Annotated in this window: 54 protein-coding genes, 1 tRNA gene and 1 pseudogene (2 of these 56 only partly in view); 29 read left to right on the forward strand and 27 right to left on the reverse strand. The window is 64.6% G+C overall.

Annotation, left to right across the window (positions count from 1 at the left end):
* The 10 genes from ACFY9N_RS03690 to rpoC all read left to right on the forward strand — a co-directional run.
* On the forward strand, positions 1 to 725 hold the 3' portion of the coding sequence (locus ACFY9N_RS03690; RefSeq protein WP_391476913.1) for a carbohydrate ABC transporter permease. It extends 109 nt beyond the left edge of the window; 725 of the gene's 834 nt are visible here — the last part of the coding sequence; its start codon lies beyond the left edge, outside the window; the stop codon is at positions 723 to 725.
* The gene (locus ACFY9N_RS03695; protein ID WP_391476914.1) at positions 722 to 2,206 is read left to right on the forward strand and encodes a glycoside hydrolase family 3 N-terminal domain-containing protein; all 1,485 of its coding nucleotides are present in this window, start codon (positions 722 to 724) and stop codon (positions 2,204 to 2,206) included. Before ACFY9N_RS03690 ends, ACFY9N_RS03695 begins: the two co-directional genes overlap by 4 nt.
* A gap of 14 nt (positions 2,207 to 2,220) precedes the next feature.
* Entirely contained in the window at positions 2,221 to 3,084 is an 864-nt protein-coding gene (locus tag ACFY9N_RS03700) for a MurR/RpiR family transcriptional regulator (protein WP_391476915.1), read from the forward strand.
* Between the two features lie 167 nt (positions 3,085 to 3,251).
* Entirely contained in the window at positions 3,252 to 4,925 is a 1,674-nt protein-coding gene (locus ACFY9N_RS03705; RefSeq protein ID WP_391476916.1) for an ABC transporter substrate-binding protein, read from the forward strand.
* 120 nt (positions 4,926 to 5,045) lie between these two features.
* The gene (locus tag ACFY9N_RS03710; protein WP_391476917.1) at positions 5,046 to 6,050 is read left to right on the forward strand and encodes an ABC transporter permease; all 1,005 of its coding nucleotides are present in this window, start codon (positions 5,046 to 5,048) and stop codon (positions 6,048 to 6,050) included.
* Positions 6,051 to 6,084: 34 nt separating this feature from the next.
* Entirely contained in the window at positions 6,085 to 7,035 is a 951-nt protein-coding gene (locus ACFY9N_RS03715; RefSeq protein ID WP_391476918.1) for an ABC transporter permease, read from the forward strand.
* A gap of 17 nt (positions 7,036 to 7,052) precedes the next feature.
* Complete coding sequence (locus ACFY9N_RS03720) at positions 7,053 to 8,726, forward strand: ABC transporter ATP-binding protein (protein WP_391476919.1); 1,674 nt, start codon at positions 7,053 to 7,055, stop codon at positions 8,724 to 8,726.
* Positions 8,727 to 8,801: 75 nt separating this feature from the next.
* A complete protein-coding gene (locus ACFY9N_RS03725) occupies positions 8,802 to 9,419 on the forward strand; it encodes a hypothetical protein (protein ID WP_391476920.1) in 618 nt (205 codons plus the stop codon).
* Positions 9,420 to 9,639: 220 nt separating this feature from the next.
* Entirely contained in the window at positions 9,640 to 13,140 is a 3,501-nt protein-coding gene (locus ACFY9N_RS03730) for a DNA-directed RNA polymerase subunit beta (RefSeq protein ID WP_391476921.1), read from the forward strand.
* Between the two features lie 86 nt (positions 13,141 to 13,226).
* Entirely contained in the window at positions 13,227 to 17,102 is a 3,876-nt protein-coding gene (gene rpoC / locus ACFY9N_RS03735; protein ID WP_391476922.1) for a DNA-directed RNA polymerase subunit beta', read from the forward strand.
* A gap of 100 nt (positions 17,103 to 17,202) precedes the next feature.
* Here the strand turns inward: rpoC and ACFY9N_RS03740 are convergent, their stop codons facing one another.
* The gene (locus tag ACFY9N_RS03740) at positions 17,203 to 17,793 is read right to left on the reverse strand and encodes a hypothetical protein (protein ID WP_391476923.1); all 591 of its coding nucleotides are present in this window, start codon (positions 17,791 to 17,793) and stop codon (positions 17,203 to 17,205) included.
* Between the two features lie 75 nt (positions 17,794 to 17,868).
* On the opposite strand from ACFY9N_RS03740, the gene ACFY9N_RS03745 reads away from it, so the two are divergent.
* The 4 genes from ACFY9N_RS03745 to ACFY9N_RS03760 all read left to right on the forward strand — a co-directional run bounded on the left by ACFY9N_RS03745 (position 17,869) and on the right by ACFY9N_RS03760 (position 20,912).
* Positions 17,869 to 18,795: a PfkB family carbohydrate kinase gene (locus ACFY9N_RS03745; protein WP_391476924.1), complete on the forward strand. Its 927-nt coding sequence runs from the start codon at positions 17,869 to 17,871 to the stop codon at positions 18,793 to 18,795.
* A gap of 86 nt (positions 18,796 to 18,881) precedes the next feature.
* Positions 18,882 to 18,966, forward strand: a tRNA-Tyr gene (locus tag ACFY9N_RS03750).
* A 255-nt stretch (positions 18,967 to 19,221) separates the two neighbouring features.
* The gene (locus tag ACFY9N_RS03755; RefSeq protein ID WP_391476925.1) at positions 19,222 to 20,352 is read left to right on the forward strand and encodes a toll/interleukin-1 receptor domain-containing protein; all 1,131 of its coding nucleotides are present in this window, start codon (positions 19,222 to 19,224) and stop codon (positions 20,350 to 20,352) included.
* Positions 20,353 to 20,375: 23 nt separating this feature from the next.
* Positions 20,376 to 20,912: a hypothetical protein gene (locus ACFY9N_RS03760; protein ID WP_391476926.1), complete on the forward strand. Its 537-nt coding sequence runs from the start codon at positions 20,376 to 20,378 to the stop codon at positions 20,910 to 20,912.
* Between the two features lie 1,418 nt (positions 20,913 to 22,330).
* Here ACFY9N_RS03760 and ACFY9N_RS03765 read toward each other — a convergent pair.
* The 3 genes from ACFY9N_RS03765 to ACFY9N_RS03775 form a co-directional block, all read right to left on the reverse strand.
* Positions 22,331 to 22,744: a hypothetical protein gene (locus ACFY9N_RS03765; protein WP_391476927.1), complete on the reverse strand. Its 414-nt coding sequence runs from the start codon at positions 22,742 to 22,744 to the stop codon at positions 22,331 to 22,333.
* A 76-nt stretch (positions 22,745 to 22,820) separates the two neighbouring features.
* Positions 22,821 to 24,641, reverse strand: a complete 1,821-nt coding sequence (locus ACFY9N_RS03770) for a hypothetical protein (protein ID WP_391476928.1) — start codon at positions 24,639 to 24,641, stop codon at positions 22,821 to 22,823.
* A complete protein-coding gene (locus ACFY9N_RS03775; protein ID WP_391476929.1) occupies positions 24,641 to 25,663 on the reverse strand; it encodes a hypothetical protein in 1,023 nt (340 codons plus the stop codon). The genes ACFY9N_RS03770 and ACFY9N_RS03775 overlap by 1 nt, the downstream gene beginning before the upstream one ends.
* Positions 25,664 to 25,882: 219 nt before the next feature.
* On the opposite strand from ACFY9N_RS03775, the gene ACFY9N_RS03780 reads away from it, so the two are divergent.
* The 5 genes from ACFY9N_RS03780 to ACFY9N_RS03800 all read left to right on the forward strand — a co-directional run bounded on the left by ACFY9N_RS03780 (position 25,883) and on the right by ACFY9N_RS03800 (position 29,946).
* A complete protein-coding gene (locus tag ACFY9N_RS03780) occupies positions 25,883 to 26,365 on the forward strand; it encodes a helix-turn-helix domain-containing protein (RefSeq protein ID WP_391476930.1) in 483 nt (160 codons plus the stop codon).
* 431 nt (positions 26,366 to 26,796) lie between these two features.
* Positions 26,797 to 26,934, forward strand: coding sequence for a hypothetical protein (locus ACFY9N_RS03785; protein WP_391476931.1), 138 nt, complete (start codon positions 26,797 to 26,799; stop codon positions 26,932 to 26,934).
* A 324-nt stretch (positions 26,935 to 27,258) separates the two neighbouring features.
* Complete coding sequence (locus ACFY9N_RS03790; RefSeq protein WP_391476932.1) at positions 27,259 to 27,516, forward strand: helix-turn-helix domain-containing protein; 258 nt, start codon at positions 27,259 to 27,261, stop codon at positions 27,514 to 27,516.
* 2 nt (positions 27,517 to 27,518) lie between these two features.
* Positions 27,519 to 28,832: an FRG domain-containing protein gene (locus ACFY9N_RS03795; RefSeq protein ID WP_391476933.1), complete on the forward strand. Its 1,314-nt coding sequence runs from the start codon at positions 27,519 to 27,521 to the stop codon at positions 28,830 to 28,832.
* Between the two features lie 13 nt (positions 28,833 to 28,845).
* Positions 28,846 to 29,946: an MBL fold metallo-hydrolase gene (locus ACFY9N_RS03800; protein ID WP_391476934.1), complete on the forward strand. Its 1,101-nt coding sequence runs from the start codon at positions 28,846 to 28,848 to the stop codon at positions 29,944 to 29,946.
* A gap of 19 nt (positions 29,947 to 29,965) precedes the next feature.
* On the opposite strand, the gene ACFY9N_RS03805 is transcribed toward ACFY9N_RS03800, so the two are convergent.
* From ACFY9N_RS03805 to ACFY9N_RS03825, 5 genes are all read right to left on the reverse strand, one after another.
* Positions 29,966 to 30,478 carry a hypothetical protein gene (locus tag ACFY9N_RS03805; protein WP_391476935.1) on the reverse strand — a complete coding sequence of 171 codons (513 nt, stop codon included), beginning with the start codon at positions 30,476 to 30,478 and terminating at the stop codon, positions 29,966 to 29,968.
* A gap of 275 nt (positions 30,479 to 30,753) precedes the next feature.
* A complete protein-coding gene (locus tag ACFY9N_RS03810) occupies positions 30,754 to 31,641 on the reverse strand; it encodes a hypothetical protein (protein ID WP_391476936.1) in 888 nt (295 codons plus the stop codon).
* Between the two features lie 764 nt (positions 31,642 to 32,405).
* Complete coding sequence (locus ACFY9N_RS03815) at positions 32,406 to 32,789, reverse strand: hypothetical protein (RefSeq protein WP_391476937.1); 384 nt, start codon at positions 32,787 to 32,789, stop codon at positions 32,406 to 32,408.
* On the reverse strand, positions 32,786 to 33,616 hold the full coding sequence (locus ACFY9N_RS03820; RefSeq protein WP_391476938.1) for a metallophosphoesterase: 831 nt from the start codon (positions 33,614 to 33,616) through the stop codon (positions 32,786 to 32,788). The genes ACFY9N_RS03815 and ACFY9N_RS03820 overlap by 4 nt, the downstream gene beginning before the upstream one ends.
* 78 nt (positions 33,617 to 33,694) lie before the next feature.
* Positions 33,695 to 34,024, reverse strand: coding sequence for an Lsr2 family protein (locus ACFY9N_RS03825; protein ID WP_391476939.1), 330 nt, complete (start codon positions 34,022 to 34,024; stop codon positions 33,695 to 33,697).
* A 460-nt stretch (positions 34,025 to 34,484) separates the two neighbouring features.
* On the opposite strand from ACFY9N_RS03825, the gene ACFY9N_RS03830 reads away from it, so the two are divergent.
* Positions 34,485 to 34,745 (forward strand): hypothetical protein, encoded by a 261-nt coding sequence (locus ACFY9N_RS03830; RefSeq protein WP_391476940.1) that lies wholly within the window; start codon positions 34,485 to 34,487, stop codon positions 34,743 to 34,745.
* Between the two features lie 37 nt (positions 34,746 to 34,782).
* On the opposite strand, the gene ACFY9N_RS03835 is transcribed toward ACFY9N_RS03830, so the two are convergent.
* The 3 genes and pseudogenes from ACFY9N_RS03835 to ACFY9N_RS03845 all read right to left on the reverse strand — a co-directional run bounded on the left by ACFY9N_RS03835 (position 34,783) and on the right by ACFY9N_RS03845 (position 36,568).
* Positions 34,783 to 35,100, reverse strand: a complete 318-nt coding sequence (locus tag ACFY9N_RS03835; protein WP_391476941.1) for a substrate-binding domain-containing protein — start codon at positions 35,098 to 35,100, stop codon at positions 34,783 to 34,785.
* A 199-nt stretch (positions 35,101 to 35,299) separates the two neighbouring features.
* Positions 35,300 to 35,602 (reverse strand): annotated as a pseudogene (locus ACFY9N_RS03840) (PfkB family carbohydrate kinase); the annotation flags it as partial.
* A 21-nt stretch (positions 35,603 to 35,623) separates the two neighbouring features.
* Positions 35,624 to 36,568: an arginase family protein gene (locus ACFY9N_RS03845; RefSeq protein WP_391476942.1), complete on the reverse strand. Its 945-nt coding sequence runs from the start codon at positions 36,566 to 36,568 to the stop codon at positions 35,624 to 35,626.
* 123 nt (positions 36,569 to 36,691) lie between these two features.
* Between ACFY9N_RS03845 and ACFY9N_RS03850 the strand changes: the two genes are divergently transcribed.
* Entirely contained in the window at positions 36,692 to 37,489 is a 798-nt protein-coding gene (locus ACFY9N_RS03850) for an IclR family transcriptional regulator (RefSeq protein ID WP_391476943.1), read from the forward strand.
* A 75-nt stretch (positions 37,490 to 37,564) separates the two neighbouring features.
* Here the strand turns inward: ACFY9N_RS03850 and ACFY9N_RS03855 are convergent, their stop codons facing one another.
* The 9 genes from ACFY9N_RS03855 to ACFY9N_RS03895 form a co-directional block, all read right to left on the reverse strand.
* On the reverse strand, positions 37,565 to 37,726 hold the full coding sequence (locus ACFY9N_RS03855; protein WP_391476944.1) for a hypothetical protein: 162 nt from the start codon (positions 37,724 to 37,726) through the stop codon (positions 37,565 to 37,567).
* 530 nt (positions 37,727 to 38,256) lie between these two features.
* Positions 38,257 to 38,646, reverse strand: a complete 390-nt coding sequence (locus ACFY9N_RS03860) for an NINE protein (RefSeq protein WP_391476945.1) — start codon at positions 38,644 to 38,646, stop codon at positions 38,257 to 38,259.
* An 81-nt stretch (positions 38,647 to 38,727) separates the two neighbouring features.
* Positions 38,728 to 38,916, reverse strand: coding sequence for a hypothetical protein (locus ACFY9N_RS03865; RefSeq protein WP_391476946.1), 189 nt, complete (start codon positions 38,914 to 38,916; stop codon positions 38,728 to 38,730).
* A gap of 145 nt (positions 38,917 to 39,061) precedes the next feature.
* Positions 39,062 to 39,619, reverse strand: coding sequence for an RNA polymerase sigma factor (locus tag ACFY9N_RS03870; protein WP_391476947.1), 558 nt, complete (start codon positions 39,617 to 39,619; stop codon positions 39,062 to 39,064).
* Positions 39,610 to 40,179, reverse strand: coding sequence for a hypothetical protein (locus ACFY9N_RS03875; protein WP_391476948.1), 570 nt, complete (start codon positions 40,177 to 40,179; stop codon positions 39,610 to 39,612). Before ACFY9N_RS03875 ends, ACFY9N_RS03870 begins: the two co-directional genes overlap by 10 nt.
* Positions 40,180 to 40,978: 799 nt before the next feature.
* Positions 40,979 to 42,643 carry a hypothetical protein gene (locus tag ACFY9N_RS03880; RefSeq protein ID WP_391476949.1) on the reverse strand — a complete coding sequence of 555 codons (1,665 nt, stop codon included), beginning with the start codon at positions 42,641 to 42,643 and terminating at the stop codon, positions 40,979 to 40,981.
* 589 nt (positions 42,644 to 43,232) lie between these two features.
* Entirely contained in the window at positions 43,233 to 43,844 is a 612-nt protein-coding gene (locus ACFY9N_RS03885; protein ID WP_391476950.1) for a hypothetical protein, read from the reverse strand.
* A 28-nt stretch (positions 43,845 to 43,872) separates the two neighbouring features.
* Positions 43,873 to 44,454, reverse strand: coding sequence for a hypothetical protein (locus ACFY9N_RS03890; protein ID WP_391476951.1), 582 nt, complete (start codon positions 44,452 to 44,454; stop codon positions 43,873 to 43,875).
* A gap of 374 nt (positions 44,455 to 44,828) precedes the next feature.
* Positions 44,829 to 45,710, reverse strand: coding sequence for a DUF4238 domain-containing protein (locus ACFY9N_RS03895; protein WP_391476952.1), 882 nt, complete (start codon positions 45,708 to 45,710; stop codon positions 44,829 to 44,831).
* 233 nt (positions 45,711 to 45,943) lie between these two features.
* Here ACFY9N_RS03895 and ACFY9N_RS03900 point away from each other — a divergent pair, with 233 nt between their 5' ends.
* The 4 genes from ACFY9N_RS03900 (at position 45,944) to ACFY9N_RS03915 (ending at position 47,850) form a co-directional block, all read left to right on the forward strand.
* On the forward strand, positions 45,944 to 46,219 hold the full coding sequence (locus ACFY9N_RS03900; RefSeq protein ID WP_391476953.1) for a hypothetical protein: 276 nt from the start codon (positions 45,944 to 45,946) through the stop codon (positions 46,217 to 46,219).
* 63 nt (positions 46,220 to 46,282) lie between these two features.
* A complete protein-coding gene (locus ACFY9N_RS03905) occupies positions 46,283 to 46,657 on the forward strand; it encodes a helix-turn-helix domain-containing protein (protein ID WP_391476954.1) in 375 nt (124 codons plus the stop codon).
* Positions 46,658 to 46,762: 105 nt separating this feature from the next.
* Entirely contained in the window at positions 46,763 to 47,359 is a 597-nt protein-coding gene (locus ACFY9N_RS03910; RefSeq protein ID WP_391476955.1) for an RNA polymerase sigma factor, read from the forward strand.
* On the forward strand, positions 47,356 to 47,850 hold the full coding sequence (locus ACFY9N_RS03915; RefSeq protein WP_391476956.1) for a hypothetical protein: 495 nt from the start codon (positions 47,356 to 47,358) through the stop codon (positions 47,848 to 47,850). Before ACFY9N_RS03910 ends, ACFY9N_RS03915 begins: the two co-directional genes overlap by 4 nt.
* A gap of 12 nt (positions 47,851 to 47,862) precedes the next feature.
* On the opposite strand, the gene ACFY9N_RS03920 is transcribed toward ACFY9N_RS03915, so the two are convergent.
* Positions 47,863 to 48,285, reverse strand: coding sequence for a hypothetical protein (locus ACFY9N_RS03920; protein ID WP_391476957.1), 423 nt, complete (start codon positions 48,283 to 48,285; stop codon positions 47,863 to 47,865).
* A gap of 986 nt (positions 48,286 to 49,271) precedes the next feature.
* On the opposite strand from ACFY9N_RS03920, the gene ACFY9N_RS03925 reads away from it, so the two are divergent.
* A complete protein-coding gene (locus ACFY9N_RS03925; protein ID WP_391476958.1) occupies positions 49,272 to 50,342 on the forward strand; it encodes an acyltransferase family protein in 1,071 nt (356 codons plus the stop codon).
* Here the strand turns inward: ACFY9N_RS03925 and ACFY9N_RS03930 are convergent.
* The 4 genes from ACFY9N_RS03930 to ACFY9N_RS03945 form a co-directional block, all read right to left on the reverse strand.
* On the reverse strand, positions 50,311 to 50,916 hold the full coding sequence (locus ACFY9N_RS03930; RefSeq protein ID WP_391476959.1) for a hypothetical protein: 606 nt from the start codon (positions 50,914 to 50,916) through the stop codon (positions 50,311 to 50,313). The genes ACFY9N_RS03925 and ACFY9N_RS03930 overlap by 32 nt on opposite strands.
* Entirely contained in the window at positions 50,913 to 51,668 is a 756-nt protein-coding gene (locus tag ACFY9N_RS03935; RefSeq protein WP_391476960.1) for an ATP-binding cassette domain-containing protein, read from the reverse strand. Before ACFY9N_RS03935 ends, ACFY9N_RS03930 begins: the two co-directional genes overlap by 4 nt.
* A gap of 4 nt (positions 51,669 to 51,672) precedes the next feature.
* Positions 51,673 to 52,644: a hypothetical protein gene (locus ACFY9N_RS03940; RefSeq protein ID WP_391476961.1), complete on the reverse strand. Its 972-nt coding sequence runs from the start codon at positions 52,642 to 52,644 to the stop codon at positions 51,673 to 51,675.
* Positions 52,645 to 53,050: 406 nt separating this feature from the next.
* Entirely contained in the window at positions 53,051 to 53,491 is a 441-nt protein-coding gene (locus ACFY9N_RS03945; RefSeq protein ID WP_391476962.1) for a hypothetical protein, read from the reverse strand.
* A 392-nt stretch (positions 53,492 to 53,883) separates the two neighbouring features.
* Between ACFY9N_RS03945 and ACFY9N_RS03950 the strand changes: the two genes are divergently transcribed.
* The 3 genes from ACFY9N_RS03950 (at position 53,884) to ACFY9N_RS03960 (ending at position 56,151) form a co-directional block, all read left to right on the forward strand.
* Positions 53,884 to 54,234 carry a hypothetical protein gene (locus ACFY9N_RS03950; protein ID WP_391476963.1) on the forward strand — a complete coding sequence of 117 codons (351 nt, stop codon included), beginning with the start codon at positions 53,884 to 53,886 and terminating at the stop codon, positions 54,232 to 54,234.
* A 65-nt stretch (positions 54,235 to 54,299) separates the two neighbouring features.
* Positions 54,300 to 55,118: a hypothetical protein gene (locus tag ACFY9N_RS03955; RefSeq protein WP_391476964.1), complete on the forward strand. Its 819-nt coding sequence runs from the start codon at positions 54,300 to 54,302 to the stop codon at positions 55,116 to 55,118.
* Between the two features lie 46 nt (positions 55,119 to 55,164).
* Positions 55,165 to 56,151, forward strand: a complete 987-nt coding sequence (locus tag ACFY9N_RS03960) for an ImmA/IrrE family metallo-endopeptidase (RefSeq protein WP_391476965.1) — start codon at positions 55,165 to 55,167, stop codon at positions 56,149 to 56,151.
* Between the two features lie 169 nt (positions 56,152 to 56,320).
* On the opposite strand, the gene ACFY9N_RS03965 is transcribed toward ACFY9N_RS03960, so the two are convergent.
* Positions 56,321 to 56,760: the 3' end of a hypothetical protein gene (locus tag ACFY9N_RS03965; protein WP_391476966.1), read on the reverse strand. 631 nt of this gene lie beyond the right edge of the window; the window shows 440 of its 1,071 coding nt (coding positions 632–1,071); its start codon lies beyond the right edge, outside the window; the stop codon is at positions 56,321 to 56,323.

Raw genomic sequence — 56,760 nt, forward strand, 5'->3', positions numbered from 1 at the left:
ACAAGAAGGCGTCGTCCGGTGGGCAGTCGCTCCTGCCGCAGGAGTTCACCTTCGACAACTTCGCGTTCGTGCTCACCGAGGGCGGCTTCGGCACGTTCCTCCGCAACTCCGCGATCGTGGCCCTCGTGACGGTGCTCGTCAGCGCCCTGGTGTGCCTGCTCGCCGCCGTCGCGGTCGCCCGCTTCAAGTTCAAGTTCCGCACGACGATCCTCATGATGATCCTCGTCGTGCAGATGGTGCCGCTCGAGGCGCTCGTCATCCCGCTGTTCCTGCAGGTCAAGACCCTGGGCCTGCTCAACAGCATCCTCGGCCTGATGGTCGTGTACGTCGCACTGTCGCTCGCCTTCGGCATCTGGATGCTGCGCGGATTCGTCGCGGCCGTCCCCGTCGAGCTCGAAGAAGCGGCGTACATCGACGGTGCGAGCTGGTGGCGCATGTTCCGCTCGATCCTGCTGCCGCTGGTCATGCCTGGTCTCGTCGCGACGAGCATCTTCAGCTTCATCACGGCGTGGAACGAGTTCATCTTCGCGATGACGATCCTCGGCGCCGAGACCGACCAGTACACGGTCTCGATCGGCCTCAAGTCGTTCTTCGGTCTGTTCGCGAACGATTGGGGCAGCATCATGGCGGCTTCGACGATCATCACCCTCCCGGTCATGGTCTTCTTCGTGATCGTGCAGCGCCGACTGGCGTCGGGCATGGTGGCGGGAGCCGTGAAGGGATGACCGACGACCTCGAGCGCCTCGCGAACGGCGTGCTCTGGCCGGGCTTCTTCGGCACCGAGGCGCCCGCGTGGCTGACCTCCGAGTTGCGCGACGGCCTCGCCGGTGTCGTGTACTTCGGGCAGAACGTGGGCGAGGGGCTCCCGGCACTGAGCGCCGAGATCCTCGCCGCGAACCCGGACGCGCTGATCGGCGTCGACGAGGAGGGCGGCAGCGTCACCCGCCTCGAGTCGGCCACCGGTTCGACGCTCCCCGGTGCCGCGCAGCTCGGCACGCTCGACGACCTCGTCGCGACGGAGCGCACGGGCGCCGAGCTCGCCCGTCGCGTGCGCGCGGTCGGCGCGAACGTCGTGCTGGGACCCGTCGCCGACGTCAACACCGACCCCCGCAACCCCGTGATCGGCGTGCGGGCATTCGGCTCGGAGGAGCCGCTCGTCACCCGCCACGTGATCGCCGCGGTCGACGGCATCCAGGACGGCGCGGTCGCCGCCTGCATCAAGCACTTCCCGGGTCACGGCGACACGCACCTCGACTCGCACCACGCGCTGCCCGAGATCACGCTCGACATCGACGAGTACGAGCGGGTGCACCTCGCGCCGTTCCGTGCCGCGGTCGAGGCGGGCGTCGACAGCATCATGACCGCCCACATCGTCGTTCCGGCGTGGGGCGACCAGCCCGCCACCCTCAATCCGCGCGTGCTCGGCATGTTGCGCGACTGGGGATTCGAGGGCGTCATCATCACGGATGCTCTCGACATGGCCGCGATCCGCGAGACCGTCGGGATCGGCGGGGGAGCGGCTCAGGCCCTCGCCGCCGGTGCCGACCTGCTCTGCATCGGCAACCCGACGAACCCCGGCGACGACGCCCTGCCCGACCAGGACGAGCGCGACTTCCGCGCCGCGCGCGACGGCATCGTCGCGGCGCTCCGCGACGGGTCGCTCTCGCGTGCCCGTGTCGAGGAGGCCGCCGCCCGGGTGTCGGCGCTCGCGCGCAAGCTCCGTGCGGCCGCGGACGCGGTGACGGAGGACGCCGACGAGTTCGATGCGACCGACGTCGTGCGCCGTGCGATCAGCGTCGTCGGAGACGCGCCGGCCGCAGCATCCGTCCTCTCGATCGTCGACGCGCGGCGTCGGTCGACGCTGGCCGTCGACAGCGCTTCGGCGTACGTCTCGTCGACGCTCGCCGACGACGGACGCCGGGTGCGTCTCGACGTCGCGCACACCTCGGTGGAGGAGCAGGACCGGGTGCTCGACGACGCGGTGGCGACGGAGGGCACGACCGTGCTGCTCATCGACCGTCCCGACACGGATGCCGCGCAGCGCGCGCTCGTGGAGCGCGCCGCCGTGCGCGACCCCGGTGCGGTCGTCGTGAATGTGGGCCTCGCCGCACGCACGGCGCTCCCGCTACCGACGATCGAGGTCGGAGCCGCCAGCAGGCTGGGCGCGCGGATGGCACGAGAGCGGTTGGTCGGCGCTGCCGGCTGAGACGAGTGCGCACGATGGACGACGACGTTCTCGCGCTGGTCCGCCGCTCGGTCCCCAAGCTGAGCGCGGCGGAGACGCGGGTGGCCGAGCGCATCCTCGACGACCCGATGCTGGTCGTTGAACTCGCCATCACCGATCTCGCCGAGCTGTGCAGCACGTCGCTGTCGACCGTCGCGCGTTTCGCGCAGTCGCTGGGTTTCAGCGGGTACCGCGAACTGCGGGTGGCGGTCGCGCGATCGGTGACGCTGGCCCAGGCGCAGCAGGCGCGGTTCGGGCTGGATTCGACCACGATCTCGGCGGACGACGGCCCGGCGACGATCGCCGCGAAACTCGCGGCGCAGCAGATCGACGCGATCGAGAAGACCGCGCACGGGCTCGATGCGGCGACCCTCGACCGGGTGGCGCGGGCGATCGTCGACGCCCGCCACATCGACCTCTTCGGACAGGCGGCGTCCTCTCTCGCCGCGCAGGATCTGCAGCTGAAACTGTCGCGCATCGGCAGCGCCGTCTCGCACTCCGCCGACCCGCATCTCGCGCTCACCGCGGCCTCGCTGCGCACCTCCGACGACGTCGCGGTCGCGTTCTCGCACAGCGGGGAGACGGTCGAGACGCTGCGTGCGCTGGAGGTGGCGCGGGATGCCGGTGCGCTCACCGTTGCGGTGACCGGCGTCGCGGATTCCTCGCTCGCGCGGACCGCCGAACTGGTGCTCCTCACGCACGCCTACGAGTCGCCGTTCCGTATGGCGGCGATGTCGAGTCGCATCGCGCAGCTGGCCCTCGTCGACGTGCTCTTCGTGCGCGTCGTGCAACACCGGGGAGAGCCCGTGGCGATCCCTCTGCGCCTCACGCACGACGCCGCGGTGCACCACCGCCGCTGAAATCCACTTCTGAGACCGGGGCCCGGGGACCGCGATACCGGATCGCAACACTCTCGTAACGCCAGATGCTTGGCATACCAACATGCACTGAGTAGCGTCGAGGGAATCACCATGCGGGCGACGATGCCCGCATGCGCAGCGAAACGCCCCACAGGGAAGGTTCACACATGCACCAGTCACCACTTCGACGACGCGGTCTCGTCGCCATCACGGGGGCGACGATCGCCGCCCTGGCCCTCGCGGGTTGTGTCGCGAGCGAGCGAGGCGACAACGATTCGGAAGGTTCCGGCGACGTCGACGGAACCTTCGTCTTCGCCGCATCGTCCGACCCGGCCAGCCTCGACCCCGCGTTCGCGCAGGACGGCGAGAGCTTCCGGGTCTCCCGTCAGATCTTCGAGGGACTCGTCGGCACCGAGCCGGGAACGGCCGACCCCGCGCCGCTCCTCGCCGAGAGCTGGGAGTCGTCGGAGGACGGCATGAGCCACACCTTCACTCTCAAGGAGGACGTGACCTTCCAGGACGGAACCCCGTTCAACGCCGAAGCCGTGTGCGTCAACTTCGACCGTTGGTACAACTGGACCGGCCTCGCCGCGTCCGAAGCCTTCGGCTACTACTACAACAAGCTCTTCAAGGGCTACGCCGACACCGCGGCGGATGCCGTCTACAAGTCGTGCACGCCCGACGGCGACTACTCGGTCACGATCGACCTGAACAAGCCCTTCGCCGGTTTCGTGGCCTCGCTGTCGCTGCCGTCTTTCGCGATGCAGAGCCCCTCGGCCATGCAGGAGTTCGGCGCCGACGAGGTCGGCGGATCCGCCGAGGCCCCGCAGCTCTCGGAGTACGCGATGGGTCACCCGGTCGGTACCGGCCCCTACCAGTTCGAGGAGTGGGCTCCGGGCGAGCAGGTCACGCTCAAGGCCTACGACGGCTACTGGGGCGACGCCGGACAGATCGACGAGATCATCTTCCGCACGATCGACGACCCCACCGCTCGCCGCCAGGCGCTGGAGTCCGGCTCGATCGACGGCTACGACCTCGTCGGCCCGGCCGACACCCAGGCGCTCGAGGACGACGGCTTCACCATGGTGTCGCGTCCGCCGTTCACGATCCTCTACCTGGCGTTCAACCAGGCGATCCCCGAGCTGCAGGACCCGAAGGTCCGCGAGGCGCTCTCGTACGCGGTCGACAAGGACGCGCTGATCAGCCAGGTGCTCCCCGAGGGAACCGAGAAGGCCATCGAGTTCGTGCCCGAGGTCGTCAACGGATACAACCCCGACGTCACCACCTACGACTACGACCCCGAGAAGGCCAAGGCGCTGCTCGCCGAAGCCGGCTACGACGAGGCCAACCCGCTGAAGCTCACCTTCAACTACCCGGTCAACGTCTCGCGTCCCTACATGCCGGACCCCGAGCAGATCTTCACCGTGCTGTCGTCGCAGCTCACCGAGGTCGGCGTCGAGACCACCCCGGTCTCGGAGGAGTGGGTCGAGTACCTCGACCGCACGACCGGCACGTCCGACCACGGCATCCACCTGCTCGGGTGGACCGGTGACTACAACGACACCGACAACTTCGTCGGCGTCTTCTTCGGCCAGCAGAGCTCCGAGTGGGGCTTCGACAACCCCGAACTGTTCCAGAAGCTGACCGAGGCGCGCGGCGTCTCGAACCTCGAGGACCAGACGGCGCTGTACGAAGAGATCAACGAGATGGTCGCGCAGTTCATCCCCGGTGTTCCGCTCGCGCACCCGGCGCCCACGCTGGCGTTCGACCCGCGCGTCAAGAGCTACCCGGCCAGCCCGGTGAACGACGAGGTCTTCACGGACATCGTCCTCACCAAGTAGGCCCGACCGGCGCTGCACCCTTCGTCTCGTCGCTCCGCTCCTCGCTCAGGGACCGAACCTCCCGGTCCCTGAGCGAGCGGAGCGAGACGAAGGGTGCGCGCCCGATCTACGGAGATCTCTGTGCTGCGCACCATCGGCGGGCGACTGCTGTTCCTCATCCCCACTCTGATCGGCCTCAGCATCCTGCTGTTCGCCTGGGTCAGAGCCCTCCCCGGCGGCCCGGCCGTCGCGCTTCTCGGTGAGAAGGCGACCCCCGAGGCCATCGAGAGGGTCAACGAACTCTACGGATTCAACAAACCGCTCATCGAGCAGTACTTCGTCTGGGTGACCAGACTGCTGCAGGGCGACTTCGGTACCTCGATCCAGACCAACCGTCCGGTCGTCGAGGAGTTCTTCCGCCGCTTCCCGGCCACGATCGAGTTGAGTGTCGTCGCGCTCATCTTCGCGGTGGGCGTCGGCATCCCGCTGGGCTACTGGGCGGCTCGCCGTCACGGCAAGTTCAGCGACCACGCCTCGGTCGTGCTGAGCCTCATCGGCATCACGATCCCGGTGTTCTTCCTCGCGTTCATCCTCAAATACGTCTTCGCGGTGCAGCTCGGATGGCTGCCCTCCGACGGGCGGCAGAATCCGAGGATCGATGCCACCCATCCCACGGGCTTCTACGTGTGGGACGGCATCATCACCGGCGAGTTCGACGCCGCGTGGGACGCGATCCTGCACCTGATCCTCCCGGCGCTGGCGTTGGGAACGATCCCGCTCGCGATCATCGTGCGCATCACGCGCGCGAGCGTGCTCGAGGTGCAGAACGCCGACTACGTGCGTACCGGGCGGGCCAAGGGCGTCGGAACGTCGACGCTGCGCAGCCGTTTCATCCTGCGCAACGCCATGCTCCCCGTCATCACGACGATCGGACTGCAGACCGGCCTTCTCATCTCGGGGGCGGTGCTCACCGAAACGGTGTTCGCCTTCCCGGGGATCGGATCGTTCCTGGCCAGGGCGATCTTCACCCGAGATTTCCCGGTGCTGCAGGGCTTCATCATCTTCATCGCGATCGCCTATGCGCTGATCAACCTCGCGGTGGACGTCTCTTACAGCTTCATCGACCCGAGAGTGAGGGTCCAATGACGACCATCACCGGCATCCGGAAGGGGGCGATGTCATGAGCGTCGCACTCCCACCCGCCCAGGGCGGCGGCGTCATCGACACCGTCGCGATCGCCCAGGCCGGCATCAAGGAAGGACCCGGCGGGTTCTGGCGCGACGTCTTCCGGCGTCTGCGCCGCAACCCCACGGCATGGATCGGCGTGATCATCGTGCTGCTCTTCCTGCTCGTGGCGGGCCTCGCCCCGCTGCTCGCCCCCTACCCCGAGACCGCTCTCCCGGGCGCGAAGTTCATCACCCCGACCTACATCCCGGGACCGGGGGAGCTGCCGCAGTTCCCGCTCGGCCTCGACCGGTTCGGCGGCGACGTGCTCTCGAAGCTCATCTGGGGCGCCAGGGCCTCGCTGCTCGTGGGTGTCGTCTCGACCGCGATGGGACTCATCGGCGGCATGCTGCTCGGCCTCATCGCCGGCACCTTCGGCGGCTGGGTCGACACCGTGATCATGCGCTTCGTCGACATCATCCTCTCGGTGCCGAACCTGCTGCTCGCCGTCTCGATCGCGGCGATCCTCGGTCAGACGCCGTTCGCGGTGATGATCGCGATCGGGGCCTCGCAGGTGCCGATCTTCGCGCGCCTGCTGCGCGCGTCGATGCTGCAGCAGCGGTCGAGCGACTACGTGCTCTCGGCGCAGACCCTCGGTCTCGGTCGGGGCCGCATCACCATGTCGCACGTGCTGCCGAACGCGATCGGCCCGGTCATCGTGCAGGGCACGCTGACGCTCGCGACCGCCGTGATCGATGCCGCGGCGCTGTCGTTCCTCGGTCTCGGCGGCGGTCGCCCCGAGACGGCCGAGTGGGGGCGCATGCTCACCTACGCACAGGCCGAGCTATCGATCGCGCCGTGGCTGGCGTTCCTGCCCGGCATCTGCATCGCGGTCACCGCGCTCGGCTTCACGCTGTTCGGTGAAGCGCTGCGCGAGGCCATGGACCCGAGGACACGTGCCCGATGAACGCCCAGGAGAACACGATGAACGACACTCCGCTGCTCTCGGTCGAGGGACTCGCGGTCGACTTCACCACCATGGACGGCGTCGTGCACGCGGTCGAGGGTGTCGACCTCGAGATCTCGGCCGGGGAGACGGTCGCGATCGTCGGCGAGTCCGGCTCGGGCAAGTCGACGACGGCGATGGCCATCATCGGCCTGCTCGCGGGAGGGGGCAGGGTCGCCAGCGGCAGCATCCGCCTCGACGGGCGCGACATCGCGCACGCCGGTGAGAACGAGCTGCGCACGATCCGCGGACGCGACATCGGTCTGGTTCCGCAGGATCCGATGTCGAACCTCAACCCCGTCGCGAAGGTCGGCACCCAGGTCGCCGAGACCCTGCTCGCGCACGGACTCGCCACCCGGCAGAACGTGCAGGAGAAGGTCGTCGAGGCTCTCACGGCCGCGGGCCTCCCCGACCCCGAGAAACGTGCGAAGCAGTACCCGCACGAGTTCTCGGGCGGCATGCGTCAGCGCGCGCTGATCGCGATCGGACTCGCCTGCAAGCCCCGTCTGCTGATCGCCGACGAACCGACCAGTGCGCTCGACGTCACGGTGCAGCGCACGATCCTCGACCAGATCGGGGCGATGACGCGCGAGCTCGGCACTGCGGTGCTGCTCATCACGCACGACCTCGGTCTCGCCGCCGAGCGGGCGGAGCGGGTCGTGGTGATGCACCGCGGCAAGGTCGTCGAGCAGGGGCCCGCTCGCCAGATCCTCGAGGACCCGCAGCATCCGTACACCCAGTCGCTCGTGAAGGCCGCCCCGTCGGTGGCGGCGGCGCGTCTGCGGCCGGAGGCCTTCCAGGTCGAGGAACGAGCGGATGCCGGGGCCGACGCTTCCGTCGACCCGGCGGACTCTGCGCCCGGGGCCGACAACATCGTCGAGATCGAGGGCCTCACCAAGGTGTACCCGGTGCGCGGGCGCGGCGAGGACTTCGTCGCCGTGAACGACGTGTCGCTCGCGATCCCGCGCGGCGAGACGGTCGCGATCGTGGGGGAGTCCGGGTCGGGCAAGACGACGACGGCGCGGATGCTGTTGAAGCTGATCGAGCCCACCAGCGGTCTGATCCGGTTCGAGGGCAAGGACGTCGCCTCGCTCACCCGTGCCGAGACGCGCGACTTCCGCCAGCGCGTGCAACCGATCTTCCAGGACCCGTACTCCAGCCTGAATCCGATGTTCACGATCGAACGACTGATCGCCGAGCCCCTCGATTTCTACCGGCGGGGGAGCGGGGCGGAGCGCCGGGCGCGCGTGCGCCAGCTGCTCGACGACGTGGCGCTGCCGCAGTCGATGCTCGGGCGCTATCCGTCGGAGCTGTCGGGCGGTCAGCGCCAGCGCGTCGCGATCGCGCGGGCGCTCGCACTCTCACCCGACCTCATCGTGTGCGACGAGCCGGTCTCGGCCCTCGACGTGCTCGTGCAGGATCAGATCCTCACGCTGCTCGGCGATCTGCAGAGCGAGTACGGGCTCAGTTACCTCTTCATCTCGCACGACCTCGCCGTGGTTCGGTTGATCAGCGACTACGTGTGCGTCATGAAGGACGGCGCTCTGGTCGAGGCCGCATCGTCGGAGGAGATCTTCACGAACCCGCGCGACCCGTACACGCGCCGCCTGCTCGCGTCGATTCCCGGGAACGAGCTCGACATCGCGTCGTGAGGGGTGGGCGGCGGTTCTCCACAGAGAACCGTCGCCCGACCTTCGATGTCATAGGCAATCGCTAGCATGTCTCGCATGCGCACGCCTCTTCGTTCCGCCGCCCTGCTCGTCGTCGCCGCCCTCACGCTCACCGGGTGCTCGACGCTGATCCCGACCGTGGAGGAGTCGGGTGGCTCGTCGTCGCGGAGCGGGGCCGAGTCCTCGACCGAGGAGTCGACGGCGGGAGAGCTCGATGCCGCGCCCGCGACGGGAACGACGATCTCCGGCGACGGGTACACCTTCGTCGTCCCGGCCGGATGGGACGACCCGCAGCAGGAGCTCCCCGGGTTCGATCCCGACAGCTTCGCCGCGAATCTCCAGGACACCGACGGTTTCGCCGACAACGTCAACGTGCTCAAGACTCCGCTCGGCGTCGTGACGCCCGACCAGGTCGAGACCATGGGCCTGTCGGAGCTCGAGGCCGCCGGCGCGACGGACATCGTCGTGCACGATCGCGTCTCGATCGCCGGTGCCGAGTCGGCGCACATCTCGGCGGCCATGTCGAGCGGCTCCATCACGTACTCGGTCGACCAGTACTACGTCAGCAGCGCGGACCAGACGTACATCGTCACCTTCTCCTTCAGTGACACCGTGCCGGCGACCGAGCGCCAGCAGATCGCCGAGTCGGTCCTCGTCACCTGGACGTGGGTGTAACGTCGGCAGCAGACCCACGAGCGGATGCTTTTACCGCAGCATCCGAAATTGGTCAAGGATTCCGCTTGCCATGTCGCAGATTCGTGTCTATAGTTAGTAGTTGCGCTCGCTTCTCCATGCCCTCATATGGTGGTCGGCATTTCGTTGAGCTTCTGAGCGCACACTCCACCTGACGACAAAGGAATCGAGAAGCCCTGCGGGGCTCACGGAGGTTATTCCCTTGGCTGCTGCTCGCAACGCATCCACATCCACCACCACCAAGAACGGACGCGGAGCTTCCCGCCTCTCGTTCGCCAAGATCTCCGACACGCTGACGGTCCCCGACCTTCTCGCCCTCCAGACCGAGTCCTTCGGCTGGCTCGTCGGCAACGACGACTGGAAGGCCCGTGTGGCCGAGGCCAAGAAGGCCGGTCGCACCGACGTCAACGAGGTCAGCGGTCTCGGCGAGATCTTCGAGGAGATCTCCCCGATCGAGGACCTCGGCGAGACGATGCAGCTCTCGTTCACGAACCCGTACCTCGAGCCCGAGAAGTACTCGATCGAGGAGTGCAAGGAGCGTGGCAAGACCTACGCCGCTCCGCTGTACGTCGAGGCCGAGTTCATGAACCACCTCACGGGTGAGATCAAGACGCAGACGGTCTTCATGGGCGACTTCCCGCTCCAGACCGGCAAGGGCACGTTCATCATCAACGGCTCCGAGCGCGTCGTCGTGTCGCAGCTCGTGCGTTCGCCCGGTGTCTACTTCGACAAGACCCCCGACAAGACGTCCGACAAGGACATCGTCTCGGCGCGCGTGATCCCGAGCCGTGGTGCATGGCTCGAGTTCGAGATCGACAAGCGCGACCAGGTCGGCGTTCGCATCGACCGCAAGCGCAAGCAGTCGGTGACCGTCTTCCTCAAGGCTCTCGGCATGACGAGCGAGGAGATCCTGGCGGAGTTCGCCGGCTTCACCTCCATCGAGGAGACGCTCGCGAAGGACACCATCGTCACGAAGGAAGATGCGCTCCGCGACATCTACCGCAAGCTGCGTCCGGGCGAGCAGGTGGCCGCCGAGGCCGCGCGTGCGCTCCTCGACAACTTCTACTTCAACCCGAAGCGTTACGACCTGGCCAAGGTCGGTCGGTACAAGATCAACCACAAGCTCGGTCTCGACGCCCCGCTGACGGACTCCGTCCTCACGGTCGAAGACATCGTCGCGACGATCAAGTACCTCGTGCGCATCCACGCGGGCACCGAGACCTTCGAGGGCATCCGCGGTGGCAAGAAGTCCGAGATCCGTCTCGCGACCGACGACATCGACAACTTCGGCAACCGTCGCATCCGCGCGGTCGGCGAGCTGATCCAGAACCAGGTCCGCACCGGTCTGTCGCGCATGGAGCGCGTCGTCCGCGAGCGCATGACCACGCAGGACATCGAGGCGATCACGCCGCAGACCCTGATCAACGTGCGCCCCGTCGTCGCCGCGATCAAGGAGTTCTTCGGAACGTCGCAGCTGTCGCAGTTCATGGACCAGAACAACCCGCTCGCGGGTCTGACCAACAAGCGCCGTCTCTCGGCGCTCGGCCCCGGCGGGCTCTCGCGTGACCGTGCCGGCGTCGAGGTCCGTGACGTCCACCCGTCGCACTACGGCCGCATGTGCCCGATCGAGACCCCGGAAGGCCCGAACATCGGTCTGATCGGTGCTCTCGCGACCTTCGCGCGCATCAACTCGTTCGGTTTCATCGAGACCCCGTACCGCAAGGTCGAGGGCGGCGTCGTCACCGAGCAGATCGACTACCTCACGGCTTCCGAAGAGGTCGACTTCAACATCGCGCAGGCCAACGCCCCGCTCGATGCCAAGGGTCGCTTCCGCGAGAGCCACGTCCTCGCGCGCCCCAAGGGCGGTAGCGGTGAGGTCGACCTCTTCCTGCCGGAGGAGATCGGCTACATCGACGTCTCGCCGCGCCAGATGGTGTCGGTCGCGACCTCGCTCGTTCCGTTCCTCGAGCACGACGACGCGCAGCGCGCCCTCATGGGTGCCAACATGCAGCGTCAGGCCGTGCCGCTGCTGCGCAGCGACTCGCCGCTCGTCGGAACCGGTATGGAGGGCTACACGGCCATCGACGCCGGTGACGTGATCACTGCTGAGAAGGCCGGTGTCGTCTCCGAGGTCTCCGCCGACCGCGTCGTCGTCATGCTCGACGAGGGCGGCACGCAGGAGTACCACCTGCGCAAGTTCGACCGCTCCAACCAGGGCACGTCCTACAACCAGAAGGTCGTCGTCACCGCCGGTGAGCGCATCGAGGTCGGAGAGGTCATCGCCGATGGCCCCGCCACCGAGAACGGCGAGCTGGCCCTCGGAAAGAACCTCCTCGTCGCGTTCATGACGTGGGAGGGCTACAACTTCGAGGACGCGATCATCCTGAGCCAGGACCTGGTGAAGGACGACACCCTCTCCTCGATCCACATTGAGGAGTACGAGGTCGACGCGCGCGACACCAAGCTCGGCAAGGAGGAGATCACCCGTGATCTCCCCAACGTCAGCCCGGAGCTGCTCAAGGACCTCGACGAGCGCGGCATCATCCGCATCGGTGCCGAGGTCCGCCCCGGCGACATCCTCGTCGGCAAGGTCACGCCGAAGGGTGAGACCGAGCTGTCGGCCGAGGAACGTCTGCTCCGCGCGATCTTCAACGAGAAGAGCCGCGAGGTCCGCGACACGTCGCTGAAGGTTCCCCACGGTGAGCAGGGCACGATCATCGCCGTCAAGGAGTTCAACGCCGAGGACGGCGACGACGAGCTGGGCTCGGGCGTCAACCGCCGCGTCGTGGTCTACATCGCCCAGAAGCGCAAGATCACCGAGGGGGACAAGCTCGCCGGCCGTCACGGCAACAAGGGCGTCATCGCGAAGATCCTCCCGATCGAGGACATGCCGTTCCTCGCGGACGGAACCCCGGTCGACATCGTCCTCAACCCGCTCGGTATCCCGGGTCGAATGAACTTCGGCCAGGTGCTGGAGACCCACCTCGGGTGGATCGCCAAGCAGGGCTGGAAGGTCGAGGGCACCCCGGAGTGGGCCGCTCGTCTGCCGGAGCAGGCTTTTGAGGCCGCTCCCGGCACGAAGGTCGCGACCCCGGTGTTCGACGGTGCGTCGGAGGAGGAGATCTCCGGTCTCCTCGACTCGACGACCCCGACCCGCGACGGCGTTCGCCTGATCGACTCCACCGGAAAGACGCAGCTGTTCGACGGCCGCTCCGGTGAGCCGTTCCCGGCGCCGATCTCGGTGGGCTACATGTACATCCTGAAGCTGCACCACCTGGTCGACGACAAGATCCACGCGCGCTCGACGGGTCCGTACTCGATGATCACCCAGCAGCCGCTCGGTGGTAAGGCGCAGTTCGGTGGACAGCGCTTCGGTGAGATGGAGGTGTGGGCCCTCGAGGCCTACGGCGCCGCGTACGCCCTCCAGGAGCTCCTCACGATCAAGTCCGACGACATCCTCGGCCGCGTCAAGGTCTACGAGGCGATCGTCAAGGGCGAGAACATCCAGGAGCCCGGCATCCCCGAGTCGTTCAAGGTGCTCATGAAGGAGATGCAGTCGCTCTGCCTGAACGTCGAGGTGCTCTCGGCCGACGGCACGCTGGTCAACCTCCGTGACACCGACGACGAGGCGTTCCGCGCCGCGGAAGAGCTCGGTATCAACATCTCCAGCCGCTTCGAGGCCGCCTCGATCGACGAGATCTAACCCTTCGACAGGCTCAGGAACCCCTGGGTGGCTGAGCCTGTCGAAGCCCAGACTTCTCAAAAAGAATTTCCGACACAGGAGAACTAGTGCTCGAGTCCACAACTTTCGATGAGCTTCGCATCGGCCTGGCGACCGCAGACCACATCCGCGCGTGGTCCTACGGCGAGGTCAAGAAGCCCGAAACCATCAACTACCGCACCCTGAAGCCCGAGAAGGACGGCCTCTTCGGAGAGCAGATCTTCGGACCGTCCCGCGACTGGGAGTGCGCCTGCGGCAAGTACAAGCGCGTCCGCTTCAAGGGCATCGTCTGCGAGCGCTGCGGCGTGGAGGTCACCAAGAGCTCCGTCCGTCGTGAGCGCATGGGTCACATCGAGCTCGCCGCTCCCGTCACCCACATCTGGTACTTCAAGGGTGTTCCCTCGCGTCTGGGCTACCTGCTCGACATGGCGCCGAAGGACCTCGAGAAGGTCATCTACTTCGCCGCGTACATGGTCATCTCGGTCGACGAGGATGCTCGTCACCGCGACCTCGGCACGCAGGAGAACAACGTCCGTCTCGAGCTGAAGACGCTCGGCGACCGCCGCGACTCCAAGATCGCCGAGCGCCTCGCTCGTCTCGAGGAGGAGCTCGCCGCTCTCGAGGCCGAGGGTGCCAAGGCCGACGCCAAGAAGAAGATCAAGGACGCCGCCGAGAAGGAGATGTCGCTCATCCGCAAGGGTGCCGACGAGGCGATCGCCAAGCTCGAGCGCGTGTGGGAGGACTTCCGCACGCTCGAGGTCGGTGCCCTGCGTCCGGAGGACGACGTCTTCCACGAGCTGCAGGACCGCTTCGGTCAGTACTTCGAGGCCTACATGGGTGCCGAGTCGATCCAGCGTCGTCTGGCGTCATTCGACCTCCAGGCCGAGGCCGAGAACCTGCACCTGCAGATCGCCGAGGGCAAGGGCCAGCGCAAGATCCGTGCGATCAAGCGCCTCAAGGTCGTCAACTCGTTCCTCGAGACCGGCATGAGCCCGGCCGCGATGGTCCTCGACGTCGTCCCGGTCATCCCGCCGGAGCTGCGTCCGATGGTGCAGCTCGACGGTGGCCGCTTCGCGACCTCCGACCTGAACGACCTGTACCGCCGCGTGATCAACCGCAACAACCGTCTTCGTCGTCTGATCGACCTCGGCGCCCCCGAGATCATCGTCAACAACGAGAAGCGCATGCTGCAGGAGGCCGTCGACGCCCTGTTCGACAACGGTCGCCGTGGTCGTCCCGTCACCGGTACCGGTAACCGCGCCCTCAAGTCCCTCAGTGACATGCTGAAGGGTAAGCAGGGTCGTTTCCGTCAGAACCTGCTCGGAAAGCGCGTCGACTACTCGGGCCGTTCGGTCATCATCGTCGGACCGCAGCTGCAGCTTCACCAGTGCGGTCTGCCCAAGCAGATGGCTCTGGAGCTCTTCAAGCCGTTCGTGATCAAGCGCCTGATCGACCTCGGTCACTCGCAGAACATCAAGGCCGCCAAGCGCGCCGTCGAGCGCACCCGTCCCGAGGTCTGGGACGTGCTCGAGGAGATCATCCGCGAGCGTCCGGTGCTGCTCAACCGTGCACCCACCCTGCACCGTCTCGGCATCCAGGCGTTCGAGCCTCAGCTCGTCGAGGGCAAGGCCATCCAGCTGCACCCGCTCGTCTGCGCGGCGTTCAACGCCGACTTCGACGGTGACCAGATGGCCGTGCACCTGCCGCTGTCGGTCGAGGCTCAGGCCGAGGCCCGCGTGCTGATGCTCGCGTCGAACAACATCCTGAAGCCGTCCGACGGCCGCCCGGTCACCCTGCCCTCGCAGGACATGATCATCGGTCTGCACCACCTGACCACGGTCAAGGAGGGCGCAGCCGGTGAGGGCCGTGCATTCGGTTCGGTCGGCGAGGCGATCCTGGCGAAGGACGAGGGCTCCCTCGACCTGCAGGCCAAGATCCGCATCCGCATCCCGGGTCTCACGTTCCTCGAGGGCGAAGCTCCCGAGGGCTACGAGAAGCACGGACTCGTCGATGCCTCGCTGGGCCAGGCGATCTTCAACGACACGCTGCCGAAGGGCTACCCCTTCGTGCGCGAGCAGGCCGACAAGGGCAAGCTGTCGCAGATCGTCAACAAGCTGGCCGAGGAGTACCCGAAGGTCGAGACGGCTGCGTCGCTGGACCGCATCAAGGACGCCGGTTTCTACTGGGCCACGCGCTCGGGTGTGACCGTCGCCCTGAGCGACATCCTGACCCCGCCGAACAAGGCCGAGATCGTCGCGGGCTACGAGAAGCAGGCCGCGAAGGTTCAGTCCCAGTACGAGAAGGGCCTCACGACCGACGCCGAGCGTCGTCAGGAGCTCATCAAGATCTGGACCGAGGCGACCGACGAGGTGCAGGCCGCGATGAAGGCGCACTTCCCCGAGGACAACACCATCAACCGCATGGTGTCGTCGGGTGCTCGTGGTAACTGGCTGCAGATCCGCAACATCGCGGGTATGCGTGGTCTGGTGAACAACCCCAAGGGTGAGATCATCCCGCGTCCGATCATCTCCTCGTACCGCGAGGGTCTGTCGGTGGCGGAGTACTTCATCGCGACGCACGGTACCCGTAAGGGTCTCGCCGACACCGCTCTGCGTACCGCCGACTCGGGTTACCTGACCCGTCGTCTGGTGGACGTCTCGCAGGACGTCATCATCCGCGAAGAGGACTGCGGCACGTCGAAGGGCCTCGAGCTCCCGATCGCCGCTCCGAACTCGCAGGGTGAGCTCGTGCGCGACGCGAACGTCGAGAACTCGGTGTTCGCTCGTACGCTGGCCGCTGGTGTCGTCGACAGCAAGGGCGAGGTCCTCGCCGACGCCGGCGACGACGTGGGCGACGTGCTCATCGACAAGCTGGTCGCTGCCGGTGTCGAGACCATCAAGGTCCGCTCGGTCCTGACCTGCGACTCCGCCGTCGGTGTCTGCGCGCAGTGCTACGGCCGTTCGCTCGCGACGGGTAAGACCGTCGACATCGGCGAGGCCGTCGGCATCATCGCGGCCCAGTCGATCGGTGAGCCCGGTACCCAGCTGACGATGCGTACCTTCCACACCGGTGGTTCGGCGTCGGCCGATGACATCACGCAGGGTCTTCCCCGTGTGCAGGAGCTCTTCGAGGCCCGTACCCCCAAGGGTGCGTCGCCGATCGCCGAGGCCGATGGTCGCATCACGATCGACGAGACGGACAAGGCCAAGAAGGTCATCCTCACGCCCGACAACGGCGACGAGCCGGTCATCTACCCGGTGCTGAAGCGTGCGACGCTTCTCGTCGAGGACGGCCAGCACGTCACGGTCGGTCAGCCCCTGCAGGTCGGCACGCTCGACCCCAAGGAGGTCATGCGTGTCATGGGTGCCCGCGAGGTGCAGAAGTACCTCGTCGGCGGCGTCCAGGGCGTCTACCGCTCGCAGGGTGTGCCGATCCACGACAAGCACATCGAGGTCATCGTCCGCCAGATGCTCCGCAAGGTCACCGTCGTCGATCACGCCGACACGACCCTGCTGCCGGGTGAGATGGTCGACCTCAAGCGCTACCAGCAGATCAACCGTGAGGCCGTGGCCGAGGGCAAGCGCCCCGCGTCGGGTCGTTCGGAGCTGATGGGTATCACGAAGGCGTCGCTCGCGACGGAGTCGTGGCTGTCGGCCGCCTCCTTCCAGGAGACGACCCGCGTGCTCACCGAGGCTGCGATGCAGGGCAAGCGCGACCCGCTGGTCGGTCTCAAGGAGAACGTCATCATCGGAAAGCTCATCCCCGCCGGAACCGGTCTCTCGAAGTACCGCGACGTCACGGTCGAGGCCACGGAAGAGGCCAAGAGCGAGCGCTACCCGAACCGGATCTTCGCATCCGACGGTGCGTACGCCGACGGTGACTTCGGTTACGTCGACTTCGACGCGTTCTCGACGGACGACATCACGCCCGGTACCTACAACTGAGCGTGAGTGAGTGAACGATGGCCCCGGGGTTCTCCCCGGGGCCTTCGTCGTTCCCGCCTGTCTGCGCCGTCGCGGCATCCGGGCGGGCAGAGCGGATGCCTCAGCCGAAGATGCTCGCGATGATGCTGGCCGTGTAGCCGGTCGGTGCGAGGTTGGAATACTGGGTATCGATGAGGATGTCGTCGCGCCAGAAGAGCGTGCGACCGTCGGTCACGGGGTACTGGTCGTTCTGCCAGGTCTTCTCGCAGCGGGTGCCGCCGTCGGGCGTGAAGCAGCTGAACCCCTCGGTGTCGGCGAGCTCATTGAGCAGGTCGAGCGCGGGTCCACGGTTCATGCGTTCGATCGTGGTCACGAGCCCGGTGGTGTCGGCGCGGGGGTCGCGCCAGATGCAGGTGAGAGTGCCATCGGTGCCGACGCCGGATGGTCCGAACGCGGCGTCGTTCAACGGTGTCTCGCCGAGCTGCGACAGCACGTCCTCCGAGAGGATCGCCCGGCAGTCGGTGGGAAGTGCCACGGCCGAGACGGTGGGTGTCGGCGACGGACTGGGGGAGGCGGATGCCGACTCGGTCGGTTCGCCCGTGGGCGACGGCGAGGCCGAGGAACCCCCGTCACCGTCGGAGGTGGCGCCGCAGCCCGTGAGGCCGGCGATGAGCAGGAGGGCCGCGACGGCGGCAACGGAGCGTGCCTTCATAGCCACACCGTACTCCTGCGTCATCCGCCGATGCGCGAGCGGACGATCGTGGCGGGGCGCGGTAATGTCGGGCGGGTGAGCACAGACACTTCTTCCCGATCCGCGGTCGTCATCGGAGACGCCCTGATCGACGAGATCCGCGATGAGGCGGGCATCCGTGAACTGGTCGGCGGCGCCGCGTTGAACGTCGCCGTGGGCCTCCGCCGGTTGGGCGTGCCGACGACGCTGATCGCCATGGTCGGCGACGACGACGCGGGCGCGCACATCCGCGAGTACCTCGACGACCACGGGGTGACGCTGATTGCGGAGCCGGCACCGCACGGCTCCTCGCGTGCGATCGTGCAGCGTTCGGCCGGCGGTGAACCGGAGTACGTCTTCAACGAGGCGGCGCAGGGGCGAAGCATCCGTTATTCGGCTGCCGCGCGGCAGGCGATCGCCGCGTCGGATCTGGTGGCGATCAGCTGCTTCCCGTTCGACGTGCCCGCCGAAGTCGATGCGCTGGCGGATGCCGTGGACGGTGCGCGCCTCGCGATCGATCCCAACCCGCGCGCGGGCATGCTCAGCGACCGCGAGGAGTTCGTGCGCGGTTTCGAGCGCCTCGCCTCGGCGACCGAGATCGTGAAGGTCGGCGCGGATGACGCGGCGCTGCTGTACGACGGAGACCTCGACGCGCTGCGCGCGCGTCTGCGGGGTCTCGGAGTGCGTTCGGTGCTGGCGACGGCGGGCTCCGACGGCGCGGTGATCGAGACGGATGCCGCGACCATCACTGCGCCGATCGCGACGCTGCCGGGGCCGATCGTCGACACCGTCGGCGCGGGCGATGCGACCCTCGCCGCCGTCGCGGCGGGGCTGGTCGGGGCACGTCCCGAGGCCGCGGAGGAGTGGCAGGCGCTGTTGCATCGGGCGATGGACATCGCGGCCGCGACGTGCCGTGCCGAGGGCGGTCTGCTGCGCACGCCGGAGTCGCTCGCGGAGTCGGCGCGCGGCGTGCAGGGCAGCTGAGCTCTCGATTTCATCCACCGGCGTTCGGCGGGTACTATAAATACTCGTGCCCCCGGTTGGCTGTCGAAGTTGGACGGGTGCGCTCTGGCGAGTTACCCAAGCGGCCAAAGGGATCTGACTGTAAATCAGACTGCACTGCATTCGGGGGTTCGAATCCCTCACTCGCCACCAGAGGGGTATTCGCGTATCTCGGGATTTTCATTCCCGTATCTCAGAATGCCAGGTCAGATGAAGAAAGCCGCCGGGTTTCCGGCGGCTTTCCTCGTTTTCGCGTGGAATTCTGCCCCTCGGTAAGCGCCCTCGCGGATGCTGGCAGCGGAGGTGGGGTGGGAAGTCCGAGGGGCTTCTCATCGAAGTCGGACACGTGACCGCCCTTGTGTCGCGCTAGAGCGTCCTTGTGTCGTTGCCGTCTGAGAAGATCGGTCCATGACCGATGACGCAGCCGACTTCTTCGTGAGTTACACCGAGGCTGATTCTGGGTGGGCGGAGTGGATCGCGTGGCAGTTGGAGGCCGCGGGATACAAGGTCGTCATCCAGAAGTGGGACTTCAAAGCCGGTAGCAACTTCGTTCTGGAGATGAACCGAGCGGCCTCGACTGCGAAGAAGACCTTGCTCGTACTGTCGCCGGCGTTCCTCGAGAGCGGGTTCGCGGCGTCGGAGTGGGCGGCCGGATTCGCGAAGGATCCCCAGGGGTTGAACCGAAACGTGATCCCAGTACTCATCTCACCGACGAAGCTAGACGGCCTCCTCAGCCAGATCGTCTACGTCAACCTCGTCGGTCTCAGCAGGGATAGTGCAGCGACCGCGCTCATCGCTGCCGTCGAGCCCGGCCGCAGCAAGCCTTCCGCCGAACCAGCATTCCCTGGTGCGGTGTCCGTGCCTGGGCTGGCACCTACGGTGGTTACCACCGCAACTGGTTTGAGCTGGTCGCCCACGACTTCGACGCTCACTTCTGTGCCGCGGGAGTCAGTATTGCCGCGTAGCTGGTCGAACGACGTCTATGTGGCCTTCGAAGTCTCACTGGTGCCGGCTGAGGTGCAAACTTTGCGCGTCGGGCAGCTGGAGGCGATGGCTGACGAGTTCGTGGCGACCGGCCGCGCTGCGGGGCTGTTCTCGCAGGGCGGAGCGGTCGAGAATGGTGCCACAGCAGACGTGGCTTTCGCAAAGACGCAGGATGACGACGCAGCGGGCCTTCTCGTGACGCGCCAGGGTCAGAGGACCGCATGGATTACGTTGCCGCACGACTTGCTCGGCAGCGTCCTCGACCCGGAGCAAATCCGACCAAGAGTGTCGCGCGTTCTGCAGCTGCTATTCAGTGTCGATCTACCGCTTGCTGTCAGGTATGGCTTCACCGCGCGTCTTCATCCGTCGAGATCGCTCATGGTGGGGGACGCATCGACGGTCGGCGCGCGCAGCTCAGCGTCAATGGGGATGGGGTACGAAGAGAGGTTCCCGGTGCCGATGCCGGACAACGTCCAGGGTGACGCTATCGCCGCACACAGTGACGAGCTCGCTGAGGAGCTCGTAGCCCGCGTCGTGGCTGCCATGAGGTCATGAGACGTCCGCTGGGACGCTGGGAGGTGCTCAGCGGCCCGCACAAGGATGGCAGTACGCACATCGGCGTGCGTGTGCTCCCTGACGCCGCGACGCAGCTTCGAGCCGCGAATCACAATCTCGTCAACAAGATGTATGACCGTTCGGTCGACCGTGAGGCCGTCGCGTCCGTCAGGGTTGGGGACGTGCTCGACGTGCGTTTCGATGGTGACCGGAGTTGGTGGGCGTGGCGCGACGAAGTCCGTTTGGGTCGGCTGACGTGGACGCTCAGCAACTTTGAGGCCAAGGATTGGCGGGATGCGAACCCGCGTATCGACGACGGCACGCTCCAGGTCATTCGTCTGGTGATCGACGCAGGCGGCTCCGTCGTGAACGTCGGAGGCATCGTGCGTCGCCGCGGGGTATCGATTCCGCCGGTCAAGGATGCTGTCCCCGACGCGGTGGTGACCGTGCCCACGTTGCGCGCTCGGGTTGACTCTGACGGCACAGTGCATATCGCGAGTGAGGCGGCGCGGGTCGGACGCCCGCAGAGGAGCTTCTGGCGGCTGAGGTTTGGGCGCTGACTGGTTGTCGTCGGGGCCTCACGAACGACTTGCCGCAGGGTACGGAATATGAGCATTGAATTCATTGCGGAGGCGGAACGCGACGACAGTGCTGAGGACCTGGTGCTGGCTGCGAGGAATGCGCGGGTGTGGGCGGCAGCATCAGAAGAGCTTGCGAGGTTCTACGAGGCCCGCGCCATCGCAAGACTCCGAAGTGCTGGTGGAACGAGACGTGCGGCACGGAAGATTCTCGGTTCACGCGACGGCAGCCTGTCCGTCCACAACGAGGATGTCTGGGCACGGGTCGGGTTCCTCAATGTACTAGTCGACCCCGAGGATCGGCCCTTGTTCACCCCGTTTGCTACAGCTGAAAGAAACGTAGTTGCGCTGCCGGGTACCGCTGAGGAACCTGAACGGGGTGCGCTGAGAAATCTTGGCGCGTGGCTTCGCGCCACACGAGCTCTCGTTCCCAGCACCACTCGCACTGGCCATCGCCGCAGTCCCAGACGAAGGGATCTTCGCGGTGCAGTACCCGCCGGATAGAGAGGGCGGCAGGCTGACTCACGGGGTCCATTCCCCACCTCGCGGACGGTTTACGGCTGGCAGCAACGGTGTAGAGCCAGCGGCCGATTCCTAGACCGACGTAGTGTTGGCCAGCATCTGCATTGCCTGATGGAGATCCGACGTTGTGGGGCTTGGGCAGGATGCCCCAGGTTTTGTCGTGATCTCTGAGGAAGCATCGGGCTCGGAGTCCGCTCGCGTCATGCTCGATGACGAATGACGTGCATGCGCAGCGCTCTGGGTTCTCGCATGCGCAGAGGATGTTGAAAGTCGGTGATTGGGCGATCTCTTGAAGACGTGCAACCTCCCCGTGGACGAGCGCGCGAAGCGAGGCAACAGTGACGAGAGATGCAATCTCCGGATAGGCGCCCCAAGTATCTGGCTGCCGAAGCGAACGTCGGCTAGTACTAGGCATGATCGTGGTCAGAGCGCTTGACGCGGCGCGCTCGAGCGAGCCCTCGTCGAGCAAAACCTCAGGGTGGTAAGCGTGCCGGTGGGTCTGAGGCGGAACGCGTTCACGTTCGAACGCAGCGAACATGATGCCACGAGCAGCTGCAGCCGCGAGATGCTGGAGATCTTGGCTGTCGGTCTCCGACGGTCGGGAGGTTGAGGTTGTGCGCTTTCCGCGACCGAGTATTCTTCGGATGAACGACTGGCGTGGTTCAGGTCGGATCGAGGGGTAGTGCAGCTGCCGGTGGAGGATCAGGAAACGATCTTCGGCGGTAGGTTCCGGCGTGTGTCGTGCGAACGATTCCATAGCTTCGCCAGGCTATCGGGAGACACGGGCGGCGATTGCGTGCAGCCGGGGAATGTGCAGGGAATCGAGATGAGACGCCCGCGAACCAGGCGGCGAGGTCGGTGCGCTCCGCGACCGCGCCTCACCTCACCGCCTCGTCGAACACCTCCACGTATGCGTCGAACCGGAAGCCGTTCTCCACGTACTGGCAGTCGTTGAAGAGCCCGTGCCCGTCCCACGTGTACGCGAAGCTCCAGTGCTCGGAGTCTTCGGCGATCCCGGATGCGGCCAGCTGAGCCTGCAGGTCGCGGATCACGATGGGGAGGATGCGTGCGGCCGCGTCAGCGGTGTTCGCGGTGTCGGTGGTCTGGGCAGGGCTGCCGGAAGACGGTACGAAGATCGTGTGCCCGGGGACGGTGGTGAGTGCGCCGTCTCGCGCGTCCGGGCGGATCTTTCCCGGGTAACGGGCGTCGAGGCGCTCGTAGAGGTCGAGGCCGATGTCGACGGTGATGTCGCCGATGAAGTCGTCCGGGTGAATCGGCTGCGAGAAGGTCATGGTGGCTCCTGATGATGAAGGGGGCATCCGGGGTTCCGGACACCCCCTCCATGCGCGGGCTAGCGCGATGCGTGCGTCACGCGGAAATCAGGCCGTAGCGTGCCTGGCGGCTGGCGGGCAGGTCGCGGCTCGGCTTCTTCTTCGCCCTCTGCGTCCGAGTGGTGCGCACGACCGGTGCCAGGTGATTCGTGCGCTTCTGACGCCGGCGCGGGGCCTGTGCGGGCCGGGTCTCGTCGTACTCCTCTTCCAGCCAGTTGTAGATGTTTCGTGCGTTCTGTGCGACGACACCGAGGATGGCGAGGAACGCCTGGCTCGCCTCTCCGCGAAGGCGACGGTTGGTGGAATCGTGGAGGCTGTTGTCAGAGCGCTTCAGCGACCTGTTGAACGACTCGATGGTCTGACGCCCATAGGTGTGCATCTCGTCCCACTCGGCGGTGCCGTAGCGGTGGTGCTGGCGATACTTCGCCCCGTGCTCCGCTTCGAAGGTCACGCTGTTCTTGTTGGTGCAGATGTCGCCAGGCATCTTCGGCGTGTTCTCGACGGTCATCAGGTCGACACCTGACTTCGGGGCCGGTTCGTTCGGCTTCAGGGGGCAGTCGAGGTGCCGGTTCGAGCCGGACGCGGGGCACGTCATGATGAGGTTGCCGTTCGCCTTCTTGTCCTTCTGCTGCAGTTCCCACTTTGCGCGCTCCTGCAGCTGTGCGTAGCGACGCTGGCGGTGGCTGCGCTCCCGCTCTTCGCGCATCGCCTTCGTGAGCTTCGGGTTCTTCTTATCGTCGGCGACAGCCTTGTTGTAGCGGAGCATGATGTCGCGGTGGGTCATCGGGGTAGCCGGGCACATCCACCGACCTTCGAGCATGAACGCTCCATGGGCGACGGCCTGCTTGGTGCCCTCGCCCTTGGAAGCGACAGACGAGCCGACCGGGTAACGCATGCTCAGCATCGCCCCCGCGTCGCGCAGCGGGTTCTGCAGCATCTCGGGGTTCGCATTCGGAAGGTACGCCTGGTCGCCGATGATGTACCCGAACCCATGGCCCCAGGCGAGGATGTCGTCGAAGACTTCGCGAGCGTGATAGTTCCACTCCGTCGACGGGCGGTGGAAGTTGAAGCCGACGATGATGTGCGGCACCGACTCTCGGTGCTCGGAGTCGTTGGAGACGAGGACGGCGAGTTCCGCTTCGTACCCGTAACCGACCTTCTTTGCGTGGGTTTCAGTGCCATCCCAGCTGTCGCGCTGGTCGTACTCGCGGTAGTACCAGCCGGCGTCCGGGTCCAGGGGGAACGTCTGGTCGTCGCGACGCTTCTCCTTCTGGGCTTTGGACATCCCACGGCTGGGGGCAGCGAGAAACGTGGCGTCAATGGTGAGGCTGAGTTCGTGCGTCTTCGCGGATTCGGGGAGCGAGTCGTACTGGGCGTGGAGCAGGTCGTTGGCGAATCGGAACAGACGCAGTCGCTTGTTCTCCAGCTCGTCCGCGCGCGATGCACGGTCCTCTTCGATGGCGGCGAACTCGCCCTTGAGGACCCGCCGCTGTCGGTTCGGCAGCGGCTTGTAGTCGAACACGTCGAGCAAGCGGTTCGTTGCCCGCTCCACGCGGTTCTGCATGTCCGCGTACTTGGCGGTGGCGTAGTCCAATGGTGCGCCCATGATGACCGCCGCTTCCGGGGTCATGCGGGTGGAGAGGACTTCGGCGACGCGCATCGAGTACAGGGGCTGCTGCTCGAACGCGACAATCAGCCAGGCGATGAGCGTGGCACGGACGTTGAGGGACGTGGGGCGGCCACCGCGGTACTTGCGGTCTTCCTGCTCCCAGACGCAGACCTTGTCCAGAACGCCGGAGGTGTCGACGATGTTTCCGGCCCACTTCACGACGTTGATGGGGAGGAGGTGCGCGGTCATCACTTCACCTCCGTTGCGAGACGGAAGGACGCGGCCTGCTCGGAGGCGGGAGTGAACGACGCGAACGACGCGAGACGGCGCAGGAAGTCCGGGGCGCTGAGGCCGGCGGCGGCCATGAGCGCGAAGACGTTGGTGGATGCATCGACGTGTGCGAGCAGCCAGGTTGCCCTCATCCTCTGTGGGGAGGGTGAGCCCGGTCCACAGATTTGCAGGGTGCTGGTCATGGCGGGCTTGTCCCGCATCTCCGACTTCGGGGAGACGAGGTACTGCGACGGCGTGCCGGTGAGGGTCGAAGCGAGCTCATCATTCCAGGCGGCGAGGACCGGGATGGTGCGGTCTGCGAGCTGGACGCCGAGCATGCCGTCTGCAAGTTCGACTACGTCCTGCTCGCGCACCCGTGCCATCTCGGCGGTCGTCAGCCCGCACCCGAGTGCGAGAGTCGCGATAGCCGTTGCGTTCCGGGTGCGGTAGTCGGTCTGCTGCCAGTGCGCCCAGTAGCGAATCTCCTCCTGCTCCACGAGCGAGTACGGCGTCGACGGGGTCGCGGTCGTTGCCACCGTGCGCTTCTCGACGGTGTTCGCGAGGCCGGCGAGGGTGCGCATCAGCTTGCGTTCGCGCTCTGCGACAGGCGCTTCGACCTCGGACTTGCGGTGGGAAGTGTAGGAGTTGATGACGCGCTCGTTGAGTGCGGCCTCATCGACTGAGGTGACGCCTGTGATGAGTACCCACTCAGCGAACGATGTCAGGGTGGAGAGTGCGCGCTCGGTGTCCCGGAGCTTGCGTCCCTCCGAGTACTGACGGTGGACGGTGTCCCGGATGAAGCCGGCCATGTCGGTCCAGACGTGGGGCTCGAGGAACATCGGGGTGTAGTTGTTGATGTAGTCGTGGTTGTTCATGACTACCTCATGCGAAGTGCGCACCTCTGTTGTGTACGGGGCTACAGCGAGGTCGTGGTGTAGCGATTCCGTGGTCATCTGGCCGCTGTCGGCGATGAAAGAGCTGAGATTCAGGGAGGTGTTCATGACCACTTCATGCGAAGTGTGAGATTCGGTTGTGTACCGAGCTACAGAGTGCGTGCGGTGTGGTGCTTCGGCGCACGAAGGGTGCGTTCCGGTCGGAGTCGGACGAGGGGAGTGGTGGTCGTTGTTCATGCTGACCTCATGCGAAGTCCGCGCCGGTATTGTGTACGGAGCTATCCGCGGCACGTTGTGTAGCGATAAACCGCACGAACCGAGGTCTCGATGGACTACCGCTACCCGCCTAACCACCACATGCCGGAGCACGCGCGTTTCGGGCAGAACGACGTTTCGCCGTGGTCCGGGCCGGACGATCCTGACCCGGAGCGCCGCGCGGCGAGGATTCAGGATCAGGCGTCGCGAATCGTTCGACTGCGATTGAAAGCGGATGGAATCACGCAGCAGGAGTTCGCGCAGCGCATCGGGATGGACCGTCCGAAGGTGAGCAGACTGCTCACTGGTGCGATGTGGGCGAGTCTCATCGATCTCGAGACGCTTCTTGGTGGGTGCGGCGCGACGCTGACTTCTGTCTCGCTCGCCATCGGCGACGGGACTCATCAGAGTGCACGGGTGAAGAAGGTCATCAGCTCATACCTTCGGGAGCAACTGGAGAAGGTGGAGGAAGAAACTGCTCGTATCGAACAAGAGCGTCCATCGACCGAAGTCCCGCAGCAGCCAGAAGATCCTGCATCGGGGTTCCTGCGGTGAGGTGCTCCACGAGCCAGGTGGCGCGCATCCGCTGAGCGGTCGGCGGGATCCCCTCCGGCAGCGATCTGGCGATGAAGGTCGTGACTATGTTCCGATGCCACGCCACTCCTGGTCGAAAGAGCGTTGAGTCGGGGGTCGCGGCGAGCGACGCGAGTTCCGCGAGCTCGCGCTGCCACTGCTCGAGAACGGGCGTGAGGCGGTCGCCGGCTCGAACGACAGCACCGTCGTAAAGGATGTCGGCGGCTCGTGTCGCGCAGATCTCGCGCGTCGGCATTCCCGTTCCGAGGCCCAGCGCAACAAGCGCGCGAGACGACAGCCGATGCTCGTCCCGTTGTGACACCGCCCACCGGGCAACCTCAAACGCGTCGGTTCGCGAGTAGGGGGTGCTTGGGGAGGACGCGGCAAGTGGAGTTAGCGGCTTCTGTGGGGTGATGACCCCCAGCACTTCCCCGACGCGCAACATCAGTGAGCGGCGTCGCCCGCGACTCGCGCTGTGCGCCGTCGGCATCATGGACGCGGCCGCTGCGATGACGTCGCGCCTGAACACGGTCTCGCGCGTCATCGAGTAGCCGGCGACATTCACGCACCAGTCCACATGATGCGCTATCGCGTTGACGACCGACGCGCCCGAGTACGTGAGATGCGGAATAGCCTCGCGTACGGCACGAACCACGAAGTCTCGGATCACTAGCCAATCGTCCGAGGGCAGATCCGGAACGTAGTCCGAAACGTCTAGGGTCGTCTCGCGCATAGAGCGGGGGAGGGATGGCATTGCGACCTCCTCGACTTGGATTCGAGACGCTAGCACGGGCTATATGGTCTTGTACATATGTCCTGGAAAATCCGACCCGCTACATAGGGTGTGCTTTTCTGGGCCGCATGCGCATGCTGGAATGGTGTGGGATGAAAGAAGCGCTAAGCGCCTAGGCGTAACTCTCGGGGATCTGAGGAAAGCGCGTGGGCTCTCGCAGGAGGCGCTGGCCTATCGAGCGGGGATCACCAAAAATCAGCTCCAGCTCATCGAGGCAGGGCGGACGACAGGACCTGCGAAGACGGCAGGCCCCTCCAATCCCAGACTCTCCACGCTCGCCGGCCTCGCCGATGTCTTGGGGACCTCGGTCGCTGAGCTGCTCACGGCATCCCGTATCTGACAATGGTTAAGGACACCGGCCAGAACGCCGAGGAGCCGGAAGGCGCCGACAGCGAGCCCGACTGGAGCGGGACGCTGGACTCCTACCTCGTAAACACCAAGATCCCCGCGCCGATGACGCTCGGGCGGCTCTACTCTCGGTTGGGTGCGGCCGAAGCGCTCGGTATCCAATCGCTTTCGCCGGAGGTTCTCGAGAAGCTCCGTAACGCCATCCTGGGCGAAACGAAGAGTATCGCCGACTTTCGCATGTCCATCCCAGAGGTGGAGGCAAACCTTCCGCACTCGTTCTGGCAGTCCCTCGCGAAGAACACCCGTCTAGCGGAGAGCGCTGCATCCGTGGCGTCCTTGTACTCGACGGATCAGCTGGTCCGGGCGGCAGAGAAGAAGAAGAAGCGTCCGCCGCGTCAGTCACGAACCGCCGAAGATTTCTTTAGCCAAGTCATTGTGGAAGTGGACAGTGTCGAGAAGCTGCTCAAGACTCTGTACACGATTCAAGCGAAGCACCATGAGCATCGACTGGTGTGGCGTGGGCAGCGCAACATCAAGTGGGGAGTCCACTCGTCGCTCTACCGGCAGCTCGCCGAAAGCGGGGCCGTCGACGAAACGCGGCTCATCGAGGCTGAAACGACGGAACTCGCGCACGCCGCTGCATGGGGCATTGATACGCCGAGACCACTGCAGTACTTCGCACAACTGCAACATCACGGAGCACCGACCAGACTCATCGACGTCTCCGTCGACCCCGAGATGGCGTGCTGGTTCGCCGTGGAGCAGCATCCCAAAGACGACGCGGCTGATGCTCTGGTCCTCGCCTGGGGCCGCTCGCCGCGCGTGGGCCGGAAGATCTCGGCACCGGAGGAGCTGACGGCTGACTATGCGGACGCTCCCTTCTGGCATGACTGGGTCGAGGATGAAGAGCGAGCGAAAGTCGGATGGGGCACCGGGACACGGGCCTGGACGTGGTTTCCGCCGGCGCTCAGCGACCGGATGCGCGCGCAGCGCGCGGGATTCATTCTCGAGGCTGGCCCGATCCTCACCGACGACGTCGTCTCGGTGTTCAATGACCTCCTCCCGATGTCCTGGACCAGCGAGGAAATCGCCCAAGCGACGTCGGTGGTCGGTCTTCCGTCCCGCCATGATGTGCTGACGAAGCAGAACGCCGCCCACCTGGTGCCGTTGTTCGCCATCCGGATCACGTCCGCCGCGAAGCGACCGATTCTCGACTACCTCCAAGGAAAGGGGCTGCACACCGCGAGCGTGTACCCAGACCTTGGTGGGCTCGTCAATTACCTGAGCGGCCCCCGCGGGCCTCGTTGAGCGGGGAGGCTCAGTGATATTCACCGTCGTGGCTGTCGGCGATGGGGCATGCTCCGTTGTTCGAGGCTGGCCTGACTCCCAGGTGATGCTTGTGGACTGCGGAACCGCCGGCAACGCGGGCGTTTCTGCGTCGGGGACGCTGGCGATGGAACTGCGTTGGCACACTGCTTTGATCGACACCGTGGTGATCACGCATTTCGACGCCGATCACTGGCGGGGTCTTCGTGATCTGCCCCAGCACTGGGTATATCCACCTGGCCGCGAGGTGGAGCTCCGGTACCCGGCACTTCTCCCCGGCGATGCAGGGCTCACCCAAAGGGCCTATGTCGCACTGCAAGCGTCGCGGCTGAGTGGCCCCATCTTCGGGGCTCTCGACCTCGTCGGCGCGTGGCAACGGGAGGGCGTCGCGGTGAGACGTCGCCCGTCGATTCGTGGAGACAGATTCTGGGGTGGCGGTTCATTGTGGAGCGTTCACTGGCCACCCACGGACGACCACCGTTTCGATGATCGAACTCAGCGCCGACTGCGGAGACTGGGAACAGAGATTAGAACCCTTGCGCAGCAGGTCGATGAGTTCGGGGTGGCCCTCGACGCGGTCCAGGCCGCATGGTTCGGCGGCGACGACAACTCGGTTGATGTGGACCAGTTGAACCGGGTCACTGCAGCAGAACTATCTGATGCGCTCAAGGGTGCGCTGGGGGACGAGGGGTTCGAGGGGTTCGCGAAGCGCCTGGGAGCGTTCACGAATGAACTGAGCCTTGTGCACTCCAACGAACTCGTCGCCAACTTCGGTGACTGCGAAAAGTCAGGGCTCAAAGCGCTCTTCAAGATGGAGGCAGACGACCAGACGCTGCGTGCGTCCTACCCCATCATCCTTGCGCCCCATCACGGGACCACGAAGGTCTCGAAAGCCGTTCGAGACCGCTTCCCGCGTGCCAGTCATGGCCTCGTCAGTCAGAACGGTGAGAAGCGGTACTTGGATGGGCAGAGAGACAATCAGAAGGCTTTCAAAGATGCGGTGACGAGTGGCGGTGGGCAAGAGCTGAATACGTACAATCCGTCGCTCGCGCCATCCCCGCACGGCCCGCACGTTAGATTCTGGCTTCCGTCGTAGGAAAGGCGGGGCGCTGGTGTCAGCGTACGCGCGGGTCAGCCAGCACGAACGGGATGATCTTGCTCGTGACCAGCTTGCGGATCTTGTACCCCTGTCTCGACGTGATGGTGCTCTTGTCTCGCTTCCCGAACATCTTGAGCAGGAACTCGTAGTCGTTGACGCCGTCTCCGTAGTTGTAGCTGTCCGGGGTGAACGCGCCTTCCTCAAAGAGAAACTTCAGCGCTGCACGGGAGAAGAACTCGGTCGTCATCTCCACCGGCTTGCCGGCATTCGCCGTTGCCTGCACAAGGGCGAGCTTGTGGAAGACATCGACCCGGCGGTTGAGGTCGGTGCGGCCGAAGTGGTTCACGCAGGAGCTGCCAATGGGGAACAACTCGGCGCCGTTGGCATCGTTGGTGATGGTGTACATCCAGAGCAGGCCAGTCTGCCCGCACACGCACACCCCGTCACTGCTCGGATGCTCCTCGAGCGACGTCACGTCCCACTCGAGGAGCGCCTTCTTCCACTTATCAGCATCTGATGCCGCGATCACGGCAGACCTGAGAGCCTGAAAGTTCGCTGTTGTCCCCATTGTTCCCATCCCCAATCGCTCCGACTGTACAGCGAAGCCATCGACATGTGGTGGCGGCGAACTCTTGCGCGTCAGAAAGACCGACGCCAACGGCCTTGGGTGGGGAACGCACTTGTGGGTTTCTCAGGCCGAAGCCGAGGCGCTATTCCGCAGTGAAGGGCTGTTCCGGTCTCCTCCGGTCAGCTAGCGCCGGGCGCTATCGTCTAAGAGCGGCGCCACCTTACAAGAGATCAGGATCATGAGTCCTCTGTCGCGGCAGTCAGCTTGTCGAGCCGCGCCTTGATGCCGCTGTCCTTATACTTCGGCGGGCACGCATCCACGTACCTCTGCAGCACAGCGATCTCCTCATCGCGCTGCTTGAGTTTCCGGTGGATGATGGCCGCCTGTTCCGTGTAGAACGGCGGAGGGGAGGTCTTCTCCCGGCGGGCAGCGTTCTCCGCACCCTGAATCGCTTGGTAGCAGAGCTCGAGAGCCTCATCGAGCCGTCCCTCCCGCTTGAACTGCTTGATCGGCTCGACAGTCTGCAGGTAGTGGAGGCCGTCGACCATGCCCGCCTTGAACTCGGCTGCTCGCGTGCCGCCGCCAGCGAGTGCCTCTTTCACCATCTGGTCCCTGCCCCGGTGCTGCGCGACGTTTTTCGCGGTAGGGGACATCGGGGGCCGGTTCTTCTCGGACCACTGCCACTTCGCGCTGTTCGTGCCCAACCACGCCCACGCTTCAATGCGGAGACCCTTCTCGAGCAGCTGGGTGAAGATCTGCACACGAACCGGACGCGCACCGCTCGTCGACAGGTCAAACTCTTTCGCGACGAAGCCAGGCAGGTAGCCCACACGCTCACCTTCGACCATGACGACGACCGCAGACGGGTCCACGGGGTTGTCGGGCTCGCGCTGGATGACCCCAGCAAGCTCAAGGTATCCGTTGTCGTCCGGGTCGAGCCGCTCAACCAACCGCGTCACAGCGGCCCTGGCGCCGGTCATCGTGCCGGCGAGCTGGACGAGATCGGGCACGTTGGCCCGGTACTCGACGAAGACCGAGGCCGCGGTGGAGGGTGCCTCAGCGCGCTTCGCCACAGCCTGTGTCTTCGGTTCGCTCTTGCCGAAAAGTCGCTTCAGAATGCTCACGGCGTCATCATTGCAGAAGTCGCGGGAGAAGATCGCGGCAGCTCAGTCAGACGCGTGCTCGGTACGTCCCTTCACTCGATTCGGTCAAGAGCAGACGACTGCTGTCCGACATGGTCGCTGTCCCAGTGCGCCCAGCATGTGCGTAGGTTGCACGCATGGCGTCTCCTGTCAGTCCGTGAGTCGGGAAGTTGTCGTTGCTCTCTACCCTGCGGCGACTGGCGCCGCGGGGCGATGAAGCCCCTATGCGCTGTCCCCGCGCAGGATGTCGATCTGGGGCTGAAGGCGAAAATGCCAACTACCGGCCAAGGTGACCTTGGCTGGAGTTTGCCCAGTGTTTTCAAGGGATCGGAGGCCGGTGGCAAGGTTGCCAAGTAGTAGGTAGTTCATATGAGAAAAAAAGTAAGTAAGTAGTAGAAGGGGCCTAACTTCTCTCTGAAATCCCCTATATAGATACACCCCGCACTTGGTCACCTTGGCAGGTCGGGCGGGTTCCTTACTCTCGACTGGGATCGGAGGCCATTCTGGCCTTGGCAGCGGCCTTGTCGGAGCCCTGCCACCGGCTCCATTCCGCGGATCCCGGGAGTCGAGCCTCGATGCGCCGTAGGGTACAAGGCGAGAGAGAGTCGCGGAGAACACGTCCCCGGTCGAGCAAGCCATGAGCTGCCGAGCGGCCGCGACCGTAGCAGGAGGAGGAGTCCTCGCGCCGGGGCCTGTGTTCACCGCTGACAAGTCCACAGAGTATGCCTGAGTCGACTTTCGAGAGCTCAGTTTCCCCACGCATACGCATCATTGCGCGCTTCAAGAAGCAGCTCGCCTAACGCTCCCGCGCGGAGACGGTCGATGTTCCTCGGCAGTTCCCCGCCAACGTCGGTAACGAGCGGCGTGTTCAACCACTGCGCCCAGGTCCAAGGCGATTCGACTCCCGAGTGCAGCACTGTGAGGACGTCAGCCAGGTGGGGGACCGGTCGCCCATCGTCGAATTGGAAGGCGGGGTACAAACGGACATCGTCCTCGGTGACGAGCTCCAGCACCTCAAGCGCAGCGACGGCCTCTCGGAGCCCGTGCAGGGTCCACCCAAACCGGCGCACAAGCGACGTTTCGCTGTAGCACGGCCCGATGATCTCGGCCCATGCCCTCTTGGCGGTCATCGCCCTGCCGCCTCCCGGATCTGCCGGAGCGTCGGCGTCTCGATGCGCAGCATCCGCATGTCGAGGAACCCGAGGTTTCCCTGTTGCCCGTCCTGGCCGAGGCTTGCTACACGTCGGCCGTCCGTTGTGGCCCCGCCTCCCGGCATGTGCATATGACCGTGGATGAGCAATGAAGGGCGGACGGCGTCCCAGACCTCGGTAACCCTCGCACGCGACGTGGCCGAAGCCGCGCGGGCGTCGTCCGGGAAACCGAAGGGGTTCGTTCGGAGGATCTCTCGAACTGCCCGGACAGGAGTGCCGGCTGGTGACTCATGTGTCAGCATCAGATCCGCAGGTCCGCCGTCGACGGCCTGGGCGACGTCCTTTTCCCTGATTTCCTCGTCCGTCCACCAGCTGACGCCCTCCACCCGCCATGCTCTGTCCACGGATGTCGCGCCTCCGAGCGACAGCACGCTCCGTCCGCCGATTGTCATGCGGGCAGGTCTCGGCAACAGCCATGTGATCTTCGAGACCCGAACGGCTGTGTCAGGATGCGAGTCGAGGAGCGGGCTGATCTGGTCCCAGGGCTCGTGGTTGCCGAGCGTCACGTAGATGCGCTCGATACCTGTTCCGTCCAGGGCCTCGTCGGTGGTGTCGGGATCCATCGCCCAGTCGCCGAGCTGCAGCATGGTGGTCACGTCCGGGGCAAGCGTCTGAACCGCTCGGGCGACGGTGCCCAGCCACCGAAAGTTGCCGTGTACGTCACCGACCACGGCGACGCGCTCATCGGGTAGGTCGATGTTCGATGCGAACTCGAGCTCCCGCAGCGGCGGTGGCGTCCAGGCCATATGGTCAAGTATACCGGGATAAGTGGCAGAAAGGCTGCCAGCATGTGACGAGGCGGTCGACGCCGTGGTCGGCTTTGCTCAGCGAGTCCCGGTGCTGGACTCTCGCTGGCTTTCCGCGAAGGCGCGCCGAATGTGATGCGCGATGCGACCGCGGTCAGAAACGGCGAATCCGTTCTCACGCGCCCATGCTCTGATGTGTTCGATGTGGGGTGGTGGTGTGCTTTCCGTCTCAGGGCGGGCCGGTCGTCCCGCCTCGATGTACGGCAGTAGAAGATTGAAGAACGTCTCCGCGTTGTCAGTGGAGAGGTCGATCTCATATCGGCGCTCACGATAAGCGAAGGTGATCCTGTGGTGCGCCTCCGAACCATCGAGGTCATCAACCAGCTCAGTGACTTCGTTGCTCGCCATATTCGAAGAGTACTCAGGGCAGGAGGTACTGTCAGCGGCTCGGTCCTGGAAAAGCCGCGTCAAGCCGATCTACTCCTCAGCGGCGTCTTGTACCGCGTTGCCCCACACCCAGCACCGAAACGTCCGTCTTTCCGCGCGAAACTCGATACCCACGGCCAGTGGCGTGGAGCGGACGAGCTTGGCGTCGACGCGGATGGCGGATGGCGGAGGGCCCGAGCCTCACCCAGGCGCGGACTACCCGATAGGGCTGCGGATAGATCGTCACCGGCTGTTCGCGCAGCGCAAGCTCGCGCTCTGTGAGTGATTGCAGCGGCCCGGCGCGAGCTGCGCGCAGGATCTCTTGATGCTGGGAACGCATGTCGTAGTAAGCCGCCAACCTCTTGCTCGATCCCACGCCGGCATCCTCTCTCCGGCCATGATCAGGCTAGCAACATTCGAATCTATGTTCTATCCTCGGAGCATGAGACCCCCGACCGCTCACCTGCCTGCCACCCTCTGGATGGTCGACGACATTCCCACCAGGATGGTCTTCGCTGGTCGCCGCTGGATAGTCACGGACACGCCCACCCGCCTCCGCCACTCCATCTGGGCCGCGCCTCACGAGGACAGCGCCGGACTCTACGGCTGGCGCTTCCAAGGCACCGACGACGACGGACTGTCGTTCGTCTTCGACGTGTTCAAAGCGGAAGATGGCTGGCACGTCCATCGCAGCTACGAGTAATTCTGACCCGGGGATTGAGAGCTCTCCAAGGTGTGTTCTAACTGTTGGGCGCGCACCCGCAACTCTCGCGGCGCACGAGGGTATGGGCGAAAGTGTGGCGCGAGGGCGCCTCGTCGGGCGAGGTGAGCGTGTGCGCGACGTACTTGGCGATCTCGTCGAGGGGGAGACGGATGGCGCTCAGGGAGGGAACGGCGAACTCCGACGCCTCCGTGCCGTCGATGGAGATGACAGCGACCTCTTCGGGGATTCGGACTCCGCGGGCGTGAAGTGCATGCAACGCGCCCAACGCTTGGACATCCGACGACGCGAAGATGGCACGGGGCGGGCGAGAGGAGTCGAGCGATGAACAGATCACCGCGCTTGACGATCTCGGAGGTGAGCGGAGTCGCCGATGCGGTATTGATAGCAAGGAAGCCGGTCGTCGTCCGCGCAAGGGCCTCGACGGCCGCCATCGGGATCTCCAACTGAGTCAGGATCGCGCCGTCGACGAAGTCGAATCCATCGACACCCACGTCGCCATTCGCGCCAGGGCAGACGACGATCTGGTTCTCACCAGCATCGTCCACCATCACGAGGGCGACGCCGGTCTGGCTGCCACGCACCGCAACATGGTCGACGTGCACTCCGGCATCCCGCAGGTTGGTCAGGGCGAACGACCCGGGCTCGTCCCTTCCCACCGCTCCCACCATGGATGACGTTGCTCCGAGCCTGCTCAGGGCAACCGCCTGGTTGGCACCCTTTCCTCCTGGTTGGCGCGTGAACACACCGGTGCCCACAGTCTCGCCCGGCGACGGCAGCCGTGGCGAGTGTGACGTCAGGTCGACGTTGATGCTGCCGACCACTGTGATCTGAGTCATGGCGCTCCCTCTCGTGGTTTATCAGGCGATGCGTTCGGCGAGTCCCGCCGCCGCTTCCAACACGGTCAGTGCGGCCAGGCGAACGGTGCGCCCGTCGGCGGCGTCAGCGGTGGCATCGACCTCTGCGATGTCGAGCCCGCGAACCAGGGGGCTGCGGGCAAACGCGCGAGTCAATCGCCGCAGCTCGTGCGCCTGAAGGCCTCCGGGGATGGATGCCGGGCACCCGGGCGCCACAGAGCGGTCGCAGACATCAACGTCGACATCGACATGTACGTCCCCGCCGCCGGCGCCCGCAATCGCCAACGCTTCTGCCGCAATCTCCGAAATAGGGCGCTCGAACAATTCATCCCTGTGGATGACCGTGATGCCCAGGTCGAGTGCTCTCTGGCGGTACGCCTGGGAGTTCGCGAAGTCGGCGATCCCGATCTGGACGACGTGGTGCGGGTTGAGCCCCGCTTCGATGAGGCGGCGGACCGGCGAACCGTTGCTGCGTCCGTCTCGGAGGTCGTGGTGTGCGTCGAGGGTGATGAGGCCTGCGCGGTCGATGCGGTCACCGACGACACCGAGGGCCGCAGGTACGGTCAGCGAGTTGTCGCCGCCAAGGAACACTGTCAGGTCCGCGCGCGCGGCGATCTCCGTGACTCTCGCGATGGCGACCCTCTCGCCCAGCTCCGAATCCGGGTCGTCTACGTCACCGAAGTCGAAGATGCGAAGGTCCTCGTCGAGGACATGACCGAGCGATTGGCGGTCGTTCGTCGCAACGTGCGTCGAGTATCGGCGCAGGGCATCACGCACGGCGCGAGGAGTCATGTGCGCGTTGGTTGGTGACAGCGAGAGGCGATGCGTCGGGATCCCGACGATTGCAAGGTCGACGGCATCGGCGTCGGTCGCTAGCTCCCAAGACCCTGCTCTCGGCCACAAGGGGTCATGAGAAAGCGACGTGTTCACTTCGTCGTCGGAAAGCATGATTGGACGCTAACAACGGCCATAGGTGCGGCCAGAGGCTTGGGCTGCCGTTGTGTCTGTGATGCCAGACACCATGGGGATGCTGTCCCTGTCGCGCTGCCTGCAGAAGCGGTGAGATGGACTATGGCTGAACAGTCACCGTCGTATGGACAGGTCCCCGCCGCGGAACAGGTGCTCGACATCCTTTCGCTGCTTGCAGCCTCGCGCGGGCCGCTTCCTGCCGCGACCATCGCGAGCCGCCTCGGTCTTCCGCGATCCACGGTCTACCACCTGCTCACCACGCTACAGACGCGGGGGTTTGTGCTGCACCTGACCGAGGAGCGCCGGTACGGACTGGGCATGTCCGCTGTCGAGCTCAGCTTCGCGTACCAGCGTCATGAACCGCTGTCCCGCTTGGGTGCTCCTCTGCTGGCAGCGCTTGTCGATGAGGTCGGCTTCAGCGGTCACCTGCCCGTTCCCCATGGCCGCGACATGCTCTACGTGTTGGAGCAGCGCGCAAGGGGAGCTCGCCATCTCATCACCGATGTCGATGTGCGATTGCCGATGGCAATGACCGCCAGCGGGCGTGCGGTCCTCGCTGCCATGCCGCGAGCCCAAGCTCGAACACTGTTCCCTGACCGAGGCGCGTTCGAGACGCGCCACGGCGACGCCCGTGACGTAGACCGGTACTCGACGCTGCGCTCGATCCTGACCGAGACCGCGATTCGCGGGTTTGCAGTCGAGCGCGACCTCGTCACCGATGGATTCTCGTCGATAGCAGCCCCAATCCTGGATCACCGTGACTGGCCGATTGCAGCCGTCGCTCTCACATTCGAGTACGAGCGGGAGACGGAAGAGCAAGTGTCCTCAAGCGCCGCCGCACTGCTGAGTACTGCGGCGCAGCTCTCGGCGCGTGTCTACCGCCGGCGACACAGCCAGTAGTTCTCTAGGAACCGGTCCTCCGATTCGACCCGCCGCGCCTTGAAGAGCGCCGCCGTTTGACCGGGCGGGAGCTCCTCAACGCGACTCCGCCGCGAACCATCGCTCAAACACCTCGACTGTGATGGCCGCGAGTTCGTCCAATCTTTCCAGCGGGACGGGCGCGGTCTTGGGCCCGATGGCCCAATCGACGTACCCCTTGGCAAGATGCGCATTCTTCTTCAAGTGTTCTTCGGCCAAGCGCTTCTTCCGACGGACGTGCTGGCGTTTGCTGGTTCCCGGTGGTCGGCGGCTGATCGGCAATCGGCTCTCGTGCCCGTCGAGGACTTCGGGTTAAAGCTTCTGCTGGCTGCGGATCAATGCGGGTACAACGGGCGAGAGTCTTGAGTTGAAGTAGTTCGACTCGTCCTCGTCGACGGAGATCCCCGTGTGACTTTCCAGGCGTACGTATTCGATCTGTTGCGGCATGCCTCGTCCGGCCACCTGGATCAGTCCGCGAAGAGCGCGTCTGTCCGGGAGCGCAGACGACTCGAGAACAATGGACGGGTTGCCACTGCCGTTCGACGTGTCTCGACGGACCACCCCCTCAGTCTCCTCTGACCTCGAGGCGGTCGAGCCGCGCTTCAGCAACTGTCTTAGCGATGAGCGAACCGGTGACCGCAGGCAGCGGGATCTTGTTGGCGTCTATCAGCGCCTGGATCTCGATGACATCACTCTCGAGGGAGTCCTCGGATCCGGGTTCGGGTCACGCCGGTGGCGCAGCGTTTCGATCAGTAAAGCGGGCGGGGAGTCCCGTTGGCGTTATCGACCAGGATCGGGATGCGCCAGAGGTCGATGAAGAGCCACAGCACAAGAACGGCCAGGATCCCGATACCGATTGCCCGCGTCGAGGGGTATCCGCTGGCAAGGAAGATCGCTTGCGTAATCGTCATGACAGGGAACATCCACGCTGTGCCGAATCGCCGCAGGTAGAAGCGGTGGGCACCGAATCCACCGAGGAAAAACCACAACAGGTTTGCGGCCGTGCGGGTCTTGAGCGACACCGGTGCCGAGTGCTGCGGAGCGAGCGGGCCCCAGGAGCTACCGTCCCACCATTGTTGCTGTCCGCGGGCGTTCACGTGCCAGCCGGCGACGGGAGGTGTGGTGTTCGGAGAGGTCACGGATCGAATATATCGGTAGCGAACGATCCCTACGACGGCGTTCAAGCGGGGATCTGTGGGCGGGATTCCATTCACGCTTTCCTACCTCTTCGGGGGCAGCAGAGTCACTCCGACCAATGCAAGTGCCGCACCGACAGATGCCGATCCAATCCCGGCGATTGCAAGCCCACCACCGAGGGGCATCAGAGTCCCGAAGATCGTCATCGCGAGTCCGAGGACCAGGAGTGCCGAGATGTAGAGCTTGAGCATCCGCCCGTTCCCGCCGGTCATAGACGGGTTGTCTTCTCGTCGTTCCGCGAGGGCGGTACTTCGTGATTTTCGGGTGCGCTGTCAGCACCGCCGAGAACGCAGACGTTGATCTCGACGGAGCGGGTCGGAGGCAGTGAGATCGCTGCCGGGCCGATGGTCGTGGGTTTCATCGTGTTCTTTCTGCGGGGAGCTCCGGGCCTAGGGTCTTGGTGGGACCGGTGTTCGCACCCAGCGCGTTTCGTAGTCGGCGTTTGGCTTCTGAGAGTCGAGAGCGTGCGGTGGAGGGGTTGATCCCGAGCACGCGCGCTGCCTCGTGGGAGCGAAGTCCGTCCCAGTAGATCAATCGGACGAGTTCTGCGGCATCAGGGTCAAGCGCAGCTAGCGCAGCGCGCACGTCGAGAACGGTGTCTAGTTCGACCGGTGGACGCTCGTGACGCAGCAAGGATGTCAACCTGTCGCCAGCGCTCTTACGGCGGTTAGCTGCTCGTCTCGAATTCATGAGCACGTTGCGTGCCACTCCGAACAGCCAGAGGCGTGCGTCGTCATGGGCTTCGGGGATCTTGCGACGGATTTTCCAGGCAGTGAGGAGGAAGTCTCCGTAGACGTCGTCGGCGTCCGCGGCGTTGTCCATGCGTCGGCGGAAGTATCGTGCCATATCCGCTTCGTTCGCGATCAGTGCGTCTTCAAGCCGCTCGTCGGCCGCGCGCGCAGACCTCATCGACATGCTGTGCTGTCTGATGAGATCGAGACTTCATGGCCCACGCGAAGCTGGTGCCCGCGAGCGATGAGTTCGTCGAACGTCATGCGCGCCGCGACTGTGACCATCGCTTGCATCCGCATCTCGTCGTCGGTCTGCCTACTGATCTCGGGGACGGTGGTGTTGCTCGAGCGGGCCTCGGCCAGAGCGTCACTGATGTCGAGGCTTGCGAGGTCGATTGAGTTGAGGATCGACTTGGCATCCTGAACCATGGGATCGTCTTCCGATACGCCGTCCCACTTGACGCGAATCCCCACGAAGCAGTTCTCACCAGCCGGGCGCTCGATTGTGAAGGAGTTGTCGGCCATCCAACCCCACGGTGTCATGTGGTCGCCGCCTGCCACGGCGATGGTCCCGCCGCCGATGAGGACCGCTGAAACGATCAGACTTGCTAGGCCTACACGCGCACGACCTTGGCGCTTACGTGTCCGGCTGAACAGATCCGCGCGCCGCTCTGCGAGGTTGGCCGGTACGGCGACGACCGGAGCTGCATCTCGAATCCTGGCGTCGAACTCATCGTCATCCATCGCTGTCCCTTTCTCGCGCTCTCTATCAAGTACATGTGCACAGCGGAAGAAACTGTCCAAACGCGCTTGAGTCGGACTTCGACGAGCCGGTGTGCGGAGGACCGGTTGGGAGACGATCTATCTTCACGACACTCGGGTTCCTGGTGCCGGCTGTTGTGATTCTGTCACCGCTCGTCACTCTCGCGGCCGGTCGCACGCGGGTGCGTCAGACCCTCTTCGCAATTGCGATGGTGCTCTTCGTCGTCAGCTTGGCGGGGCACGGCGCGTTGGCCTGGAGGTAAGCCGCACACGCTGTGCGCACAGAGGCCGGGCTACGCGTCAATGCAGATCTTCGGACTGATTTGCCCGGGATGCGAGGCAGCACGGGCACCCTCCGGCTTACCGTAGGCGAGGACGGCCTCCACCGCCTTGAGCGGGGGGCCGAAGAGGAGGTGGGGCCGTCCACAAGTCCACGCGAGCTGTCGGCGACTGCTTCACGTATGCGCGGAGGGCGCTCATACACGAGCCTCACGAGTGCTCGGGTCGAGCCCGGGGCCACATCTGCACTGCATGGATGCTCACTGCGGGCGCCTTACGCGTCGCCCTCGCAGGACAGCGCAGCGGTCTACGCGCCGAGCCTCTCAGACAGTCGGCTAGCGCTGAGGCTGGTCCAAGCTTCCTCTAGGTGCACAACGCGCACGTTGCTGGTCGGCTCGATGTACAACGTCGTGTCCTGCACCCAGTCGCGGCGTTTCGCTGACCTGCGGTTACTGCGGTCCTTGCGTACAGATGACTTAGCCACTGTGATCTCCCCATTGTGTTACCGGCGAAGGAACTTGTGATAGGTCACTGCCCTTGTTGTCCAGAACACGAGACACAATAACGTATTGGTTGCGGAAACTACCAAGAGGATCGCCCAGAAGACTACTTGCGACTCTCGTGTCAGGTCGCTTCCGATGGTGGAAGCGAGGAGGCTCAGGGTCAAGACGGTGACTGTGATGATGGTCGCCCAGCGCGCGCCGAGGTCGCCGCCCCAGAACGGTGATCCACTCCGTGAACTGGTGGCCGCAGTCAGGGCGAGTGGGAACGCGAGCAGAATCTGGAGCAGCCCGCTCCGGTCATCTTCATTGAAAAGCATGGACCAAGCGAGCGCGAGTGCTACGAGAGTTGTGGCGAGTGCTCCAACGAAGGCGGTGCTCAATGAACCGGGCATGCGCTCGAAGAATGCGCAGGAGTAGAGCAGGTCTTTCATGCCGTGGCCGCTGCGTGTGTATAGATGCCCGGTTCGCTGCCCCCGGCGAGGGTTCATGGCGTACTCGAGGGTTGACAGTTGCGCGGCCGTGAGAGTGCGGCCGTCGTTCGTGTCGTCGCGGAGCTCCTGGTGGGCCAGATAGAAGCCGTCGGGTCCGCGGACGTTCAGGTGGTAGGAAGGCGTGCGCTGCGCCATCTGCGTTGGGTAGTCGACGGTGTGCGGCGGGACGCCGAACATGTTCCGCTGAAGGTGGATGATCCGCTTTCGCAGGAGTTCCAGACGGTTGCGGAGTCCTTTGAGGGACCTCTCGTATTGCAGCACCGAAGGGAAGACCACGCGTTCCATTGAGATCCGCACAGGGGCGTCAGGCTTCTCAGAGGACGACCGCACACGGACACACACCGGGTATTGTTCGGCGAGATACGCGACTACCGAAGCGGCGGCGTAGAGCATTTCACGGTCCCAAGGCAAGCAGGGTAGGCGAGCGAGAGCTCGTGCAACGGCTTGCGCGTTTGGGGAGCCCCCTTCTCGTGTGGAGCCGAGTACGGTCCGCACGCGAGATTTCAGTGACGGCCTTCCCGATACTGATCTCCGGTACTCGACTACGGCCAGCCAGCCAGCCGCGTGCACGAAGCGATCTACGACTCGCGCGGCGTAGGCGACGGACTGCACATGGGAGAGCGATGACACTCGCGCACCGTCGCTGAAGGAGAGTCCGTGTTCCATTCGGCCGCGGGTGAACAGGGCCACGGGGATGGCATGCGTGTGCTCGCCGAGCCCTGTCGTTGCGATTGCCACGTTTGACGACACGCGGAATGTCCGAGTGCCCGGTTCAACGGTCTCGCTGATTCTCGAGTACCGAGTTGTTGGCTGGTTGAGCGCCTCCCAGAAGATGTAGGCCTGTCGTCCAGAGATGACGATCTTTGCCTCCTCTGCTTCGAGCATCGCCGGGTCGACGCGCAGATCGTGTCCGTGGGCTTTGACTCGGCGGGTGCGAACCCATCCCGAAACGATCCCGGAGATGATGATGAGCGCGAAGCCGAGCAGTAACGCGACTGCCGCGGAGGCTGCTGTCAGACGCTCAGGTAACTCTGCTGTGATTTGGAGGGGCGCACCGATCCATGCCACCCAGCCCTCAAGCTTGGTGAGGTCGGGATCTCTTACCGCCCGGATTGCGAGCACACCGCCGACCAGGAAGAGCAAAGCGCCTGCGCATCCCAGAATCGTGCGCATGAGACGCCTCGGTCGTTGCATGACCTGTGCACCAGTCATTCCTGCCCCCAGCTGCTCAGCATGCCTTCGCGGCATGCGCCCAGTCGCCAGAACATCGTGTCTCGGAGACGATGGCAAGTGCGCAAACCGTGTATGACGAAACGATTCTGTGGCGATGACCGATTTCTGGCGCAACGCAGCTCAGATGTTGTCGCAGTTCCTGTACTACAGACGGTGGCGGTGCGGGTGACGGAGACGCTCTCCTGCTGCGCTTCGAGGCGGTCGATTCCCGCTTTGCTCTATCGCGTTGCAGTTAGGCAACGCTATGGTTCGATCAGCTTCCGCCGGTCAGGCCGGAGCAATCTCTCACTGAGAGTGGAGCCAGCGTGCTTTCTGGGGTAAAGCCGTGGACGTCTGTGGTTTCGGTAACGGTTCTGAGTGCAGGTTTCGCACCGTCTCTACGTGATCGAAGCGCATCCGGGTACTCCCGCTCGCGCCCGACGCGACGAGCCCGACTGACGAGTGCATCGACCTGGGCGCTGGGACCAGCGGTGTCCCGCAGCTGCTTGCTTGACCAAACCGTCGCGATCTTCGAACGGCGGCGACCGCCTCAGTCGCCGCCCGAAGCGGGTGCGTGATGTGGCCCGGTGGGCAACCCCTCCGCGTCGTCGTCAGGTCCCACCCATTCGGCGGATCCATCCCACGCTCCTTCGACATGGCCGAAAAGCGAGTCGCTCCAGGTGCCGCTCGCCACGTACATCGCGGCAGAGCGCAGCCGATACGTGACGCCAACGATGTCGCAGACGACCTCGACCATCTCGTCGAAGGAGACATTCTCGACCTCGGGGGCGTCGCCTTTCGGGCGGGACAGGTGAGCTAGTTCCCATTGCTCTTTGCGCAGGAGGCCGGTTCGAAGGAACCGGTGGACGTACCGGTTCCGGTGGGAGTAGATCTGCCGTGCAGCGTCGATGGCGCTGTGCAGCGCCCGCCTTTCCCTCTCAGACGTATCAACGCGTCGGTCGATCATGAGGTCGCATTCGGCAGCGTTCGCCTTGAAGCCCTCAGGGGCGACCATGAATGCATCGAAGGTCCGATGTCCGCGAAGAACGCCGTTCAGAAAGCGGAGTGCGATGTCCATACGGACGGTTTCCATGCCGATGCGGCCAATGAGGAAGGTTTGCTGATCGGTGGGGGAGAGGGCGCGCAGATCGTCGAGCTCCATCGCTAGACCTTTCGATACGTGGCCGCCGTCACCAGTTAGGCAGGTTCCCTTCCTGCCATCTGTGGTCAGCGGGAAGTCCTACGCGCTCGCCCGCCGCAAGATCACGATAGCGGGGCGGGAGGAGGACGTCGGCGTCCGTCTCATCCTGAAACAACAGATCCCAGCGGTTCTCGTAATTCTCGAAGACCCACATGTTCACTCGGGCCATCTCCGGGCCGGCGTTGCGAGTCCCGGCGGGCACGCCCTCTTCGGTGCGCCAGTCTTGGTGGGAAATCCATGCGGCGGCGGCAACGTGTGCGCGGGGAACAATGAATAGTCGCGGAGCGGCATCTTCGTCCTGAGGGACCCCTACGAAGACGTAGTACTCGCGGTCGTGGGCACTGGGCACTTGATTCTTCAACCCGAGCGGCCAATTCGCCCTATCCCAATCCGTCACCCTGGCGGTCTTCACTTGAATCTCGACCATGCGACGTTCGCCGCCCGTATGCACGGCAAGGATGTCCGTCCGCTCGATGCCGTCTCGAGTGAGCGCCGGCGCCCAGCCTCGTCGTGCGATCTCTGCGGCGACGAGGTGCTCGCCAATTGTCTTCGTCTGCTTGTTGTCGGCCACGAATAGACCGTATCGCCGCGGTGGGTCGGAGATGGGCGCTATCCCTGCACGCGTGAGTGTGGCACCGGATTGCTGTCTCATACTCTGTAGTTCCTGCGGGGCGAGGTTGTCTCGCGTATGGGGATGAGCAGGGGTGGGCGGATTCGGCAACGGGCGCCACTCGCGTGGGGCCCGTTCCTTTGTCTCCGACTCGATCTTGCTGACGCGCTCGCTGGAGCGGGCCAGCGGGTCGAGTGCCCGGTGGCCACAGGACGAGCATCGAGCGCTTTGCGGCTCGCCGACAACCCATCGCCGGGCGACGGACCCTTGCGCGCATAACGGGCGAGATCACTGTCGGCATGCGTCAAGCTGCGGTTGAACGCTCGGCCCGACAGCTATTTCGGCGCTCGCTCGGGCAGCGTGCAGAAGTCCAGCGGATTGTCATCGGGATGATGAACGATCCACCGGTGGGCTTGGGACGCGACCAGGCCGTTCACAAAGGTGACAAGATCATCGCCGCTGTCGGGAACATCGTGAGCACTACGGTCGAAGTCGACATCGGCGAACTCCACAATGAGCGCAGGCGATAGCGGCATCCATACGCAGGTGGCCAAGGCGTAAGCGCAAGAATCGTCACCCGGGGACCACCACACCACGGGCTCATCGCTTGTCAGTACGCGCGCGTTCGACGGGCGGATGAAGCGGATCGTCTTCTCGGCAAGGTATCTCCCGATGCCGATGTCCGTCTCGGTTCCTAGCGCCATCTTCAGGCTTTCCTGCACGAGCACTGCCTGAGGCGGGACAACCCGGGGGAACCGAGTTTCGGCGCTCAGATTCGCGGCGGGACTCTCGCCGGCTGTGGGTCGAGGTGTGACGAAGTACTCGTCCCATATACGGGCGGAGATTCGGTCGATCAGGATCTCTCTCCAGCGGTTCCCGCGAACTGTCTGTAGAGCCGTGAACTGGATCAAGCGATACCAGTCGTTGTCATCCAATCTGCCTGTCCGGTGGACGAGCTTGTCGATGGTGGGCTTCACGGCGGTCTCGAGTGCGCTGAGACCAGCTTCGACGCTCTCCGGATCAAACGTCGCCCGATCCGATGCGCGCGCCAGGTGCTCGGTTTCGATGCGGTAGAAGCCGACCTCGGTGATCGCCTTGCGCACAACGGACAGGTGCTTTCGGCTGGGGTAGTTCCTGTCGACGAGCATGACTTTCTTGGCAGGGTTCGCGAAGTTCACCAGGTACAACTGCGGGACCGTGTGGTGCCTCGGAGTCATCCCGTCGCCTCCTGTCGTGTGTCCTTGCCGAGAGCCCACGCGGTTACCTGGCGGCCCTGTCCCTGCATCGGCGGCAACTGAGGACCAAGATATGCCGTCCACTCCTTCTATCCCCGACGTGGAGACGCGGACGTTGCCAGACGAGGTGCGCAGAGTCCGGGCATATGCGGACTCGTCCAAGATCCTGTAGTTGAAGCTGCCCGCAGTCACCGCCGGGCGAGCAACGATTACGCATGGCAACTCTTCTCATCGGTTACGACCTGAACAAGCAAAAGAACTACCCAGACCTCATCGAGGCAATCAAGGGCCTTGGGACCGCGTGGTGGCACCACCTTGATTCGACATGGCTCGTTGTGACACCGAAGTCGCCGGAGCAGGCTCGCAACGTTCTGCTGACGCACCTTGATGCGGACGATGAGCTCCTTGTCATCGACGTCACCGGTCAGGCGCGAGCCTGGTACGGGTTCAACGAGAAGGGGAGTGAATGGTTGAACAGCAGCTATGAGTAACTGCGTCATCAGTCGGTGACAGCGAGAATGGAACTGCTCGCGCGCATCCGGACATAACGTTGTATGAGGGCCTCTGAGATCGGTGCGCTACGCGAGCGTTGTCTCGCACTTATCGACCTGTACTATCGCGACCCTCGGGTCGGACCTGCATGGCTCGCGAGCGAACTTTTCATCTCCCGCCGACAGCTTGACCGAGCGTTCGCCGGCTGTCCCAGCGTGGCGGAGATCCTCGCAAAGCGGCGGCTCCGGCAAGTCGTCGCTATGGCAGCACACAACCCAGAAGTGCCAATGCTGGAGATCGCACGTCACTACGGTTACAGCACCTACGAGACCTTCCGAGCGCAATGTCACCGATATCTCGGATGCAGCCCAAGGGAGGCGCGAGATGCGCAGAGCGCCGCGCTGCAGAGGCCCCGCGACTTGTCTGACGCCGCCTGAACTCCCCGCACCCTCGGGGATTCCGCGCGAGTGTCGCCGGCGGGCGCTTAGACTCGGAGTGGACGGTCAGGCAGCCCCGCTGACTGTGATGCACGAGGTGAGGCAGTGTCGGAAACGCAAGGGTCGAGAAGTCCCGACGACGGTGAACTGCTCTTCCGGCTATCCCGCGGCGACGAGCCCGCGTACCGCCTCTTGCATGACCGCCACCAGGCTCCTGTCTATCGGGTGGCTCTCGTGCTGATGCAAACCACATGGGATGCCGAGGAGGTCGCGGCGACCGCGTTCTTCGAGCTGTGGCGCAAACGGGACAAGGTCCGAGTCGTCGACGGATCGGTGCTCCCCTGGCTCTTGGCGACCACCTCCTTCGCCGCGAAAAACAGCCTGCGATCCCGGCGCCGCTACCAGCGGCTGCTGGCCAAGATCCCGCAAGACGGCAATGTCCCTGACCACGCAGAAGATGTTGCTCGGGCTATGGACGCCATGAAGATCACTCACGGCGTTCGCGAGGCGCTGCATCAGTTGAACTCTCGCGATTCAAGTGTGGTCATTCTCTGCGTCGTCCACGAGCTCCCCACAGCCGAGGCCGCGGTCGTGCTCGGGATCCCCGAAGGGACCGTGAAATCGCGGTTGTCCCGCGTCAAGTCCCGACTTCGAGGAGCGCTGCACGAGTATGCTCCGAGCACAGAGGAGGCGACCGCATGACCGAAGAGTTCGGAGGCATGCCGCACCGTAAAGAGGTGCAGGATCTCCTCGTCGAGCAGATGCGTCGGGACCTCTCTCGTCCCGTGTGGTGGAAGACCCTATGGGGTCGGCTCACTATCGCCGGAAGCGTGCTCGTCGTCGCCGGAGCCGGCGTTGCGGCCGTCGTCCTCCTGGACGAGCGTCCCGTCGATGACACGAGTATTGTGCAGTGTCTCGAAGGGCCATACCGGAACTCGGACGGAACGCTGTCTGGCGCAGCTGTGAGTATCGCTACGCCAGACGGCGTCGTGCCGATTGAAGACGCCGAAGCGGTGTGCGTTCAGATGTGGGAGTCCGGCGCATTCACGGAGACCGATCCGCTGTCGGCGACACCTGCGCCCGCCGTGGCTCCGTCCGAGTTCACCACCTGCGTCACTGATAGCGGCGAGGCTGCGGTGGTTCCGGGGAAGATCGAGTGCTCGACGCTTCGCCTACACCCATATCAGAGCTGAGCGGGGCGAGACTCAACCGAAGGTGCCGACCGGGCGGTAGACGATGGACGAGGTCTTCGCGGCCAGCGCTCCCAGTGAGGAGCAGTAGGGGGCGCAGGTGAGGACCGCGCCGGTGTAGTTCGTGCCGTCGTACTGGGACGACCAGCAGTTGTTGAAACCCTCAGCGGAGCGCACGTTGTTGTTCCAGCCAGCCCCCAGACTGGGGAAACCGAAGGTGACTCCATTGCACCCGGTACCCGAGCCCCAATGAATCAACACCGAACCGGAACGTGACGTCCCCGTCCAGATCTTGCCGACCGTGACGGTGGCGGCCGCGGCCGCCGCGCGGCTGCTGGTACCCGCAGGCAGCAGCTGCTCGATATCTCCGGGCGCACCGTCTTCGATGAACTGCTCGGCATCCTTCACCGAGTCGAAACACGAGACGACGCTGGGCAAGTCATCTGGAGTGGGCTCACCATCAGGGATCGCAACACCGCCGACGGTGCAGGCGACAGGAGGGACCGGTTCAGTGGCTGCGACTGCGGCAGCGGGAGTGGCAAGGGTGAGCGCTGCGATAAGAGCCGCAGAAACTGCTACAAGACGACGGGACAAGGAAAGCTCCTCCGATAGGGGTTGGATTCGCTTCGTTATGTCCAAGCCCTGTCCGGGGGTTCCGGCGGTCGAGCATGCTCGCGCAACTGATCCGCGTCATTCCGCGGATGGCGGCGAAAACGCTGACGCAATTTCTGCAGTGGGAGCCGGACGCCGGCCCATGCTGAACCTGCGGAGCCGCTCCCTGCTCAACGACTGGCGGCCCGCGGGAGAGACATGATCATGGACGGCGAACTCCGCCGTGTTACCGAGGTCGCAGTGCATGCGCCCGCCGGATAGCGAAGATGGAGGCGAGCGTCGTCGATCTACACGCGCGGCGCGCGGCGACCTCGCAGACGCCTTTCCAGGGCTTGGAGTGCGCTAGTTCCCCTGGCGGACCTTGCCCGACTGAACAGCTGCGCAGTGTGCAGAATTCTGGACAGACTTCTCCGGGTCGCCGGCCTACATGCCAGGCCGAGAACCGTGTGACTCATCGACCGCGCTCGCACTTTCGAGTAGCAAGTGATCCGGCGACCCGCAACGTACTCAGGCCGCGTGTTCGAGGATGTCGCGAACGGATGAAAAGGCCGGATTTACGTGCGAGAACGAGGGCTTCTCGGCCCCAGCCCATCGCCAGGAGTCAGGGCCGGGACCCCATCCCATGAACGCGAAGCGACGAAGCGCTCAGGGTTGCAGCCGCATCGTTTTGGGCCATCATGTCCCCCTTTAGGGGGACGGGGCGATCCGCGCCGCGCCGCGTCGGACTTGGGGCCGTCGATGGCGGGTTCTCGATACAGTCCCTGCAGTTCGCGACGTCGGCTGAGGCGTGCTGCGACTGGGAAAGGCATCTGATGAGACTGACTGCGCGGCCCACGAACAACTTCGATGGTCTGCGGCTCGCGGCGGCCGCAGCAGTCGTCATCGGACACGCCTACGTGCTCACCGGGGCGGGCCCGGCGCCATCTGTACTCGGGTTCACCATCCACAAGCTTGGGGTCGCGGTCTTCTTCTGTATCAGCGGCTACTTGATAGCTGGTAGCTGGTACCGGACTCGATCAGCTCCGCGGTACTTGTGGCATCGGCTTCTGCGTGTCATCCCCGCACTTTGGGTGCTCATCCTGGTCACCACGTTCATCGTTGGTCCGGCAGTCAGTCGTCTCAGTCCCGAGGACTATTACCGGTCACCGACGACCTTCGAATACCTTCTCAACCTGACTACTGCCGCCACATACCGGCTTCCCGGCGTTTTTGAGGAGCACGTCAATCCTGCAGTCAACGGGTCCTTGTGGACTATTGGCGTGGAGGTGGCGTGCTACCTCGCCCTCCTCGCTCTCGCTGTGCTCTGCCGACGCTTCACTGCGCTGGGTTTCGCGGTCGCGGCACTGGTTTTTGCGGTGGCGTCCCTTTCCATCGCAACCAAGCACGGTCCGCTTGCGGGCCTCGCAGACGCTGCACCCGTGGCCGTCTATTTCTTCGTAGGCGCTCTGATGAAGTCGCTCGAACGGTCCGGCACAGTCACGTGGCGACCCGTCCACGCGGTCTTCGCGCTCGCTGCATGGCTTCTCAGCAGCGCGGTGTTCCCCGATGGCAATCTCGCGCTGTCGTGGCTTCTGTTGCCGCTGTGCGTGATTCCACTCGGCCGCGCATCATGGCCAGTGCTGCGTGAGGGAAGCCGCTTCGGTGACATCTCGTACGGCGTCTACCTGTGGGGATTCCTCGTTCAACAGATCGTCATCCAGGTCGTGGGGTCGGTCGACCTTTTCGTGAACACGGCGCTCGTTCTGATGATCACCTGCGTCTTGGCATGGCTGTCATGCCGCCTGGTCGAGCAACCCGCTCTGAGCCTCAAAGACTGGACACCTTCCGCGCGTACTCGCCGCGTATCGGTCCCTACGTCCGAGCTCGAGCGGCGGCCTTCGTAGAGATTCCCGTGATAGCCCGAGCGAGCACGGCCGCGAAGGTGATGATCACAAGCACGGCGACATCACGCTGCGCACTCCAGGTTCCCAAAGCCAGAGCCCAAACCGCCGGGTCGGTCGCTCGCAGGGAGAATCCGAGCGTGCCGGCGAGCAGAAGGTATCCGACCGGCACGAGGAATGCGAGGTGCCGGGGAACGACGATCCCGGTGAGCAGTCCCAGCGCCGCGATCATCAGGAGGTTTCGGCCAGCGCCCTGGAGGACGGGCTCATTCGTCACAAGCAGCAGCGCGTATCCCGCGCACGGTGGGACGAGCACGAGCACACTGTCGAGCGCGGCAAGAGTCCCGCTCCGTGTGCTTGTAGCTTCGAGAGGTATGCGTCGATTTTCGACGATGATCAGCCACAACAAGCCAGGAGTGAATCCCATCACATAGGCGAGGGAGAAGGTGTTCGTGCTACCCGCCGCGAGGTTGGGAAGAACTACCTCGACGGATTGGACTGCGAAGATCGTGCCAAACGAGGCGAGGAGCCCCGTGACGAGGAGCAGCCCAAGCCTAGCTTTCCACCATCCACTCACTGGATCCTCGTCGCTGCGTCGCGCGTAACTCGACGGTAGGCGTACTCGGCACGCTCGCTCTGGGGCACGTTCGCAGGAATGCCGGCAACGAACTCGCGGGTGCTCCCGTTGAAAAGCACTTGACCGTTGTCGATGACGAGGACGCCACCATAGATGTCGTCGAGGTCCTCCGTCTGGTGGGTCGAAACTACGAGCGCGGTGCTGCCGCGAAGCTCACGAAGAGTGTCGCGTACGGCGCCACGCTGGTCCGGGTCGAGGCCCGCGTAGGGTTCGTCCAGGATCAGCACCGATGGCGTACTGACGAGTGCGCTCGCGATCCCCAGCCGGCGTCTCTGCCCACCTGACAATGCGGTCACCGGGACTCGCTGACGGTCCTGCAGGTCGACTGTCTGCGCAGCGTGCCGCGCGGCCTTCCAGGCATCCCGGTACCTCATTCCTTTGAGCCAACCGGCGTAGGCGACATACTCGCGGACCGAGAACCCGCGGACTGGCTTGGTGTCCTGCGGCATCCAACTCGTCAGAGCTCGAAGGCCACGAGCTCCACGCGCGGTCTGGCCGGGCTCGCCGAGTACCTCGACGATGCCACGCTGCGGAGTGAGGCGGCCGGCGAGAAGTGCGAGGAGGGTCGACTTCCCGGCCCCGTTAGGTCCGAGAACCGCGACCGGAAAGTGTGACAGCTCCAGCGTCACATCGTTGAAGACGGTGGAGTCTCGGGAGTATCCGAAGGAGATCCTTTTGAAATTGATGTGCACGGCGTCACTCCTGACATGCCAACTGGCGTTGCTGCCAGGTCTTTACGGTTGAGGTTGCGTCGTCCTGACTTGCAATGCCGAGGGCCTGCCGCAGTTCCGCGGGATCGACGGATGTGTCGAGTGACGTCCCTTCACCTTCGCTGAACGCAACCGATGGCAACGCAGCGACCGGGTCTGCCCCCATCGCGAGCGCGAGGGCGTAGGGGACGACCACATTCTCGGGGAGCGCTCCAGGTTGCGGAGGGGAGGCCGGCGCGCAGGTCATCTGCTCGTACATGGCTCCCGCAACGCTGCTGAGGACAGCATCCCGGGTGGTGGACATGGGGAACCTCACGGTGGTCGTCTCACCTGATGTGGTCGTTGTGCCAGAAGAGGGTGCGGCAACAACGGTCGGATGATCGAGGCCGCTGGCCTCGAGTTCGCTGAACCCGGAGGTGAGTGTCGTCGAGATCAGATCGCGCGTCGCCTCCGGCACCTCCGGGTACAAGCACACGACGGGCGCTTCGCCCTGACAGACCTGCGAATCTGCGGACCTCAACTGGCTTGCCGTCGCGTCAGTTCCGAGCACGATGACGTTGCTAAGGATCACTGCAAGCGTGATGGTGACCAGGGCGGGCAACGCAATCCTCATCATCCTGGCTTTGATGGTGAGGACGGCGACTGCGAACAACGCAAGGGCGATGGGGACGGGACCCCAGGCGGCGCGTGGGTCAAGGGTGAGGTCGACGAGGTCGCAGCACATGAAGGTGGCGTAGCCGGTGATGTTGCGCCACGAAACGTTGTCACCGTCGGAGAGGGGATACATCACCCATTGTGCGGTTGCGAGAATCGCAATCGGTACGGCAAGGGGAGTGGGCGCGAGCGATCCAACGATCCAGCCGAAGCTGAGTGCGGCGAGGGTCATCGCACTGAAAGGAATGAGTGGCAGAAGGTCCAGGTGCCCTTGCGGAGCGCCGGTCTGGAGCTCGAGCAGCACGACCAGGAGGTAGCCGACTGCGACACCTACGGCTAGGGGCCACAGGTGTGCGCAGAGGATGGGGAGCGCACCGCGGGGTGCAGTGCGGATTTCGGCTGGTTCGCCGAGGGTAAGTCGCCGTCGCGAAGCCCATGCAGACGCGCCTGCTGCGATAGGAAGGCCATATTCGAGCCCGATTCCAGCCCTGGTAATAACCCCCATGGTGTACGGGTCGAGAACGGCGGATCCTAGAATTGACGCCCAGCAATAGACAATCAAAAACGCCACGATTGGCGCCGCCCAAAAGGCGGGTGAACTGCGAAGCGGTACAGCGGTGCGGAGCATAGTGTTCAGCTTGATCCCGATAAGAAAGCGACCAGGTGCCGAGCGGTTAAACGGTGTAACCGCTCGGCACCGGTCGGGAATGTCAGTACTGGATGGTTACGGAGCTGACGCTGAACAGCCCGTTCTTGAGGCCAGTCTGGTTGGGAACCTTGACGCCGTTGTACTGGTAGCGGTACTGGACGCCCTGTACCTGCCCACCCCAGTTGCCACTCCCGGAGCCGGAGCAGTTGAGGTCGCGGTTGCCCTGCGAGATCGGTGCGAGGATGCCGTTCTCACGCTGCAGCTGCATCTGGGCGTACGTCGGCAGGATCGCGCCATTACCCCACTGGCAGTAGGTGTTGAACGTGAACGTCTGAGCGATGCTGTTGCTCGTGGCCTTACGCCATGAACCTGTGCTTCCCACACTCCAGCTGCTGATGCTGCTGCCTGCGGTCGCTGCCGAAGCAGCCATCCCCCCGCCGAGCACCGCAATCAGTGCGAGCCCGGCAGCAATACCGGCCTTGCGCTTTGCCTTGGTGAACATGTGATTCCTTCCGGTCGTCGGTGCTTTCCAGACACCGATGCGAGAAGCCGCCGACGACTCACGCGAATCAATGTGTGAAATCAAGGAAGTCGTTTGTCGTCGGAGCATCCCCGTTGGATTTGCGTCAATCGAACGCCAGCCGAACCTATCCACACCCATGCGGCGCAGAATAGCCAAGCAACGGATGCTGTCTCAGAATCTGGACTGGCGCTTACGAGCGCGGGACAGAGGTACGTGCCAACGCGAAGTGCGGAGGAACGCGCGGCTACAGAAATGTGGACAATTCTTGTTGGCTGAGCCTTCTGGGTTCGACGGGTATCGTCAGCGAAACGGAAAGCGATCAGAGCTGACGCCGGGTCATAGAAGCTCGAACCTTTCGGTACGATCCACGCATGCCCAAGGAGAATCCAGAGTTCGCGGACATCTATGGCGTTGCCCCTCACGTCGTCCCGGACGCTCACGACGCACCGCGGCGCAACGTCGTCGTGCAGCCTCGCACGGACATCGTCACGCTCCTCGGGCGCACCTCGAACCGTGCCGGGTTCGACACGGACACGTGCCTGCTGAGCGAGATCGACGAATCCTGCAGGCTGGACAAGCAAGGCATGTATGAACTGCGCTTCAAGCACAGCGTGTATCGCCCACACTTCGCCAACGAGAAGGACTGCGACTTCTACGGTGCACTCGGTCCTGACGAGACTGCCAGCCTCCGAGAGTTCTGGGATCGCGTCAACGGGTTCTGAACGGACCGCGCATAGAGAACACGTCAGATAAGCTGACAGACTTTGCAATCAGAAGGGACGCGACCGTGCACGCGACAGGAACACCAGAGTGGGTCAGCGAAATCAGTAGCGCGCCTGCAGCCCCGGCGCCTGGCGATGCGTGGGCGCTGTCCTGGGACGGAGTCCACGAAGGTGTGGTCGTCATCGCACAGGTGCATGACGACTTCATCCTCGGAATTCCCGTGACGACCGACACCGCGACCTCAACTGAAGTGACGGTCGAACTCGGAACAACGAACGTGGCACTGTGGCCCCAAGCGGAGACGGGACTCGGAAGCTTCCTGCTCCACCGAAGGCTCGGGAACGTCCTCGACGATGCACAGGTCCGAGAAGTCCGGCTCTGGGCCGCGGAACGGGCGAACCTGTCGACGCTGATCTCCGGATCCGGATCTGCGAACGCGAATTCCTTGACAGAGCTCCTCGACGAGTATCGACGTCGATGCTTCATCGAATGGCCTTCGGAAACTGAGCTGATAGTTGATGTCGATGCGACGGGCATGAACGCTCGTCAGTTCCGCGACGCGACGGGCTTTGACACGCCGCGTGTCCTCGAGCTGTGGGGAGGCGACCTGCTCGATGAAGCGGAGCTCCACTCCCTCGGTGACAATGCTCATGCATGGACGATGCCGGCCCACGATCTCATCACTAGGGAGCTCGCAACTCCCGAGCTGAAACCGCTCATCGTCGAGCTCTGCGAGGCTGCCGGAGTCTCCGAACGTCAGGCTCGCAACACCGCGCGCAGCGCATATGCCCTCGCGGCCCGCACGGCAAGCGTGAGCGAAAGGGCGTCGACGCGTGCGGCCGACACCCTGCGCGTGCTTATCCAAGACGCCCATGCTTCCTGAGGTGCGAAGCGCGGGGGAGTGGCTCCACCCCGCGACAGCCGCGGCTGTGGCCGAGCACCTTCTGGCGAACATGCAGTTCGATCAGCCTCGAGCTGCGTTGGAGTCGGATCTCATTCAAGCGCTTTCCGAATCGGACCTGATCGAATTCGAGTGGAGCGCCACGGTCGAGACAGAGTGCGAGCTGCTGGGCACTTACACGCGTCGTCCGCCGCGCATCCGTGTTGCTCGGCGGCAACGCACCGCCCGCGCCAACTTCACCGCCGCACACGAGTTTGGTCATCATCTGCAGCAGCAGGATGAAGACTGGGCGATGGAGCTCGCTGATCTCCGCCGTGCTCAGACCGCGATGACGCGTCACGTCGAGGAGGCTGTGAGCAACCATGTCGCGGTTCTGCTTCTCATGCCGGACGACGTTGTCCACGCCGCATGGACGGGAACCCTGACGCCCGCTTTCGTGCGAGCGCTCACCAGAGGCGGCCTCGTTTCCCGACAGGCGGCCACCATGCGGGCGTCGCGATGGGCGCGAACAGACGACCCGAACGCCGTACTCATCGTGGCCGACCCGACCACCGGTCTGGTGCTCTCATCAGAATCAGCCGATACGTCGTCGCTGGCGCGGCCCCCGAAAGGCAGCATTCAATCCGACTTCCGGACCCTGACTGCAGGAGCCGAAGGAAGCAGGGGAGCCACCGAAGGCTTCGTGTACTCCACCAACACATCCAGGTCCGACATCACCTATGACTGGGGATGGGACGCCGACGGCACTCATCTACTCATCGTGGCCCGGCCCACGTACCGCTTCGGCGACGCGCAATGGGACAGAGATGACCTCGAATGCGTGTCTGCGAACTGCGACAGCATTTTTGCGCGTCAGAATGCCGTCCTCTGCCGAACATGCCTACTGCACAAGTGCCCTGACTGCGGGACATGCGGATGCGAGAAACGTCGGGGTACAACGTGCATGGAATGTGGGTTTGAGATGTCCTTGAGGGAGGCGCAGCTGGGTGACAAGCACGAGGAATGCCCCTTCTGACGTCGCCCGACAGTGGGCGTTGATCGGCAGCACGTCGCCTCGTAGCGCAAGTCGGCCTGCGGGATGAGCGGGACCCGCTTAGGGGGCTGACTTACGACGGCGTGTGGGGCACCGCCACTGAGGACCGGTCTGTCGGCGACCTAGTTGCCTCGATGTCGGGAACATCTGTTCATTGATGCGTTGCGCAGCAGGAGGTAGGGGAAGTCTGTGCCAGCGCCTCTTCGTACTCTTGCAGCTTTCGGGTGGCCTCCGTGTTGGCTGCCTGCGACTTCGTGAGGCTGCGTTGCTGTAGCCGCAGTGCCGCCGCGGTGATCGTCCATGACGGCATCAGGGCGAACGGAGCGGTGACCAGGGTGAGCACGGGCGTCACCATGACGAGTATGGGGAGCACAGGGTTCTCGCTCGTATTGACGGAGAACGCAACGAGCACTGCGAATACGAGGAATACGACGAGGATCCACCAGCCGATGTGGGCCAGCACGACCACGACCTTCGCGTAGCCGGGAGTGGTAGCCCACGTTGCGAAGAAAGCGAGTGTGCTGAGGTAGGCGACGCCGAGCAGACCGCCAACCCATCCCCCTGCTCGGTCGGGATCAACGACCGCGGCGA

This window comes from Microbacterium sp. NPDC008134 (assembly GCF_042957055.1).
Classification (GTDB): domain Bacteria; phylum Actinomycetota; class Actinomycetes; order Actinomycetales; family Microbacteriaceae; genus Microbacterium.

What these genes read in the sequence shown, in the direction of transcription:
- ACFY9N_RS03695 (WP_391476914.1), top strand. Translation starts at nt 722, where the DNA reads ATGACCGACGACCTCGAGCGCCTCGCGAACGGCGTGCTCTGGCCGGGC.
- ACFY9N_RS03700 (WP_391476915.1), top strand. Translation starts at nt 2,221, where the DNA reads ATGGACGACGACGTTCTCGCGCTGGTCCGCCGCTCGGTCCCCAAGCTG.
- ACFY9N_RS03705 (WP_391476916.1), top strand. Translation starts at nt 3,252, where the DNA reads ATGCACCAGTCACCACTTCGACGACGCGGTCTCGTCGCCATCACGGGG.
- ACFY9N_RS03715 (WP_391476918.1), top strand. Translation starts at nt 6,085, where the DNA reads ATGAGCGTCGCACTCCCACCCGCCCAGGGCGGCGGCGTCATCGACACC.
- ACFY9N_RS03720 (WP_391476919.1), top strand. Translation starts at nt 7,053, where the DNA reads ATGAACGACACTCCGCTGCTCTCGGTCGAGGGACTCGCGGTCGACTTC.
- ACFY9N_RS03725 (WP_391476920.1), top strand. Translation starts at nt 8,802, where the DNA reads ATGCGCACGCCTCTTCGTTCCGCCGCCCTGCTCGTCGTCGCCGCCCTC.
- ACFY9N_RS03740 (WP_391476923.1), bottom strand. Translation starts at nt 17,793, where the DNA reads ATGAAGGCACGCTCCGTTGCCGCCGTCGCGGCCCTCCTGCTCATCGCC.
- ACFY9N_RS03755 (WP_391476925.1), top strand. Translation starts at nt 19,222, where the DNA reads ATGACCGATGACGCAGCCGACTTCTTCGTGAGTTACACCGAGGCTGAT.
- ACFY9N_RS03765 (WP_391476927.1), bottom strand. Translation starts at nt 22,744, where the DNA reads ATGACCTTCTCGCAGCCGATTCACCCGGACGACTTCATCGGCGACATC.
- ACFY9N_RS03770 (WP_391476928.1), bottom strand. Translation starts at nt 24,641, where the DNA reads ATGACCGCGCACCTCCTCCCCATCAACGTCGTGAAGTGGGCCGGAAAC.
- ACFY9N_RS03775 (WP_391476929.1), bottom strand. Translation starts at nt 25,663, where the DNA reads ATGAACACCTCCCTGAATCTCAGCTCTTTCATCGCCGACAGCGGCCAG.
- ACFY9N_RS03780 (WP_391476930.1), top strand. Translation starts at nt 25,883, where the DNA reads ATGGACTACCGCTACCCGCCTAACCACCACATGCCGGAGCACGCGCGT.
- ACFY9N_RS03785 (WP_391476931.1), top strand. Translation starts at nt 26,797, where the DNA reads ATGACCCCCAGCACTTCCCCGACGCGCAACATCAGTGAGCGGCGTCGC.
- ACFY9N_RS03790 (WP_391476932.1), top strand. Translation starts at nt 27,259, where the DNA reads ATGGTGTGGGATGAAAGAAGCGCTAAGCGCCTAGGCGTAACTCTCGGG.
- ACFY9N_RS03795 (WP_391476933.1), top strand. Translation starts at nt 27,519, where the DNA reads ATGGTTAAGGACACCGGCCAGAACGCCGAGGAGCCGGAAGGCGCCGAC.
- ACFY9N_RS03815 (WP_391476937.1), bottom strand. Translation starts at nt 32,789, where the DNA reads ATGACCGCCAAGAGGGCATGGGCCGAGATCATCGGGCCGTGCTACAGC.
- ACFY9N_RS03820 (WP_391476938.1), bottom strand. Translation starts at nt 33,616, where the DNA reads ATGGCCTGGACGCCACCGCCGCTGCGGGAGCTCGAGTTCGCATCGAAC.
- ACFY9N_RS03825 (WP_391476939.1), bottom strand. Translation starts at nt 34,024, where the DNA reads ATGGCGAGCAACGAAGTCACTGAGCTGGTTGATGACCTCGATGGTTCG.
- ACFY9N_RS03830 (WP_391476940.1), top strand. Translation starts at nt 34,485, where the DNA reads ATGAGACCCCCGACCGCTCACCTGCCTGCCACCCTCTGGATGGTCGAC.
- ACFY9N_RS03845 (WP_391476942.1), bottom strand. Translation starts at nt 36,568, where the DNA reads ATGCTTTCCGACGACGAAGTGAACACGTCGCTTTCTCATGACCCCTTG.
- ACFY9N_RS03850 (WP_391476943.1), top strand. Translation starts at nt 36,692, where the DNA reads ATGGCTGAACAGTCACCGTCGTATGGACAGGTCCCCGCCGCGGAACAG.
- ACFY9N_RS03865 (WP_391476946.1), bottom strand. Translation starts at nt 38,916, where the DNA reads ATGACCGGCGGGAACGGGCGGATGCTCAAGCTCTACATCTCGGCACTC.
- ACFY9N_RS03870 (WP_391476947.1), bottom strand. Translation starts at nt 39,619, where the DNA reads ATGTCGATGAGGTCTGCGCGCGCGGCCGACGAGCGGCTTGAAGACGCA.
- ACFY9N_RS03875 (WP_391476948.1), bottom strand. Translation starts at nt 40,179, where the DNA reads ATGGATGACGATGAGTTCGACGCCAGGATTCGAGATGCAGCTCCGGTC.
- ACFY9N_RS03880 (WP_391476949.1), bottom strand. Translation starts at nt 42,643, where the DNA reads ATGCGCACGATTCTGGGATGCGCAGGCGCTTTGCTCTTCCTGGTCGGC.
- ACFY9N_RS03885 (WP_391476950.1), bottom strand. Translation starts at nt 43,844, where the DNA reads ATGGAGCTCGACGATCTGCGCGCCCTCTCCCCCACCGATCAGCAAACC.
- ACFY9N_RS03895 (WP_391476952.1), bottom strand. Translation starts at nt 45,710, where the DNA reads ATGACTCCGAGGCACCACACGGTCCCGCAGTTGTACCTGGTGAACTTC.
- ACFY9N_RS03900 (WP_391476953.1), top strand. Translation starts at nt 45,944, where the DNA reads ATGGCAACTCTTCTCATCGGTTACGACCTGAACAAGCAAAAGAACTAC.
- ACFY9N_RS03905 (WP_391476954.1), top strand. Translation starts at nt 46,283, where the DNA reads ATGAGGGCCTCTGAGATCGGTGCGCTACGCGAGCGTTGTCTCGCACTT.
- ACFY9N_RS03915 (WP_391476956.1), top strand. Translation starts at nt 47,356, where the DNA reads ATGACCGAAGAGTTCGGAGGCATGCCGCACCGTAAAGAGGTGCAGGAT.
- ACFY9N_RS03925 (WP_391476958.1), top strand. Translation starts at nt 49,272, where the DNA reads ATGAGACTGACTGCGCGGCCCACGAACAACTTCGATGGTCTGCGGCTC.
- ACFY9N_RS03945 (WP_391476962.1), bottom strand. Translation starts at nt 53,491, where the DNA reads ATGTTCACCAAGGCAAAGCGCAAGGCCGGTATTGCTGCCGGGCTCGCA.
- ACFY9N_RS03950 (WP_391476963.1), top strand. Translation starts at nt 53,884, where the DNA reads ATGCCCAAGGAGAATCCAGAGTTCGCGGACATCTATGGCGTTGCCCCT.